Here is a 55,248-nt window from a genome sequence, read left to right as displayed (position 1 = left end):
CGCGCGCGAAATCCTGAAGTCGATCGGCAGCGATCATGAGTTCGACGTGACGCTGAGCACCCGCCGCGGCCCGGACGGCTTCGGCAACGAGCCTGAAGCTTCCGTCTTCCTGATGCTCAAGAACCGCAACTCGCGCTCTCTTGCGTCCGGCGGCCTGATGCTGGACTCCGCGTTCAACCTCGTTCCAGGTGTCCGGATGCTCGAGACGTCGGCCGCCCGCTTCTATTACACGATGGGCGTCCAGCCGCTCGCCGACGGCGATATCGGCATCGACGGCGACTTCAGCATGTCGATCGACGCAGACTTCCTCTCGATCAGTTATGCGGTCGAGGAAACCATGCTTGAGCTCGCCAGCGAACGAGTATCCGGCGTCTGGCTCCACACGGTGCGATTGACCGTGCCGCTGGTCGACCAAGTCGAAGGCGGCCCGGCTCCTTGGGCCAGCGCTTCTCCGGAAGACATGGTCCGCAGCGCTTGGTCACGCTCGCGCTGCAAGGAAGCCTTCCCGGGACTCGCCGCTGGATCTGCCAAGATCATAGGGGCCGCGCTGGCCAACGAGAGCCTCGCCGACCGCATGGTGATCGCTGTCGATCCGACCAGCATCCAGTCCAGCTCACCGTTCTAAAGAGCACCGTCGCAGCCAGTTCTGCGTTCCTGACGGAACTCCCCCGCACCCGTTACGAAGAAAGAAGACATGGCACACGAGCCCGATCCCCGCCCTCAATGGATGCGAGACCGCAACCCGTCAGCGCACTGGAACTTGATGAATTGCGACGAACGCGAACAAGTGCGCGAGACTGTCCGGCGCTACCCGTCAGTCTCCAGCTACGACACCGCGATCGGCGTTCCCACCCGCTTTGGCATGGTCAATGGCGGACGGCTCCGGATTGACACGGAGAACGGCGGCTCCTTTGATCTCGTGCTCACCTACGACGAAGTCCGCACTGAGCACACGCTCAAGGTCACAGCTGTCGAGGGCTTCGAACCAGGTCGTACTACGGAGATCACCGCGCTCGCGAGGTGATCCGTCGGGGCGCTTGACGTCGCTCGATCTATCGGGTCCCAATGAGGTCGCATGAACCGCTTTCCCCAGATCCTCCTCGCTTCTGCAATGCTGTCCGGCTGTCAGGAGCAGTCAGGTGCTCCAATCGCGATCGCCTGTCGCGGAAGCACCACCAGCCAGCTCGCCGCCGGTGGCTCGCGTACTGAGGAGGAAAGGCGCACCTTCATCCTCCGCGAGCACGACCAGAGGATTGATCAAGTCGTCGACGGAGCCGCGGTCGACCGCTGCATGCTCCAGAACTGCACCACTCGGATAACCAGCGATCAAGCGACCATACATGCCTCCGAAACAGCGCCATTCGCCGGCGGGGGCGGATACACCACGGAGTATCAATTTACACTCGACCGCAGCTCGGGCCGGCTGACCATTGACTACGCAGCTGGCCCCCATGGGGACGGCGGCTTTGGCGGCCCACATACTGGCTTCAAGAGCATATTGGACTGCCAGCGCATTCCGATGCCGACCCTCCGCGCGCCAAAGACCTGAGCGCCACAGCGCCTGAGCCTGCTTAGCACGATCTCTGAGCGGGCCTCCGTCGACACCAGTGGTTGCATCGCCAGCGGCCCCACAGCCGACCTCGCGTCCAGCTCGGACCCGGCCGAGGAGGGCTGAGTTCGGTGAACTCCACGTGCGAAGGAAAGATATGCAGATGCTCTCCATAGACTCCGGTCACCCCGCCTTGCGGGCGCTCATCGACTTCGCTGCCCATGCCCCGGCTTTCGATCCAGGAGAGGGCGACTGGGAAGATCAGGAAACGGCCTTTGGCTGCGGGCAGGAGCAAGCCAAGTATGAGCCTGCCTCAAAGATCCGCGCGCTTCTCAATGCCCTAGGCATTGATGCACCCGCTGGCAAAGACGACGTCCTCGCCGAAGCAAAGGACGGAAGTTGGGTCTGACGCGCAACAGGCTGAGCAACGCGGCTGGAAGCTCCATGTCGACGAGATCTCAGGGACCTGCACGATTGCCGAAGACCCCTGCTCCGGCAACTTCGGGCGCGACTGCCCGGACGAAAAGGCGAAGCAACACGTCCAAACTTACGCCGCAAGCCCACGCGCCAACGTGCGCTATCGAGAAGTCTGCCGGCGTGCGCTCATGATCGTTGCCGCGGCACAAGACGGTGAACACGACCCGCTCGCAGCATGACCTCTCCGCGCCTTAACGCCACTATAAACCAAACAGGCGGGCAAACCCCGAACTGCAAGATGAGCATCTCTCAGGCTTGCAGGGCCTGAGGAAAAATGATGACGGCTCTCCCTTCACAGCGGCAGCTTGTTCTGCCGATCCTTGACGCTGTCCGCCGCTGCGGCGGCGCGGCGACCACTGCCGAAATACAACGACAAGTCGCCGACGAGCTTGGACTCGATGCGGCGGCGCGTGCGCAGCGCGGCAAGATCGGCGGCCAGGACCACAATCTCCTCGGTCATCGCGTTCGCTGGGGGCAGCAGCACAGCCGCCTTGCAGGTCTCATGGAACGCGACGGCAACGCCTGGCGCCTCACTGATGCCGGCAGCGCACACCTGACACGCGCCTTCCCAGGGCGGCCGGTCACCGTCTTCCTGACCCCCAACGGCTGCGCGCTCTGGGGACTTGCCGAGGAGGCCGCCAGCGTCATCGATCACGGCTCGGTTCGACTTCTGCTCACTTCACCGCCCTACGCGTTAACCACCAAGAAGCGGTACGGGAACGAGGTCGGTCAAGATTATGTAGACTGGCTCTGCTCGATCATCGAACGTCTGATGCCGGTAATGGAGAGCAACGGCTCCCTTGTCATCAACTTGGGAGATGCCTTTATCCGGAAGTCTCCTACCGTTTCCCTGTACCAGGAGCGAGCCATCATTGCTCTGCAGGATCGCCTAGGCTTGCACCTCTGCCAGAAGCTTCATTGGCACAATACCTCAGCTCTACCAGTGCCTTCCCGCTGGGTAGGCGTCGAACGAGTGCGACTGAAGTCTGCCGTGGAGACCCTGTGGTGGCTATCGCCGGAGGACCGGCCCTATGCTGACAACCGGAACATCCTCCAGCCCTACAGCGATCGCATGCTCGAGCTCATTGCGAAAGGCGGCGCTGCCCGGAGCAAACGGCCGTCAGGTCACGCCTGCCGCGAAGGAAGCTTCTCAGTCGACAACGGCGGCTCTATCGCACCCAACCTTTTCACCATAGCAAACTCAGGCGACCAAAGCTACACACGCTCGTGCCGCGCCGCGGGCCTCCCGCCGCACCCCGCACGCATGCCGATCGAGCTCGCATCCCGGCTGATCAAGTTCCTCAGCCGCCCGGAGGAGGTCGTCTTCGACCCGTTCGGCGGCTCTGGATCGACCGCGCGCGCCGCTGAGAGCCTCGGACGGAAATGGATCACGACGGAAGCGCTTCGCGAATACGTCGAGGGCGCCAAGCTACGCTTTGCCGACGAACTCCTCCCCGCAGCCGCCTGAGCGACCCCGATGCCGATCAATGCATATTATCTCCTCGGCTCCTGCCGAAACGAGGCTGAGCGCGACAAGGGTCGCCTTTTTCACGCAGTCCCCGCGGGCGTAAGCAGCGCTCTTTGCGGAAGAGAGCCTCGGCGCCGATCGGCGGGGTGGGCAATGCATCCGTCGCAAGTCGGCGCCAGGTCGGACATCAACTGTCCTGCCTGCTTGAAGCGCCTTCGCGCCCCCTCCGACGTCGACCACACCTCATGACCTATCAGTTCGCTATCGACGACCGGATCGAAGCAGCAGCGCGCTCCGGGGCGATCTTCGCGCTTAACCTCAGCGGCGGGAAAGACTCCACCATGGCCGCGCATGCGGCCAACGCGATCCTCGACCGTCTCGGCCACGACCGATCGCGCCGCCTGGCAATACACGCAGACCTAGGTCGCGCTGAGTGGAAATCGACACCGTCCACGATCGAGGCCCAGGCCAGACAGATCGGGCTCCCGCTGGTCGTGACCCGCCGCACCGCCGGCGACATGGTGGCGCAATGGGAGCAGCGCTATGAAGACGGCTGGGCGCTCTATCAACAGCTGAAGCTCGGCCGGCTCCGCGGCCCCTGGTCTAGCTCCGCTCAAAGATTTTGCACCTCTGGTCAGAAAAGAGAGACCCTCCACAAATATCTCTCCACGACCTACCCTGGCGCGACGATCGTCTCCGTCCTCGGCATTCGCCACGAGGAGAGCGCCAAACGCGCCCGCACGCCGATCTCCAAAGTCGACACAAAGCTCCACCGGAAGCGGGCCGGTACGAACGGCATTCTCTGGCATCCAGCGGTCCACATCACGACAGACCAGGTCTTCGCCTACCATGCCCAGCACGCTCTCCTGCTCCACGAGGCCTACAGGCGCTATAACGCATCGAGATTGTCCTGCGCCTACTGTGTAATCGCCAGTCTGCGGGACTTAAAGATAGCCGCCAGCGTGCCCGCAAATCAGGATCTTTTTCACCTTCTTGTCGACATGGAGATCACCACCGGATTTTCCTTCCGCCAGGGTGGCTGGCTCGCCGACGTGGCGCCGAATCTCCTCTCGCGAGATCAGGAACTTCGCCTGGCAGCCGCCAAGACTTACGCTGCCGAGCGCAGGGAAATTGAAGCGCATATCTCTGGAAACTTTCTGGAAACATCTTCTGGCCTACCTTGGCCGCTGAGGATGCCGAGCCACGACGACGCAGCAGCGATCGCCGAGGCCCGACGCCTCAACTCCTGTTGGACGGGCAGAGGTCTACAATTCCTGACCACGGCAGCGGTGAACGACGAGTTTGCCCGCGTGATCTCAGCCCGCCGCGTAGGGACGGCAGTTTCGATCGCTCACTGATCGAGCGGCGAAAGCAAGCGCCCCGACGCAGGGACGGGGCTTGTGACCTGGGGGCATGGGGTTCCTCAGGATGTTTTCCGCCACCCGGCGGATGCGAGGGGAATCGCGTTTATGTCTCAAGTTGTACTTGCCGAAGTCGTCGGGGAGGAACTCCCACCCCGTTCCATCAAGAGGGTGCCAGTCGGCACCAATGCCCTCGATCTCACATCCGCGGAGCGTAAGCTGCTCCACGAGATCACTGTCATTTTCGAGGGCGAGAATGACAATACGCATGCCGGCCGCGGCAAGCTGCACATCAGCGGGCTCAGCACGATCCACCAAGTTCGCGCCATGCATGCGGCAATCGTAGGCATCGAAGCCCTGCTCACCTACAACACGAACGCCTTGATCCAATCAGCCCTCATGGGGCTCATCGAAGCAGACGAGATCCAAGGCGTCTCTCCCTACATCTTTGACAAGCAGGACGACGCCGGCCGACACATCGTGCCGCCGCAGCGCGCAGGCCTCATCGATCTTGCAAACCGCCTCGGCCGGGCCACGCGGCCTGGCCGCCAGGTGGAGATCGACCGCGCAAAGTGCCTCCGCGCCCTCGTCTGCGCGGCTATTGCGGCGGAGCGCGGCCTCACGCACCTAATCAAGCACAACTTGGGCGTGATCATCCGAACCGTCCACGACGAAGACTCCGAGCTCCGTTCACAGGTCAAGTGGACGGACGAGCTTGAAGGCTTTGCCCGCCGCCACGTCCGCTCGACGATGGTCAAAATGCCGTGAGCTTTGGCGCGCTCATTTGGCTCCTGGTGAGCGCCGCCAACCCGGCGCCGACCGTCTCCACACCGGTCGGCGCCGAAATGGCAGACAAACCCACCACGGAGGTCCGCGACGCGTGCTTCGACGGCATGAACGGCGACGCAGCCGCCCGCCGCGCCTGCGTGAAGGCCATTCTCGTCCATGCCGAAGCAACTCGCGTCGACCAGCTCGACCCCGAGTTCAAGAGCAGCTGCCTCGTCATACCGCGCGTATCCTACGGCGACCTCGTCTGGAAGTACGTGGAATGGCTGGGCGAGCACCCCGATGCGGAGCAGAAGCCGGCCTCCACCACTATCAACGCAGCGATGCTCGACAAACTCCCCTGCGGTTGGACCTACCGGTAACCGAAGGGGAGAATGAAATGCTGACGGAAAGGGGGCTTCAAGCGCCGGCGAGGTGGTCACTCGCCCACCCCTTCGCCAATATCCGCTCGCTCCGCGGTCCAGTGCCGCTTGACCTCGTCGGCGGCCCGCGTGAGCGCTATGATCTAATCTACGCCGATCCCCCGTGGGAGTTCGAAAACTACAGCGAGGCCGGGGAAGATCGAAATGCAAAGAGCTGGTACGACTGCATGTCGCTCGAAGAGCTAAAGGCTCTCCCGATCGGCGACCTAGCCGCAGACAATTGCATGTTCGCCTGCTGGGCCACCTGTCCGATGTTGCCGGAAGCATTGGAGTTAATTCAGCACAATGGATTTCGCTACGTTACCATCGGGCACGTTTGGGTGAAATTGAATAAAAGAGTAGGTCTGCGCCGTATCGTGAACCTTCTTGTCGACGTGTTCATGAGCACCGGGTATTGGACTCGGCAGAATGCCGAATTCATTATCCTTGCGTCCCGTGGCTCACCCGTACGTGACTCCCGGTCTATCCGGCAGGTTGTTTTTGAGCCTCGCGGAAAGCATTCCGAGAAGCCTCTCGTGTTTCGTCAGCACCTTGAGAGGCTCGTCGTCGCCGACCGTCGCATCGAGCTCTTTTGCCGTCATGATGCGACTGATACGTGGGACGCCTGGGGCAACCAGGTCGGAGCACACGCTGCCGGCACAATCAAGAAACGCCGCCCGGCTCCGGCCGTTTTCCCCCTCTTCGATCTAGCCGCGTAGCCGAGACGGAAGCACCTCATGTCCGACAACAATCACGCCGAATTCTTCGCTCACGCGCAGGGATCATTCCTCGCTGCCTTGCTCTTCGCCAACTCGGTTCTATCCGAAGGTACGACGTTCGAAAGCATCACCGAAGGCTCTGGCGCAACGCTTCGGGAGGTCATCCGCTACCGCGGCGACAGTTGCTGGGGCGACGTCATCCGCTCTCGTGACGGTCTCGCCGTCACGATGATCCCCAACGTCGGCCAACTGCCCGCAAATGCCGTTCCTCGACGTCTCGTCTTCCCGATCGGCAACTGGCAAGCGTCTCTCCTCATCACGACGCCAAGCGCGGAGTTCGTTGCGGATGGCGGGAAGCCATTCCTCATGCGCTTCGCCCGCATGATCGATGCCCAGCAGCAGCCCGGATCTGCGCTCACGATCGGCGCCGACGATGAGCTCCGACTTCTCTGGCAGCGCGAGGCTTCGGCCGAGGAGTTGAACCAATCCAAAGATAACGAGCAACTCTCCCGGTACCTCGACCTTGAGCTCGCTGCCCAGAACGTCTCCGTCTTTACCCAGCATCCCGCCTTCGACCTCGCCGGATCCGCGTTCCTCATCGATCATCATGGTCGCGCCCGTCCCGCGGATGGCGAAAGCCTCACGCGCCATCTCGCCCGCCTCGCGGCCGGCGCCAACCGGCTCGCTCCTACTCTCTCGTTCATGCGCAGCAATGATGGCGGATACCCACCGACCTACTTTGTCCGGCCCTTCGCCTTCACTCTCAGCCTTGCCGAAGACGCAACGCGCGCCAAGTCCGAGGCTCTGGGCGCCTCCTTGCGCTTCGCCGCCAAGGAAGCGGGCAACGACCTGCTGGCATCCTACCGCGGCTATTTCGTTGTGACAGCTGGCTCTTCTGATGCGGCGCTCGCTGCTGCCTGGCATGCGCTCCAGCGCGACTGGACGACGGCAGCTGCAGATTTCGATCAGCCGCTCCAGGTCGATCGACGGGTCACTCGCCAACTCGGCGAGCAGTTCGACGTGGAAATCGATCTTCGGGCCGAGCCGGCCGCGGTGAGCGCTTACGCAGAGAAGGGCCAGTTCTCGATCCTCCCGCAGGAGGCTGCCTCATCGACAGATGAGCCCGGCCATGTCTGAGCACCCGTTCGCTCTCAAGGCCCATGCCGAAAAGCTCAACGGACCCGACCACGTCCCGGTCGCTCCGGTCCGCCGCGCATTGCGCGCGAAGCCTACGCCGGCAACGAACAGTTAGAACGGAACCACCTCGTGATGACCGTTGACCCCGATAGCATTCGAAGCCGCGGCCGCCCGCGCGGTCCCGCCAAGCCTTTCGTGCCGATCCCGCTGCGCGGCCTTCGAGCGCTGCGGATTGAAGCCAGCCTCACGCTAGAGAACGTGGGCGCTCTCCTCGACGTGAACCGCGCACATTACCGCAAGTTTGAAACCGGCGCGGTGCGGCTCGACATCAACCGTGCCAAGATCCTTGCCGACTATTTCGGCGTGCCGATCGAGGGACTTCTTTAAGCCTCGTCAACCTAAGGCACCATCGGCTGCGCAAAGATCCTGGCATGGCAGGATTTTCCTGCATCTCGCGTTGCCGAAAGATCCACAGCTGCTATGATTTTATACATGGGGAAGGTTCGAACCCGGTCCGACCCTTTGGTTCGAATGAAATAAGTCACCAATCCAGGAAGGACAGGTTATGCATCTCAATCAGGTCGAGCTGCTCGGCAATCTCGGCTCGGATCCGGAAATCCGCTCGCTGAACAACGGCAAGGAAGTTGCCAACCTCCGGCTCGCCACCACCCAGCGCTGGAATAACGAAGGCGGCGACCTCCAGGAGAGGACTCAGTGGCACACCGTCACCGTGTTCAGTGAGCCCCTCGTCAAGCTTCTCAAGAGCTACGCACGAAAGGGCAATCGCATCCTCGTCAAAGGCCAGCTCGAATATCGTGAGTGGACCGACAAAGACCAGCAGAAGCGCATCAGCGCTGAGGTCGTCCTTCGCGGCTACGATGCCAAGGTGATCCTCCTCGATCGAAACGAGACTGCCGGCGATGGCGCAAGTCCGGCGCAGCAGCGCCAGGGCGCCGCTCAGGCCAACGGCCACAGCAACAGCCAGGCAAACGGCTACGCCCGTTCGCCACTGCCTCCCATGTCTAACGACATCGACGAAGGCCCCTTCGGCGACGTGCCGTTCTAGGATCTTAAACCTCATGCAAAGGGTCGCCGAGCACCTCGGCGGCCCTTTCTCATGCTTTCTGCCAGAAAAGTTCCTGCAGCATCGACCGACGGCCAAGGCACCGGGTCGATCTGCTCACCGGATGAGATCATGCGTCTTCCTCGCACGTTCATTCCCGCACTCATCGGCCTCGCGATCGCCGCCTGCTCGCCGCCCGTGGCAACGGTGCGCGAGCCGGCTACCGCAACCCAGGAGCGCTCCGCAGCAGAATGCCGCGGTCTCTATCTTGGCGGCAGCGAGCCAAGCCTTCCTCCATCTCAGGCAGCCGATGCAGATCGCCTGTGCTTCGAGACCTTTGCGGTACTCCACTCTCCGCGGACCCGGACAGCGCTCTGGTCTGCAGAATTCCTCTCCGAAGGGATTGTGCGCCAAGCCCGCCGTCTCGAGCGCACAAGCGACTTCTACTCCGAGCCCGGCCTAGCAGCTCCCGCACGCGCCAACCTTGAAGACTATCGCCGCTCCGGCTTCGATCGTGGGCATCTCGCTCCCTCTGGCGATATGCCGACTGTCAGTGCTCAACAAGAATCCTTTAGCCTGGCGAACATCGTTCCTCAGAACGGCACACTCAACCGTGGGGACTGGGCCGATCTCGAGAGCGATGTCAGGGACACAGCCCAGCGCTATGGCGTCGCCTACGTGGTCACTGGGCCAATGTTCATAGGCGACGAGATCGACACGCTCCGAGGCCGGGTCGCCGTCCCAACTGTCCTATGGAAAGCAGTGCACGTCCCCGGTCATGGAGCAGTCGTCACCGTGGCGACAAACGAGCCACAGAGCCGGTTTGAAGTTATGACGGTCGGCGCCTTCACAGCGCGCTACGGCATCGATCCCTTCCCCGCTCTCGCCGCAGCCGATCGCGGCATCTTGCTCAAGCTGCTCTAAGGACAAGCCCATGCCAGAGTTCATCCCATTCGCACCAACACCGCAGGAGACCGACATCCGGGCCGCGCGCGATAGCGGCATCACCATCTCCAGCGAGCCCGGCCAGGTCGTCTTCTACGGCAGCCTCGACATCACGCCGGATGCGGAAGGACTTGCCGCGGCTCGATCTCTCCGGGACATCGTCGACGCCACAATTCGGCGTATCGAAGCAGGAGGCTTCGAGCAGGAAGCAACCGAGCCTCCTGTGCGCCGCCCGAATCCGCTGGGATAAGCCATGAATCCCGCTGGACCGCTCCTCGACAATGATCATCTCTTCGCGGAGATTTGCGCTCGCCTGCGCGCGCGGGACCTCTTCGACGAAGACGTCACCTGGTCCGAGAACGTCCAGCCGCCGACGGAGCCCGATGCGTTCGCTCGAGAGACAATTTTCGTTATCGCGAACAGCGGTATGCACCACGATGTTGCTAGGCAGATTTACCAGCGCTGCTTGGGCGCGATCGACCGTGGCGAATCCTGCACCACCGTGTTCGGACATGTTGGCAAAGCGACGGCCATGGACCGCATCTGGGCGGACCGCGCTGACCTCCTCGCCGGCTACAACGCCGCGGATGACAAGATTGCCTTCTGCCGATCGCTTCCTTGGATCGGAGGGATCACCTGCTATCATTTGGCCAAGAACTTCGGCGCGGCGGTCGCCAAGCCTGACGTTCACCTGATGCGGCTTGCTGAACGCCACGCCACAAACCCCCAGGACCTCTGCGCAGCACTGGCGGAGCGCACCGGCTACAAGATCAGCACCATCGATCTCATTCTCTGGCGCGCGTGTGCTGTGGGCATCCTCGACGGGAACACAAGCGAGCTCGTTGCACCTAAGCCACCCGCTCCTCCCCCAGAGCCGTATCAGCAGCCCTTGTTCCAGCCGGTCCAGGCAGAGATGTTTCCTTTTTAGCGGCTGACGAGATCCAAGAGGTGCCCTCTCTGCTCCCGTCGTTGCTCAGATCCTGTTGGCGTCTGGCTGAGAGGAAAGAGGAAGATGGTCCCTGAGATCGAGACGGTGAACTATTCTGGTCACCGGTTTAGCGCGTTCCACGTTCGCCAAGCGCCTGAGAGCGCCCCCGGCTGGTTCGTCTTCGGACGGAACAGTGAAAAGTACGGCACCAATCGGGACGGCTCCGGCGCCTATATCATGCTCTGCGCGCGGCCGGCCGTACGCCGGCGGCACCACCCTTTCTATAATGGGCCTGTACGACGCGGCTGGCACCGCAAGCGCGATGCGCAGCTCATAGCTGACACAATGAACGCGATCGCTTCAGTCGCGGCATTCGCCGCGGCGATCCCGGCCCTAATCCGCGCCTGATCCGAGGACGAAACATGCATACCATCTCACCCTCCACCAGAGCTGAAAGCCAGGCCGCCCTGCCTGCCTTCAAGGCGGTCCTCAGGCCTGACGCCCTTGAGCTCTTCGAGAAGATGGAAGCCCGAGCTGCGGCCGACGCAGACTATTCCGCTGCACTCCTCCATTATATCTTGGACGGGAGCACGTTGGAGCTGCGCGAGCTCGCACGGCCGTTTGACGATCCGATGCGCAGTCCCTTCTTCAACGTGGTCTGCAGCATCGACTCTGCCCATCTTCACTTCCGCCTCGGGCGCACCCAGGCACGATCGGCCTAAGTCCGTCAGCGTCATCTCCGACGAGCGTTCTGATGCTTTCCCCATGCTCCAGCAGCTGGACCGACTCTGAGCCAGGGCCGCGCTAATCCATCGTAGCATTACGGGCGACGAAGCGTCCCGTTGACGAACTCGCCCTTTTTCAACATACATGTCCGGAACAATGGCCGTGCTGGCGTCCTTTTTGGCGAACCGGCAGGCAACAAGGGGGTTTTATGCTACTCGCCGAGCACCTTTTGGATCAGATGATCACCGCCTCCAAAGAAGCGCGCAGCATCATCCGTCAGGCCGCCATCGATCCATCTGATAAGAAGACGCTTTCCATCGAGATGGGAGCAACCGTAGCCGCAGATCTCCTCGGCCGCACTCCCGAAGCTCTGGCAAAAGCAGAAGCCCGCGGGCGTCTTCCCACCCCAAAGATCGGTGGCAACGGCCGCCGCTACTACACCGTGGAAGATCTCGCCGTGATTCGCGAGAAGCTCGGCATCCACGTCGGCAAACAGCCTGACGAGGAAGCGGTCGTGATCGCCGTCCAGAATTTCAAAGGTGGTGTCAGCAAATCGACTACCACCAAGCACCTCGCCGACTATCTCGCCCTTCGCGGCTACCGGGTCCTCGTCGTGGACTGCGATCCGCAGGCCTCCACCAGCACAATGTTCGACGTGGATCTTGAAGCGCTGCTCGACGACGTCGACACGCTCTCGAATTACCTGTCTCCCCGCGTCGCGGAAGCGGAAAGCTTCAAACGAACCATCCGCCCGACGTTCTGGCCGAATATCGACATCAGTCCCGCCAACCTCGGGCTCCAGGACGCGGAATGGGAACTCACCGCTTCGATCGAGGCGGGCCCTCAAGCTATCGCCGGCGCGTTCCGAAAGCTCCGCATTGGCTTAGACGAGGTGAAGCATGACTACGACGTCATCCTTCTCGATCCGCCGCCCGCGATGGGCTTTCTGGGCGTCAACACGCTCGTAGCCGCGCACGGGCTCCTCGTGCCAGTTCCGGCTCGCCAGCTCGACTATCTCTCGACGATCCATTTCATGGAGACCGTCAAAGAGGCCATGCGGCTGGTGGCCAAATTCGACGAGACGATCGACTATGCCTTCGTGCGCGTGGTCTGCACCATGTTGAACCCGAGCCGCCCGAATGAGCGCCGGATTCACCGCATCATGGAGAAGACCTACGCCGGCCGTCTCCTCGCCAATCCGATCCTGCACTCCGAGGAGATCAAGAACGCTGGTGTGGCGATGTCCTCGATCTACGAGATGAACAAGGCTTACGGCTCCCATCAGACCTACTTGCGTTGCCGCGACAATCTCAATGCTGTCTTCAGGGAAGTCGAGGAAGAGATCCGACGTCAGTGGAATTCCCGCTCTGAAGAGCTTGGCGGCTTGCGCCTGACGGAGGCCGCATGAGCGTCCGTCGCCGCAGTCTGCTGGACGACGCGATCGACCAAATCGGCTCGACCCACCCAGCCCCAACCGACTCCCCACCGCGCGCCGCGGCGCCGAAGGAAGGCACCGACTTTCTCACTCGGCGCGGCGCCGCTTTCGACGAGATCGTGCGGACGGTCAAAACGCCTACGATCAAGCTCAAGCCGGACGAATGTTCGATCTGGCCTGGCAACGCTCGGGACTACGAGGCTCTCACCTACGACCGGTGCGAGACGCTTGTCGAATCCATCATCAAAGAAGGCCGAAACCGCGAGCCGGCAGTCGTCCGCCGGACGCCCGGTGCGGAGAAGCCGTACGAGCTCATCGTCGGCACCCGTCGCCACTGGTCGATCGCATGGTGTCACGCGAACCATCATTCTGAGATCGACCTCGTCGTTCGGATCGAGCAGCTCGACGACGAAGCGGCCTTCCGTCTCGCAGACATCGAGAACCGCGAGCGCGAAGACGTCTCTGACCTCGAGCGTGCTCGCAATTACAAGAATGCGATCGAGACCTTCTACGGAGGCGTGCGACAGAAGATGGCCGACCGCCTCGCCATTCCCAAGCAACGCCTTCATGAACTGCTCCAACTTGCGGAAATCCCCGACGTCATCGTCGGGGCCTACGCCAGCCCCATGCACATCAAAGTTCATCACGCAGGGAAGCTCCTGCCCCTCCTCCGCGCTCACACGACACAGCTGTTGCTAGAGCATGAAGCAGGGCGCCTGACGGAAGAGCAAGCTGCACGCAGGGACGCCAGCCAGCCGCCAATCGAGGCGCCGCAGGTGTTGGCAAGGCTCATCGCTGCTACTGTTCCAAAACGCGGGCGCCCGGCCAAGCGCCCTCCCCTCGCAACGACATCAGGCGTCGCTGTTGGGACACTCGTCAGCAATCATCCGACCAAAGGTTTGGTGCTCAAGGTCATGCCTGGCGAGCCCCTCTCAGTCGACGAGATCCTCGAAGCCCTCAGGCCAGCCATCGCCGACGCCAAGTTCAAGAAGCGGTCTGCGTGATTTCCGCCACTATGAAAATGGCCGTTTTCGCAGCACATTCAGTAGTTTGAGCCAAAAGTCCGGAATTCCGGACTTTCACGCGGAATGAGAGAGGGTTCGACCATGCCACTCGGCAAGACAGAGGGCTTCGACGCACAGGTCGACCTCTTTCTCCCCCCGATGACGAGCCTTCCGATCCGCGATCAGCGCGAGATGATGGAACGGCCCTTTTTCGCGATCACCAAAAGTAAGCGGACCAAGCCGATCATCTATCGGAGCCCTTGCGGCCGCATCCAAGTCCACGTTTCAGGGAACTCCGAGTACGGGATCGCCACGATCTACGACCTCGACATTCTAATCTACTGCGCTTCCCTACTGATCGAGCAGAAGCGCGCTGGGGTGAAGGAGATCCCACAAACGCTCTCAATCATCCCGTACGACCTCCTGAAGACGATCCGCCGGCACCCTTCGGGTCGAGCATACGAGCTGCTGGGTCAGGCGCTTGACCGCCTTCAGTCCACCACCGTCAAAACAAACATCCGCGCCGTCGATGAGGTCGAGCGGACCTTCTCTTGGATCGACAGTTACACGCAGCTTCGTGACTCGAAGACGGGCCAGATCAAAGGTATGAGGATCACCCTGTCGAAGTGGTTCTACGAGGGCGTCCTCATGGAGGGTGGCGTGCTCGCTATCGACCCTTCGTACTTCGATCTCGAGGGACCCACCGAGCGCTGGCTCTATCGGGTTGCGCGTAAGCACGCAGGCGGCTGGGGCAGCAAGGGCTTCAGCATCAACCTCCCTACTCTCTTCGAGAAGTCTGGGTCGGACGCCATATACCGCAAGTGGAAGGCGAAGCTTAAAGCTCTCGTCCAAGACCCCTCATTCGCCCTGCCGGGCTATTCCGTACATTGGCTCGAGCGGTCCAACCAAGAACCTCAGCTGCACCTCGTCAGAGACTCCGAGGAGCGCCTCCTCGACGGCGACATCGCCGCGCCCGTCCCCCAGGTCGATGCGGTCCCCTCCTTCCCCTCCGGCTCGATCCGGTTCTCGCCTTTCTCCGCGATCGCCCAGGCGAACCTCCCACATCCGCAGCCAGATCACGGCGGCGTTGCGAATGCATTCCGGGCCTGGTGCCAACGAAAGGGGATCCCTCTTCAGTCTCACAGCATCTGTGAAACCTTCGCTGGCTTCTGCCGCACCCAGCACCCGGCTGACTAGAGGCGGCGATCTCCGGAGCCACGATACTCCGGGGACACCTCCTGAAACGGTAGATCCCCAGCCAGACTGAACCGTCGCTGCCCCATTTCCTCCCGTCCCCAGAGTATCGTGCCTCCTCGGTTTAGCTCCGCTCAATCTCGGAGGCTCCGTGCGTCCCTTGGCCAGCCAGGAACCCAGGCTGGGAGCAGATCCCCACGAGCGTCTCCCGCTTCAACTGGAGCTCGGCCAGCCGGATCCTCGTATTGCGACGCCTAACATTTCATCGCTGCTGGTCGACGCGCCTCCAGGACCGTCCCCTTCCCGGCCGCACGCCCCGCAGCCTCGACCTCCGAAACGATCGGCGCGTGTCCAAGAGCACTCTCGGGCGGCGGCAGACCCACTCGGCCGGCCGCCGGTACCAGACGTCTGCGCGGCCCCTAACATCGCTGCCGCTACCTCAGGAAGCACGCCTCGATCTTCCAGCGCAGCGCACGCCCCCTCTCCTTTCGCTCCCCGCAGCCCGCACAAAGCGTCTCCGGAGTATCGTGCCATGCGTATGGCGCAGCCTGTGTAGCCGCAGCGCGATCCCGGCGTGCCTCCCTCAGCAACCCGTGACTCTGCAACGCGAGCGAATTTGGCCCCTCTCGGACATCCCTTTGCCGCCAGCTCCTTAGAATGCAGAGCACGAGGTTCAGCCTCGCGATCTCTATGCACCGCGGCGCCCGGCCCGGCCGTCCCCGGAGTATCGTGCCTTTCCGGACTCGAGCTTGATGCAGAAGCCCGCCCAGCGAGGCCGCAGGCCAACGCGGCTAGCCTCCAGAATTGGGGCTTTCGCGCTATCATTGCCGCGCTACGGCGCGATTCCACCACTATGGCAAGCCCCCGGAAATGGCAGTTTTCCGGGCGCTTACGGCGAAAGTCCGGAATTCCGGACATCTCCGCTTCGCCCCCCTGCTTCCGGACCGTCCCCAGAGTATCGTGGCTTTCCGGAGTTGACCCCAGTGGGGAGAGCGCCCGTGCGTTCGTCCAGCGCCGAACGTTTCGGCTACACTGGCGGAGGCGAACTACCCCATCGACCATCCCCGAATGCCGTTCCGACCCGCCGACCCCCTTTCAGTGGCGCCAATCCCGTGCACGTCCGCCACTATGAAAATTGCCAAAAAGCCGCACAACGCCCGGCACTTAGGCCCAAAGTCCGGAATTTAGGACTTTGCCCCTCTCGGCCCGATGGTCAGTTGTCCCCAGAGTATCGTGGGAGGGGCGTAGGTGCCGAGCCAGGCTCCTCGCCGCTGCCTTTATCCACATCCAAACGGCCACCAGACGATACTCCGGGGACGGGGTTCGTCACTCTGGGGACACATCGACGATACTCCGGGGACGCCGATCACGATACTCCAGGGACGCAGGCACGATACTCCGGGGACGGCTCCCGCGCGCGACTCGCGGAGTCAGCGCGATTCGCGCCTCTTTTCGAGACCGGTAACTCTCTAACTTCTCTTCCGTCTAACGGTTCTAAAAGGGCGCCTGCGGCGGGCCTCCTCTTGAATAATGATCGGTAGGGAAGGGGAGGGGACGCCGTACCTCTCCTTAATTGCGGCGAGAGGTGCCGCCCGATTAGATCCGAGGGATGAAATCCATGGCTGAGAATCGCATCCGGCTCGTGCCTACCCGGGACGAGCAACAAGCGTTGCCACACAACGTGGAAGCGGAAGCGGCGCTGCTCGGCGCTCTCATGATCGACAACCGGATCGCCGAGGACGTGCAGATGAAGCTGCGTCCGGAGCACTTCTATGAGCCGCTTCATGCCCGCATCTACGAGCAGATCCTGAAGCTCATCGATCGGAACATGATCGCGTCGCCGGTCACCCTCCGGCCGCTCTTCGGGGGAGACCTCGAGATGCGCGAACTGGGAGGGCCATCCTACCTGGCTCAGCTTACCGGGAGCGGCGCTGCTGTCATCGGTGCACGCGACTTCGCCGCTCAAATCTACGAGCTCTCGCTCCTGCGTGCCCTCGTCACTGTAGGCCGGGAGATGGTCGACAGTGCCCTCGACACCAGTGAAGATGTCGATCCCAAGAGCCAGATTGAAGCCGCGGAGTCCGCACTCTATCGGGTCGCGGAAGAGGGCGGCGCCGAGACCCAGGTCAAAAGCTTCGCCGAAGCCACTCGAGCTGCAGTCCAGCTTGCAGAAAAGGCGCTCAACACCGGCGGCGGGCTCTCGGGAGTAACTACCGGCCTCGAGAGCTTCAATTCGCGCACAGGCGGCATGCACCACAGCGATCTGCTGATCCTCGCCGGCCGTCCCGGCATGGGCAAGACCTCGCTCGCAACGAACATCGCCTTCAACGCCGCTCAACGATACGTGCGCGATATGGCGGACGGAATCGACCCGAAGAAGTCCGCTGGCGCGCCTGTTGCATTCTTCAGCCTAGAGATGTCCGCGGACCAGCTCGCGACCCGCATCCTGGCGGAGCAATCCGGGATCAGCGGCGAGAATCTTCGCATGGGGAAGATCAGCCAGCAGGAGTTCCGGAGCCTGGCACGCGCAGCCGCGGAACTTGAAAGCCTCCCGCTCTACATCGACGACACTCCAGGCCTCACGATCGCAGCCCTTCGCACCCGCGCACGCCGCCTGAAGAGGCAGCGTGACATCGGCTTTATCGTGGTCGACTATCTGCAGCTCCTTCAGGGCAGCGGAAAGTCCAGCGGCGACAATCGGGTCCAGGAGATATCCGAGATCTCTCGCGGGCTGAAAACGCTCGCGAAGGAGCTCAACGTCCCAGTCATGGCGCTCTCCCAGCTCAGCCGACAGGTGGAGAGCCGCGAGAACAAACGTCCCCAGCTGTCCGACCTCCGCGAGTCTGGCTCAATCGAGCAAGACGCTGACATCGTGCTGTTCGTCTATCGCGAGGAGTATTACGTGAACTTCGCTAAGCCGAAGGAAGCTTCCGCTGCCGCCGGCGACGACGCGCACGCGGTTGCTGCGTTCGAAGAATGGCAGCGGGCGATGGCCGACGTCCACGGACGCGCAGAGGTGATCATTGCGAAACAGCGCCACGGTGCCACCGGCACGGTCACTTTGAAGTTTGAAGCCAAGGTCACGCGCTTCTCCGACCTGGTCGACGAACGAAGCCTAGCGGAGGAGAGGGGATGACCCCGAGTGGGTCGCTCCTCTCTGACCACCGTCTTCTCGCCCGCCTTCTCCCACACCGTCTGGGTGCTCCTCCAGAGCCAGTCGCCAGCTAGAGTGCTCGATGAGAGGCGCCTTTTGAGATCTGCTAAGCCGTGGGGGCGGCGCCTACCCAGCGGAGAGCAATTTAAGGCCCGTACAGGCCTTTTTCGCCTCGGGGGTACTCAGCCCTTGGCGATCGCTCGTTTCGGGCTTCTACGGGGCCTTCAAGGAGGTCGATTTTTCGGGGTCGGAAGCCCAAATTCGCACTAGATAACCGATTCCGGCGTGCCTTGCCGCCTAACTCCTACCGGGCTCTGTCCGCGACCTTTGCGAAGAACCTGCCATACTGGCGATCCAAACCGATCACCTCCGCGTCGAACCGGTCATATACCACAGACATTGGGATGGAAACGTCCAGATCCCGATACCTCGCCAACATCTCCGACGGATCCACGACCATCGCCTTGCCGCGTCGGAACGACGACGACCTCGACCGCACGGATCGATCAAACTCCCCCGCGAAACTTGACGTGGCCCAGAGGCGAAGCGTTCGCTGACCGCTGCTCTCCCCGTGACCAATCTTCCGATCGGCCCAATGAACGATGAGGCCTGCATCGGCGAGGCGCTTTACTGCACGCTGCGCGTTCCGTTCGGGGATCTGCAACGCGTCCTCGATCCAGCCCACATCCAAAGCGGGCAACAACAAGAAGCCATAGATTACGTCTGGCAGCGGCGATCTGCCGTCGACCTTCGTTGCAGGTGATCGCCCGAATTCCCCCAAGGCTCGTTCTAAGCTATCGAGAAGAGCCAGGCCAGCTCGTGCATCCCACGCGAGCTGCCGAAGAAAGCCTACGAAGGCCCGCTCATCGAGCCTGCGTTCAAACCCGAGGCGCTTCACTGCACCTGTGAGACAGCTTAGCCGATTGACGGTGACGCCCATGTCGACAAGGCGATCCGGGAGCACCGCGAAACAAGCACCCAAGTGCGGCTGCTTGTCCCATACGACGGAGCGGATGAAGTCCTCCATATGCTCGTCAGACTCCCGTACCTCAGGCGGGGGAGGGGAGGGGAACAGCTTTTCCGCCAGGCGTGCCCGGGCGCGCGCATCATTTTCGAAGCTCAGCCGGACCTTGTAGATCCGCTCGAAATACTCCGGATCCGGGTCGGCAGTGACCGCTGCCCTCATCGCGCGCGCCAAGCCCCAGTAAGTCGATCCGGTGTGCTCGAAGCCGCGCATCACGTCCAGAGCCCGGTTACTGACGCCGACGGCGTAGGCGTCGACAGTCTCCGCCACAGTCCCCTTCTTCTCGATGACGCGCCGCGCTGCTGGCGAATAGGTGTCCTCGACATCGAAGTCGCTCTGTGCTTCTCTAGCTGCCCGGGAAGGGGAGGGGGTCCTACCGAGCAGGCGACTCCCCACGTGCGACAACGCGATCCGCGCCATGCAGCGCCGCCAATGGGCGAATCCGATCGTCGCCGGCCGGTAAGCAGCTGGGGAGGGCAAATCGACGCCCAGCATGAGGCCAACGATGTCTGCGACCCGGGTTGGCATCCCATCCACTGCTGCCAAGCGCTCAGCCGCAAGCAACGACGCCCGCACCTGCCACGGCTCAACCAGAGAAGTGGCGGAAATCCGCGCATCTAAGCGGGCAATCAGCTGGGCAGCTTCTTCGAGCGCAGAGAGAACGGTGTCGGAGTTCATAACCGCCTTTCGGCCTACTCCGCAGATCGCGGCGACACAAGTCCAGGCACTTATGTCGGTCACCGGGGAACCGCCTGAGACGCGGATATCCTGCCTATTCTGAGGATCGAGCAATCGGCAAGCTGTTGCCCTTGGCAAGCAGTGGAATGCTCACCGGTTCCGATCGCGGCGAGCCCGTTTCCCTTGTTCGGATCGGCCGGTCCGTCCGAGCTCGCCGCCGCCGACTCCTTATTGCGGCAGACGTAAACGACCGTTATTCTCTCACCCCATGAACCTGACATCCCGAAGCGAGGCGCGGCCTCTAAGATTTGCGCTCCGCTGCATAAAGGACGCCGCAGTCCTATTTTCTTTCCTCTACGCTCCCGTCGGCGTGGGCCGGCTTATCGTCGCTGCAGGCGATGAGGCCCTCCTAGCCGTGTCGGTCCAGTACGCGCCCGTCGGAGCCATGCTCGCAGCAGCAGCCCTGCTGGCGCTCGTTTTCCTCTCATTTGCTGTTTCGGCTTGCGTGAAGCGCTACCTCGCTTGGAGTGGAGACGGCTTCTTCCCAGCGGCAATGGTGACAGTCGGAGCCATCATCATCGTGGCAATGGTTCAAGGTAGCCTCCGGCAAGCCTTGGCAACCTTCGACGAGCTATCCGCACCCACTCTCGCCCACTCCAGGATTCAGCAGTTCAGCGAGATGTTCGCCACCACATGGGCGCTACTGATCGCATACCTCGGAAAGCTCGCTTGGGATCACTACAGTGCCTGGTGGAGGAAACGTCGCAATGGCTAGCCTGATCGGCTACGCCCGCGTCTCCACCGAGGAGCAAGACACCGAGGCGCAACGCCGCGCCCTTCGGTCATTCGGGTGCATAGCAATCTTCCAAGACAAAGCCTCAGGCAGCGCGCGAGACCGCCCCGAGCTCGCCCGCTGCCTCGGGTTTCTGCGTCCCGGCGACACTCTCGTCATAGCCCGTCTCGACAGACTAGCGCGATCGCTCTCTCATCTGCTGGAGATCGTAGAGGAACTCGAGGGGAGGGGGGTCTTTTTCAAATCGCTCGCGGATCCTTTCGACACGACCAGCGCCCAAGGCAAGCTGATGATGCAGATGCTGGGAGCGTTCGCCGAGTTCGAGCGTACCCTTATCCGAGAGCGCACCAAGGCGGGCCTCGAGGTCGCGAGGTCGAAAGGGAAGCGCGCCGGTAATCCCAGGCTCCGTGCACGTGACCCAATCGCGATCGGCATGTTGAAGGCGTCGCTTCACGACACCTACCTCCAACGTGCCCGCGCCTCGTCTGTTCATTGGAAAGACGCGGTCGAAACGCTACGACCGCGCCTGCCGTGGCAAGCCGTCACGGCTCGCATCAACCTTACCCGCGGAGATCGTCCGGAGATCAAACCAGACACACTGCGCCGGCACGTCCAGAAGCTCGTGGAAGCGGGAGATCTTCCTCCGCACGTCCTCGGCGCTGCCAGACCTCCGAAGAAGGGTTCCCTCGCGGAGACGGCATCCCAGCTCCGCGATGCTAACCCTGGGATCTCACTTCGGGCACTCGGCGAACTCTTGGAAGCGGACGGCCACCATCCGCCACGTGCCGCGCGTTGGTCCGCTGAAACCGTGCGCAGCCTTCTTTCTCGGGCGCGCAAATAAGCCGGTCGACTATCCGGGCCGCCTTCTGCGATACCTCGCCAACTGTCAGTGCCGTACGCGCAGCTCCCTTCCGTCCAGCAAGAGGCACTCAAAGTCGTGGGTGCCCGTATCGATCCTGTTCGAGCCGAGGAGATCGGGTGTGAGAATCACCAGCCCATCGAAATCGATCTCGCATCCAGGACCGAAGCTCTCTACCGCCGGATCGTAGTTGAACGTCACGTCCTGTGGCGCGACCTGGTGCTCTAAACCATTGACGATCACCTTTATCGCTCCTCCGTCCGCGCATTCCAAGATATCCTCGATTTCGCCCGCGACGATCTCGTGCTCCTCGTCGTCGCCAGCGTCAGCCACAATCCAGAGGGACTTGCCCTCGAGCGTGAAATGATAGGAGGGTGCCTCCTCGAGAGGGTGCGCCTCGAGCTCCATGTCGGCATCTAGGAGGACGGTCAGATCGCTGATGTTCAAGCTGCGACCTTGAAGCGAAATCTTCGGATACGGATAACGGTGCTCCCAGATTTCGCTACCGAACCGGATTACGATACGTCGACGCGCGTCCATATGTCCCTGAAGCACATCAATTAGTTCCAGCTTCGCCAGTTCCACGTCCGTCTCAGCTTCCGAGTCGAGGCGATCAAGCTCATCCTGAAGGCCACTGATTAGCCGGTGGATCTGAATAAAAGCCGACGTGCCCTCATCCCACCTCTGCACAGCCGCTTCCGCCTCACTCAACGCGACCACATGCCGGGGCTCAAAGCAGACGCGCGTCCCGTCGGTCGACGTGCATGTCAGACGAAGCGCATGGCCGCCCAGGGACGTTCCTTCTATGCCGATCGGCTCCTTCCGCCCGTCAAGGAACACCACAACGAGCTTCCCTTCGTCATCGATGCTGAACCCTGTCGTTTCCGCACGACAGACTTCAACATCATCATCAACTTGTATCTCTACCTGATTGAATCCCAGATCGCGCCAAGCAGCCAACCGGCTCTGGAACCGTCCGATCATCTCCCACTGATCGAGAGCCTCGGGCGACATGTACTCGTGCGTTTCCGGCTGCTGGCTGTCGAATTCAAAGGCCCTATCCCCATCATCAGCGTAAAGGTGCGACAGGAAATCATCGCCAGCATCATCTACGCCCGTCCACGCGTCGAGCAATTGGCGCAGCTCAACAAGATCGGTTCTGTCTCCCTGCAAGACGGCCTCGAATACCCGAGCCGTGCGAGGGTCCATAGCAGACACTGCTTGACCGACCTCCGGGCTCCAGTAGCTCTTCGCGCCATCGAACACCTTCTTCAGAAGATCGCCGTCTTCGATTACTCGTTGCTTACTCGGCATTTTCTCCGCCACTCGGCGCATCACCGTTTCCAGCGCATCGCCGTTCGAGCAAAGATGCACAACGATCTGCGACCACAATGGAGCGGAAGGCGCCACCTGAGCCCAAATGGCCAACGTCTCGAGTTGCTCGCCAAGGTTGAGGCGCTCGCGTCGCAATGCGTTAGCGAGAATGATCGCCAGCCCAGACCATATCTGATTGACTTGCTCGATCATAGACAAACCCGCGAAGCATGTCGTAGCGTCACGGCATACTCCATTGCTGATAAGTCGGGAAGGCGAGATTGCCTTTGCCTGGACCAACCCGCAGCCACCCTTCCTGACGCACGCAGAGACGGACGCGGACGTTCCTAGCCAAGCAACACACCGCCCGCATGCAGCGCGCCGCGGACCATTGCCGCACCGCTTAGATCAAGGCACATTGTTGGGATCCGCCCAGGAGGAGAACGTAAGTGACGTCCCCTGATGCTCCGGACACCTCGCCTGCGCGAGGTCTCCTCTCGCGCTCCGTCCGCTGGCTTGGTGGCCTGAAGGATCGGCCCGCTGTTGCTCTCGTGGTCCTATTAACCGGTGGCATCCTTTGGACCACATCCGCTTTCGACGGTTTGTGGAGTGTCACGGCTCGGGCCTACCGCGCGATCGCTGGGCCGCCAGTCACGCACGTGGAGGTACTCAGCCACCTCGGTCCTGGTGTGGGCCGGAGCTATGCGGAGCGCAAGCTCGGGCCCCCGCTCCGAGACGTAGGGCTCACGAGGCTCGCAGCGTTCGACAAGCCTTACGTGATCAGCCTTGACCTCGCCGCTCCCAAGAACGTCACCGGCACTGAGCCACAGGTCGGTTCGTCCGACGCCGGCAAAGCAGTGACCCCCTTCAGACACTCCACGTACGATGTGCACGGCGCCACCGTGGTGCTTCGCTTCAACGAGGCGAACGAAGTCTCGGCAATGAGAATCGAGCGCCCCCGAGAGTCGACGTCGACCGTCTGCGTCGACATAACGATGGTGAGGCCGTTCGACACTGCATTCGTGAGCGACCTCGTGCGCTGTATCGGCCGCACCACTCTCAAAGACTATGAGGTGATACTCGGCCACTTAGCCCTTGGAAATGCCGGTGCCGAATGTATCGCGCGCGCTCGACCGGATCACCTGCGCTGTCGGTCCGACGGTCGGGGCGAGCTACCACCGTTCGATGTGGCGTTCATCTTCGAATCGATGAATGGTCTCTCGCAGTTTAGAGCGCTCGAAATGATGGCAGACGACGAAACGGCAATGCGCCACACGTCGACTGAGGGTGAATACCCGCCCATCAAGTTCTTCAAGTATATGGCGGACGCGCCTCTGGACGCGGTTGAAGTTTACTCAACCTCCACCCGACCCGTGAGCTCCGCAGGGCCCTGACCGATCGAAATCGTCCTTAGCAGCTAGCCCGGCCGATTTGTCCCAAAGCGATGACGCCCGAGCTCCTGGGCTGAGTTGTCACAAACTGAGCGCCTCAGCCCGCGGCGCGACGCATCTTACTCCTCGGCCCAAGTCGGATCGAGCAGCCTCACGCAAACAAGCCCGATCCTATCGACGACCTCGCCGGCGTTGCCCCGAAAGCCGAGCACAACGGCATCTTCTGGAACGGTCCAGTCGAACGCCAAAGCTCCGCCCGGGCCTCCAGCCGAGATCATTGTTTCGTCCGACAAGCGTACTTCGATGCTGTCGACGTAATCGCCGGACCGACCGGATATCGAGCGCACCACTTGCTCCTCGGCGATCGAGTAGCGGGGCAGCAGCGTTCCGCCCTCGCCTCCGTGCTCTCGGATATAAGAAGAGCCATCAGCTCTCTCATAAGTCACCGAGATCCGGTCGACGTAGCCCCCGCCGCGAAACTGAATCGCCGCCAACCGCGTGCCAGCGAGCAAGAACGTCCGAGGTGATTCTACGTCGTCGAACTGAGCACCGCCCGGGGACCCGAAAAGCGGAGCGTTCACAACCTTGTAATGCAAACGCGGGCGGCTCCTCCCGACGCTGGTGCGCTCCGGGATTTGTAGGTCCTCATGGGGATCGCTCAGGTACGCCCTCCCGAGCGAGATGAGTTCCTCTACATCCTTTTCAGCTGCCTTTGCGCACTCGCTGAGCGCGTCGGGAATGGTGCCGCGATGCATCTTGTAAACTCTGCTGACGGCTTGGATTTCTGTGAGCCTTTCGCGTGCATCGAGTAGCATATCAACCACTCCGGGCTCGCCCAAACTCCCGGTCAGCTTATCACGGTTCGTCGCCACGGGGGCGAACGCCTTCGTAAGCCCCGGCACCTGCTCATATCCTGCAAAACGCAACGCGATCACATCTGGCCCGTTCACGTCCTTCTCACCAAAGGTACGTGCGAAGTCGACAATCTCTTTCTCATCTCCCGGGAGCGTGTACTCTCTCAAGCCGACGACGCTCTGCGCAAACGTGCGGGCAACATCAATCTCTCGAATGCTCTTCGAGAACTTCGCCTCAATCTCGGTCGATAGGCTCACGCCATTCACGATGCCTGCAGCGGCAAGCTGCCCGACCACGCTCATTTGCGTCTGCCGATCTTCCGACTGGAACGAGTAAACTGCAAAATACTCGCCCCCGATCTTGATCTCGGAAACGAACCGGTCACCATAGACGGCGACAAACTCCCGCAGGTCTGGTTCGTTGTCGGGGGGCAAGACGCCATCCTTCAGCTCGACCCCAGTTGCAGCGTCCCCGCCTAGAACCCTCACCGCTCGAACTGCCACATGGACGCTGTGCGCGGTCAGGTTGAGAGTTTTCGCTAAGGCAAGTTTATGTGACCCTTTCGCGATCGATCCGAACCCGGCCGCTGAATCCTCCGAAATCTCGAGCGTCTCCAAAAGGGTACGCGACGAAGTGGCCACGTAGCATCTAGCGAAACCCGATGCTTCCACGTTCGACTTCGTCCCGATTAGGGCTGTGGACAGCCCCGCTCCAGTTATACTGTTGTAACCCTGGAGGAACCCGGTCGGGGATGCTGGAAGTAAACCATTGCTGGCGGGCGAAAGGGCCATCGTTTCACTCCGAGTCGGCAATACAGGAGGGTTTCACGTGTTCCGCGCGGGTGCAATACCTCGTCTATGATCCATGCAGTCGAAACAGCCCGGGAGGAGTGCGGGTTTATGCAGGTATCTTTCGAGGCTGACCTGCTCGAATGGATCGGTCGGACGGTAAAGCATCGGCGCTTCGACGCTCGGAACGAGACCCGCGGCTGACGGCAACCGTAGACCGATCTCATCCTCCCCACGCTGAGCTTCGCTCGGCTCAAACGGCTAAGCTGCTTCCCTAATGAGCGGCAACGCTGCACAGCCAGCCATCAACGCGATCGCGCGCGGGTGAGGGGGATCATTATGAAAGAGTCATCAGCTGGAAGTGGCTGCTGGAGCCTTCTCCTAGTAGCCGCCATTGTCTACGGAACCTACGCCTTGACCATGTGGCTGCGCGGCACGAGCGGATGCCCGGCATACGCCTCCGAATACTCCTGCTGGTACCTCGAAGACAAAGCTACCTACGACGTGTTCTACTGGAAGAACCTTGCGCAGGACGACGAAGCCGATAATCAGCTCATCGCCTCTGCCGTGGGTTTATCGCAATGCCGAGCGAAAGCCATTGAGCATGCCGCGAGACTGCGTGAAAAGTGGAACGATAGGGCTTACATCTGCATGCTCATGGAACACGGTCGTTACATGGAGAAACACCGTCTGCTGCCTACATAATCCCACGCCCGGCCGATGCCCTCCCGGCTAATGACGAAAATCGATGCAGCCGGCTGCCGTACGACGGCGCGCCGTCAGCCCCAAAACATGCCAACTACCCGACCGCGGCCGGCCTCAACCCGCTGGTGCCAGTTTCCTGAATTCGCCGCATAGGCTTGCGCAAGGGCGGTTTTTCGCGGCACGCTGAGCTCTCAGGGTCCATGCGGGAATGAAAGAGTCGATGCCAATCACCGATCCCATGAACGTCTCGCGCTTCGGCATCGACGTAACGCTGCTCCGGACGTTCCTCCGGTCTATGCTGAGGTACCCGCAGCAAACCTTCACGACACCTGAAGCCATGGCGAGCCTTCGTCTTGCTGAGCCTGCTGCGACGGAAACGCTGCTGGAGCTCGCCCGCGCCAGGTGGCTCGTCTATCTCGGCGTCGAGCAATCCCTCGACCAGTGGAAGGTCGGCCGCCTCGGGCTTCAATTCTCGATGAAGCAGCTCACAAAGCGGATGCCAGTCCGCGAAGCCAATCAGCTACTCGATCGGGCCATTGAAGCTGCCAAAGCCTTCAACCGCACCGACGTCTCGACCAGGATCGAGCGGATTGCCCTCTTCGGCTCGCTGGCCCGCGGCGGCGATGAGAATGGAACAGTCGGAGACATCGACCTCCAAGTCACTCTCGCTTACAGGCGCGACATCTCTGCAGAAGAGCGGGAAGCCCTCGTGAACAAGGAGGCGAAGCTCGCGCCGAAGAGTCGGTACGAAAGCTATCAAAAGAGGACTTGGGTCTACCAAGCCGGCATCAGGGCCCTGAGGGCCATCGGTAGCCGCCTCACGGTGTCGACCCACGACAACATTCGTGACATGGGCTGCGAACATCGCATCGTCTACGTCTACGACGGCGCTACAGGCAACGAACCCGCCTGCGATCGGTCACTCGTACCTGCGGATGCGACAAAGCAGGCAACCTTCAACGCCGACGAAGACCACCATGCGACACTCCCGGCGTTACCGCCTGCCAGGCCTGCACCGCCGGCACCCAAACGAGTCATCCCGAGCCAGCTCCGGTCCCAGGTTGATCGGCATATTGCCCAGTATCATTGGGTCCGCGGTTTGTCCCTGGCCGAGATCGCACCTCTTGCAGAAGGCACGCCGTCCGAGGTTCAGGCCGCTCTGGCGAGTGCTGAGGATCCAATCCCAAACCCTGACGAAGTGGTCCTCACCGCCTGCCCCGTCGATGCGCTCGCACCGTTTTTGGCAGGGCATCCCGAGATCCACGCGCGCATCCGGATTGACGGCGGCAGACGCGGATCGAGCCCCGTCGGCGTTCATCTTCGGCTCGGCAGCGAAAGCGCATATTGCGGCGCCTCGATGACTACGATCGACTGTTCCGGTGCGCCCGCTCTCACGAGTTTGGCCGAGGTGATCGCGCGGGCGGCCGCACGTTGGCAGAAGAGGTTGGTCTCTAAGATGAAGAAGGCGCCATTCTCGCTGTCCTTCACGATGCAAGGAGAGATCGAGCAAAGCGGGGCAGGGCCATCGCCCCTGAAGGAAGCCTCAGCGCTCGCGGAACGGTTTCGGTCCTTTTTTGACGCGCGCTTTGCTGAGGTGCCCTTCAGCTTCCACAAGTATCGCCCGGACCGCTCCCTCTCGATTGAGCTCGATCTATTGCGCCTCAAGCTCGTCGTCGACGACGGCGGCGGTGAAGCGGAAATCCCTTTGGGCGTCCTCGCCGATACCGCGCTCCCGGTTCGCGCAGCTTTCCTGGGAGCGCACGCAAGTCGTTTCGAACGCGTGGAGATCCGGCGCTTTGAACACGTCTGGGGGCCACGCGCGACAGAATGATCGCGGGCGGGCTCCGCAACATGAACGATCGAGCTTCACGCCCCTCGTGTCAGTCGTCCCGCCCGACAACGACCACACGCACTCGGCTTCGCGGCCGTCCAGCTTCAAGCCCGAGAGCTCCAAACGCGAACGGCATGAGCTAGGCCACGCGCCGGTTGCCACCGGCCCCGGCCCCTTCGCTCACGCCGCTCACTACCGTTGGCAGGCCACGTTCGTCGCAAGCCTCCACCGTCCACGACCCTCCCGTCCCTCCGCGCTGACGAGCGAGATCAAGCCGCCATCTGGGCCGCCCGATGCCGGGGCAGGGGAGGGGTTCCGATGGAGCTGCAGCCACCCTCCACCTTGTCACGGCACCGGAGAGTTCGTTCAAAGGGCAGACACCCCGACGGCCCCATCTCTTGAGCACCAACGCCGGTGTTTGCCCCGCCTCGGCAGCCAATTGCAGCCTTCGAGACGCCGTGAGATCCACTTTCGGAACTTCTCCGACGACACACCCCAAAGATCCATCCCGCAGACAATCTTCCATGACTGCAAGGGCCTCGTCATCGCTGCTTGCCTGAGCGAAGAACACATCCGCGGGATCCAGGCCACACCGCTGCAACCCCGGACCGAAGGGCAATTCGCGTCGGATCACCCAAACGGATGTCTTCCGAACCATCCGACCGAAGCGCCCGGCGATTCCCGCTACGAACGCGGTGGCTGCCGCTTCGCTCCCTTGAGCATTAGAGGCTGCAGCTACTTCGTGCAGCCCGCAAAGCTTCAGGCCGCCCCATCGGAGCACGCCGTCGATTGCTTGGTCTTCGAAAGGCAGCACCAACGGCGCGGGCTCGCTCCGCGCCTGCGATCCGATGCCGTCTACCTTGGCCTGCAGTGCTCGCAGCGTGTCGAGCTTCGCGCTGGTTGTCTGATCCATAGGCGCCTCTTCTGTTCCGCCTATGTTCTTCTCCGTCCGATTCGGTCAAGCATGAGTTCGTCCCGCTCGGTCGCATAAACAACGCTCCCTGGAGACGTCGCCCTAGACCATTGCCTGCGGCCACAGCATCGACCAGGGAGCGATCCTCGCCCGCACGTCGACGATTGAAGTATATACAGACGCTCTCCTCCAATCCCCTCAAGACGATCCAAGCCAACTATGCCGACCAACCAAGCCGAACTCACTAAAGCTCTGCGTCAGATCCGCCGTCGTCCCGGCGAGCAGTCTGTCGCCGATATTCAGCGCATCGGCCGCATTGCAGAGCAACTCGCGCTGGCCAAGCGGCCAGCCGCCGCGGACGACATCCTCGCTGCCGATAGGGCTGTGGGCCGGGCAAGCGTGCTGCTTAGCCAGCGTGGCCGCAAACCAGCCTTCGCCGCGCTCATCGAAATCTACTCCAAGGGTCATACCGCGCCAAATGACCTCGTGGCAGCCTGGACGCACGCCGATGAGCTCCGCCAGGAATCCAAACAGCTCAAGGACGCAGCCAAGGCAAAGAGAGCCGCAACGCGCGCGGAAGACGACGCCTTCCTGCGCGCGCAAGCAACAGCTCACGGCCGAATGAAGGTTCCGCAGACACCGGCTGCCGACGACATCGTTCTCGAGAGTGAATCAACCAGCACCCGGGCTTTCATCGCCCGTCGCCTCGATCTTACCCCATGGGTCAGGCATCTCTACGAGCCACTCACACACCGTCTGCTCACATCGCCTGACGGGTTGCACTGGCTGGAGAGCCCCGCGGACCGCAATCTGAAGTGGCAAGACCGTCAGAAGGTGGCGGAGCGCGCCATCATTGCAGACGCATTCGACGCGGACCCCCGCGCCCACTGGGGTCAAGTTCGAGGCGCTTTGCTCAAGCGCCTCAAAGACCCGCGCCTGTCACTCCTTCAGCGAGCCGACTTCATGGCTCTCCTGGATCGTGCGCGGACGGCTGGCAAAGACGCTGTCGTCGTCGGAAATATGGCCTTTCTATGGGACGAGAGCAGCGGATCGTGGCTGCTTCGAGAGGCCACCACATCATCGGCTTCTGGCCCGGATGGGAGCAAACCCGCTATCTGGATCGAGGGCAAGATCATCTCGCGGAACCACGGCCATCTGATCGTTCTCCCGCACATCAAGTCCAACGGCGAGCGCGTGAACGGCCACACCAAGAACTCGCCGTACCAAGGTCCCGCTGAACTTCGGTCCGCTCCACGCGAGCTTTCGTTCGAGCTTGTAAACGCCGCCGACTATCTCGCGATGTGGTCCCACGACGGAAGGATCCATCTCCCATAAGACCGCCGGAGGCAATTCACGCTGGGCCACGCGGCGGAGACGCTTTGCCCTACGTCCATTTGCTCCGCTTCCTCAAGGCCGCGCGCGGCTGGCATCCGCCGCCTGCCGCCTGGCCTCCGCCTCGTAGAACCTCGCTAGCGAGACCCACCCCGATCGATCGCTGGCGCTCTCCGACCTGGTCGCCTGGCTGCGCGCCACCTGCGCTTCTCGCTGATAGAATTCCGTTGGCGTGACCATGAACATAGCCTTTGATCTGGTATCCGCAGCAGCCCGCGGTTCCAAAGTGCATTCTGGATGTGATCGCCTAATGTCCTAGCGCAGGTGAGGTTCCTACCCGACCGCTTCGCGCGTAGTTCCCGCACAGGGACCACCAGCAGGCAAGTCCAGCGAGCGAAACGACCGCTGCGGAGGCCGGCGCCCCGCGCCGACAAGATGGTGCCCGCCGCGTGCGGCAACAGGGGAGGGGGGAGTTAAATTCCTCGCACATTGTTCCCGTGGCCGTAGGCAATCCCCAGGGGAGAAGAAATTGAGCAAGCTCGCTACCCGCGCAACCGCCACAGAGCAGGCGACTGACCGATACACCTTCCGTCCCGGTAGCACCTACCAACACGCCCTGAGCGGTCACAACCACCAGTGCCCACTCGGACTTGCGCCGCCGGCGGACGCTGATCTGCGCTCGGAGGATCCCGGTCGCCCCAACGTCGCGGATCTCATCACCCCCGGGACGCTCATCAAGACGAGCTACAACAGCGGTCCCTACATGGTCGGCCACGTCACACCGGTCATCTATTATGGACGATTCCGCGCGTTTTCGGTGACCGGCTACCAGGCGGACGAGCATGGCAACTTCGTCAAGTCGGCCGGCCGCGCGGGCTACCTCAATGAACTCGTCGTCGACTGGACGGGCGGCGAGCCCCGCATCCGAAAGCTGTTCCAGGCGAACGACGACGAAATCTTCATTGTCGGCCGCGCGCAGGAGGTCGATCGGCGAGGGCAGGGGCTTTTGTTCTGACCTCGTCTGATCTCCTCAGAAAGCCAACCATCGCCACGTCCCTTCTAAAATACCCTGAGATCGCCCAGCTCGCGCTCGCGATCATGCCCGAACAGGATCCCAGCCATGCCCCGCTTTGTCGCAAAGCTCCGCGAGTGCCGCCAGTTTCGTCGCTACCTTCGCCTCCCGGCCCATGCTCACACGCACGACCAGGTCCTCGAGGCCGCGGCCGCATGCCCGCTGCCGCGCCCGTTTGCCCGAGACTGGCGCATCACGAGCACAAGCGCTCCCGTCTTTCATCTGCCGCCGTCCAAGGAGGACGGCTATTGGGCGCTTCATCTCTACTCAACGGTGACCGCCGAGGTTGCGATCCTCATATACGCCAAGAGCGCCAAGGAGGCTCGCGCCCAGGCTTCCAGTCGACCAACGGCCCTTTGGGACAGCCTTATCCATCATGGAGACGAAAACGGCTGGAGCGGCTGGTCCCGCGAGGCGGTCGAGATCCTATCTCTCGAGCAGGACCGGACCGGCAAGCCACTGCGCCACACGTTCGAGGTAGCGGTCGACGATCTCGTCGCCAGTGACCGGTCCTTCTTCCCGCTCGAAGTCGATCAGGCCTTCGAGATCTTCCGCCACCTCGTCGCATCCGGCGAGGGGTACGAGCAGCGCTGCACCTGGCACACGCAGAAGCTGAGCCACATTCTCGACGGCGGCTATTCGACTAACCCCTTCGCACTTTGGGATCACAAGCCAGTCCTCTCTTTAGGCGATCTGAAGGAGCGTCTCCAATTCGCTCTCCTCGCGCGCGGCTACCCGTTCTACCAGGAGTGGCGTGAAGCCGTCGGCTACAAGCTGGGCGGCACTCTCAAGATCGTCGCGCCACACCGCGGCGCCAGCTGGCGCCATCTTAGAGGCGCCTCGCCGCACGGCAGCGCCGATCAAATGCTCCGTCGGATGCTGGTCGACTCGAAAGGGATGACCCTCGCCACGAGCCTCAACAGCAGCCACCCGCGAGCGGTTGAGATCCAGGCCGCCGGCGTCCAAGTGCTTCCGCGCGGTTTCAGGTTCCTGATCCGCTACGGCTATCCAAGCGACAGCTCTCATTGGGACTTCGTGCTGGCCGAGACACGGGGCAATGAACCGTTTTTCGAAACCTTCATACGAGCACACTCCGCCTTCAGGCAGCTCGTTCCTGATTTCGATAAGCAGATTTCTGATCGACACCGCCTACCGCCGATTAGCTTCGCACGGGCCGAACCAGAGCCTTCCCTCGGGAGCTGAAGGACTCCTGAAAAATCCTGCCGCCAGGTTGGTCCCATTGCTCGTTCTTCCTAAAACAGGAAGACCACCCCTTGAAGAACTCCGCCGCGATCTATCCTGACAGACCGCAGGCGAAGGATCGTTGGCCGCCGGGCGGCTCCCCCCTCGCGGCGGCCAACGCTATCCAGACCAGCCCATCGGTTCTTCCTCGGAGACTCTGAGGACTGGAGGAAAAATGGATGGCCTGACTGCGCACAGCGCTGAGACAGTGGGAGTGGCGCTATCAGCCGATCGCGAACGCGCCGCCCGGGACGAACGCAGACAGCACTACGCCTGGCGCAAGCGGGTCGGTTCGAGGCTCCCCGACTTGGCGGCACGCACCTTTGCGCTACGCGGCAGAGCTTATCACGGCTCGCTCTACCACCATGGCCTCGAAGCGCAGCTCGGCGAGGTCATCAAGATCGCGAGCACCATCGGTGACCGACCGGACTGCCAAGACCAACTCGTAGATCAAGTGATCGTGGAAGGATTCTTCCGAGACCTCAAGCGCGCCGAAACATCCGCCCTTGCCGAGGCTGCCGCACGTGCAGCTTCCGGTTCGTAATCAGGAAAGTCTCTTATGCTGGTTCAAACGCTTCCCTCCCAAGCACTCGAACGATCGGACGTGCCGGAGAGCGACCTTCCGCTTGCTCGCTTGCTCCCGTCGCCCTCGAGCCGCAGCAACGCTGCGGTTGCGCAGACCTGAAGAGCGGACCCGATATGACAACGACCACCGAGACGCGATCGGCGCACTTCGTCGTGTGCCCATTCTGCGAATTCCAGCACATGATTTCGTACGAGATCCTCCGTGAAGAGTTCCAGCCATTCTCCTGCGAGTGCTGCTCGGCGCCCTTGGAGATCCGCGGCGAACCCACCCGCGGCGACGACTTCGACATCATCGCCCGGCCGGCGGCAACCGGCTCTTCTGCAGGCTTGGACAGAGCTCTCCGGAACGCGTTGGACGACGCACGCGAACACTTCCTGGACACCTCGCTCGCGTGGCTCCAGCTCGCGCAGGGCGGTTCGATCGAAGCGGAGCTTCGACAAGAGAACGCGTCGAAACTCGCTTATCTGTGCGGCTCCGCCTATGATTCGTCGTCGACCAGCTGGGCTTGGGGCGCACTCAGGATAGCCCGCCGCGGCATGGCGAAGCATGAGCAGTTCTGGGCTGTCTACGACCACGACAAGAAGTTCGAAGCTGAAGCTGCACGCCTCAGGAAAGCAGGCGATATCCTTGACTCGTTCCTGGCGGGCGCTCCCCCCGCACCAAGCGAGCTCATGTCGCTCCGACGGCCCTTCGTGCGGATCGATATCACGACACCAAGTCGCTGGAACCGCCACGTAGCCTGGCGGCTCAAGGGCACCTCGTTCATTCTCGCTGCCGCGTTCTCCCCCACCTCCTTCTACGCCGGCGTCGAGCTCCTCACCGGCTACGGGAAGGGGCTCGCTCTCTGCCTCGGGCCAGTTTGGCTCGGCTTTGCCGTTGCGCCGGCCGAGGGCGATACGCAGCCCGGTACGGACGGGGAGGAAGAACATGGCTGACGGATCGGTGCTCATATCCTTCATCAAGGCGAGCTATCGCCCTGTCGGCGTCGTCACCGTTTGGACCCTGATCGGGTTGACCGTGCTCGCGCTTCTCGGCCTCGCATACCTGACCTCCGGATACATCTACGGCGCAGTTCGGCAGCGCCGGCGCGGCATTCTTCGCGCTGATACACCCTGGTGGGCGCTCATCCTGATTGGCCTTGAACGCCTGTGCGGGAAGGGCGGGGACTTCTGCGCTCATCGCGGCGAGCGGGTCTATCACTTCGGCTTCGCCCGAGTGGAGAAGGACGAGATCTGGACGCACGAAGAGGAGCGGGGAGGAAAGGCGATCGGTGACTAATCAGTCGCGGACCTCGGAGGCTGACACCAGCCGACACGCCCCCCGGCTCATCCCGGCAGCCCGATCAGGAGTCGATATGCAGTCCTTTGAAGCCACGTTCAGCTACAACGTTCGCCGCTTCGTGCGAAAAACCGTCGAGGCCGCCACACGAGAAGACGCGATCGCCCAGGCCCGCGCGATGGCCTCCGGGGTTATCGACGCCGACAGCGTCGCACTCGACAGCACCCCGGATTTCGGCTCCGCCGCGGGTGCCGATGCCGCACTCTTTATCGATGACGATCAGCATCGCGAGGTCCTGAGCGAAGAACTCCCCGACATCGACTGACCGAGGCTTACAATGTCCGCCATCCTCAGCGGCGAGGGCGATCAATTCGCCGTCGCCATCTCATATGACGCCTTCGCTCCTAACGCTGAAGCAGCCGCGGAGACCGCGCTCGCCGCGATCGCGGGGCGGAGCGGCGCCCGCGTCACTGTGCGTGCGGCCGATGGCTCCATTGCCCTCGACGCCGATATCTCAGCACTTCCGCGCGACAAGAGCGACGACGAGCGCCCGGACAGCGAACTAACCCTTCACAGCAGCCTTGTCGCGGCCCTCGAGTGGATCGACGCGGTGCCGGCGGACGTCGTCGCGGCTCTTCCCCCGATGCCGGGCTTCGATCGCGATGCCGTCGACCAACTGGTTCGCGCCACTGATCCCCGCCGCCAACGATCTGGCAGAGGCCTCGGCGCGCTGCTCTTCCGGTAAGCCAACTTTCGAACATATGCCTGTTTCGAACAGACTTTAGGTTGTTTTTCGATGACCCATGACCTTCCAACCCGCCGCGGCGCTTTGGTCGACCTCTTCGCCGGCGCTGGCGGTGGCTCCTTAGGCTTTGAGCAGGCAGGCTTCGACATCAACGTCGCGGTCGACAACGAGCCAGTGAACACCGCGACCCACGACTACCTGTTCAGCTATGGGCGAGCCCTGACGCTTGACCTCATGAAGAACCAGGAAAAGGCAATCAGGGCGGCGCTCCCGACCAACGCCGATGTCGACTGCCTAGCGGTGGGTCGCCCCATCGAAACGATTTTGGGCGGTCCGCCTTGTCCCGGCATAAGTTCGATCGGCAAGCGGGACCCCAATGACTCCCGCAACCTCCTAATGGGTAGCTTCATCGAGCACGCGACCGGCCTCGGAGCGAAGATGATCGTCATGGAGCAGGTGCCCACCCTCCTGCAGCAGCAAAATGCCTGGATCCTCGACGACATCCGCGAGCGGCTGCATCGGGCCGGATATTCCCTCGTAGAGCCCCGAGTTCTGCGAGCGATCGATTTCGGCGTTCCGCAGCGACGCGAACGCGTCTTCCTCCTCATCCACCGCAACGACTGCCAGGCGCCCGAATACCCTCAGCCGACCCACGGCGAAGGCGGGGACATGTGGCTGCACCCGACACCCACCGTCGGCGACGCCTTTGACGGCCTCCCCGATGCCGACGAGTTTCCCGAACTCTGGCACCAGGATTGGGCGGAAGCCGGCTTCACAGCCCCGACCAGCCGCTATGGACGCATGATGACCGGCCTCGAGAATGATGCCGACGACCTCAGCTACAAGCGCGACCATCGCCGCGGACAGCTGACCTGCTCGCAGCTCACAGTCCACGAAGCCAAGTCGATCGAGCGCTTCAGCGCAACTGCTCCCGGCGGGAACGAGAAGATCAGCCGGCGCCACCGGCTGGATCCGGCAGGCCTCAGCCTGACCCTTCGTGCCGGCTCGAACGCGGACCATGGAAGCTTCACGGCGGTCGTTCCGATCCATACCAAGGGGACCCGCGTGATCACGGCCCGCGAAGCTTGCCGCCTGCACTCGATCCCGGACTGGTTCCGCCTGTCCCGCATCAAGATCCTCGCTTATCGGCAATGCGGGAACTCGATTCCGCCCCTGCTCGCGCGGGCGGTCGGCAAGCAGGTGATGAAGGCACTCGAGCTCGCTCCCGCGGCGCCCTCCGAGGTCATTCCGCTGGGCAACGACGACCTGCTCAACGTCAACAACTCAGGCGAACAGAAGCTGGCCGCCTGACCACCGCACCATCATCATCTGTCGAAACAGGAACTTCCTTCATGCCCAAGATTCTCGTCACCGTGACCCAGGAATACGATGTGCCGGAGGGCACCGAAGTCGTGCTCGCGCCCACCGGAGTCGTCTCCGGCCTTCGCCTGCCGTCGGGAAACTTCCTGAAGCACCATATCGCCGTGGAGCATTTCGAGGGAGCCAACGACGACGAAGACGCCTGCGGCGATCTGGACGAGATCGAGCTCAACAACATGGATGTCCTGACTCTCGACGGCGATCGCGTCGTTGATGTCCTGAGCGGCGAGGTCCACACTGACGACACTCGCGTCCTCGGATCCTAAGTTGCCATCAACGACAGGCGCCAAGCGCCGCAAGGAGTTCTCTTCGATATGTCCGACCGCCAACCACGCCCGGAGATGACCCTCGACGGCCTCGGCGACGACGCTATCCTAATCGCGGGCTCGACATTTGCATTGGCCACCAAGCTCCACCTTGGTCTTCGGGAATCCAAGCCCAGCGATCGCCTGCAAGCCGCTCTCGACGAGCTGGTCGCCAAAGATATCCTGTCGGTCGAACCCTTCAATGACTTTGGCGGGCTGGTCTACCGCACTCAGGCAAGCACACGCCTGGCGCAGCAATGGGTTCAAACCGCGCTCCTCGACGCAGACAGCCTGAACTATGGGCGGCTTCAGGATGGCGGTGACCTGCACTTCGCGCTCTACGTCCCGATCGGCCTCGAAGAGGCGGAAACGTTGATGACGCCTTACGGGCGCGGCGTGTTCGCCGGCGAGAAGGGCAAGCCGAGAAGCTCCAATCCTTATCCTGCCGACACCGAAGCCACCGCGCACAAGGACTACAATCGCGGCTGGCGGCTCGGGCGACGCTCGTATCAGCCGTCGGCCGCAGCCGCTTAGCTCGACGCGTAAACGCCGAAGGAGCCTATCCTTGCTCGACACGAATGCCCCTGCGCCTCGCCGGAACTCCTCCTGGGAGTTCAAATTCTGGGGCAGCGATCCTCGCCAAGCTCGCACCGAGGCCATGCGTCTCCTTCAAGAGGCCGGCTTCTCGGTCGGGCGCCTACAAGCCCGGTCATTGCAGGGTCTCCTTTTCGGCGATTACGACATCCAGAAATGGAGGAATCTGCGCGCGCAGGAGCGCGAGGACCTGCACGGCACCCTCGAAACCGGGGACGTGCCGGCGATCGCGCGCTTCAAGGGCGGGCTACCGGACGAGATTGATGACGCCCTCCTCCGCCTCAGCAACGCCATGCTGGACGAGGACCGTGCCCGAGCCGCCGAAAGAACAGGAAGCTATGCCCCGCAAGTCAAATCGGCCCGTCGCCCAAGACCGCTGGCTCTCGCTTGGTTCAAACCGCATCGGCGAGCCGCTCTTCCACACCGCAGACGGCGTCCGCTCCCGCCTCAAGGATGGTAAGTCGTTTGCCCGAGAGATCGAGCGGTTCGGACCAGAAGCCGGCGGCGACCCGCTAGACCGGCTCGCGATCTTCCTGACGCGAGACGAGTATCGACAAAAGGAGGCGCTCTTCGTTCACCAGCAGGCCCGCCAGGCCAGCCTTTTCGCTTAAGGACCCGCTCATGATCAGCCCGCGTTCCAATCTGGGCGACCTGCCCTACGACATGGACACCACCTTCGATCCGCCGCGCGCGTTCATCCCGATCGATGAAGCTGCCAAGGATGGCGACCGCCAGCTCGTCCGTCGCGGCGCCGATTATGCGGCGGCCCAATGGGTCAGCGACTTCTGGTCTTACCCGATCGACCCGACCGGCGAGACTGGGCAGAGCTGGGCGCAGGAGATCGACTTCGAGCCGACCCACTACGCTCCGAAGGATCAGCGCCCCTTTGCCGGTGCTCAGGCAGCTGCAGATGCTGACGACGCCGAGCGCGCAAAGAAGCACGCCTCGACTTCCTGATTGCGGCTTTTGCTCAGTCAGAGAGGAGGGGACACGGGCGGCAAGGAAAATGCCGGCCGGAGGACCAACGCGCTTCGTAGCAGCCAGAAGGAAGACCCGATGAGGTGGCGCACCGCCAACAACCGCCGAAAGCCACGCTACGTCTGCCTCGGCGGCAACTACGTGCTCAAGAGCCGCACTCGCGGCGTCATCTGGTCCGATCCAACCACGACCGCTTCTCACCAAATCGCTCCGGGCGCCCAGGACGCGCCACGCTCGTCACAACCCGACCTTGCCGAATGCGGCTTTTGCGGCGACGCGACGGACATCAACGCCGACGATACGGAGCGCACCTGGCAGCAGTGGCAATGCGGGGGCTGCAGCTCCTGGAATGACCGCCAGCTCAAGCCGCTCGCCATCGGCTCCGCTGCCGCCTGATTGGTGACGAAGCCCCTCACCCGGAGACAACATGACCCACGTACCCCTTCGCCGCTATCCAGCGGCGCTCGAGCTGCTGCACTACCCCAAGGTCTACGACCGGCGGTCCCTGCGCATCGTCGCAATCGGTGATCGTGGGGAGGAGCTGGCCGCCGGCGATCCCGCCGCCCACCACTTCGCCGTCCTCGTAACCGAACGCTCTACGGAAGCGCGCCAGGAACACGCCATCGTTGATTTCGAAAGGCAAGCGGACGCCGAACCCTTCCGCAGGCGGATCGCGGCCATGCTGGACGTCGATGGCGAGATCGCCAGCGCCGCCATGTGCCTCTGGGAAGAGGTTCTCAAGGTCATCAGCGGCCATAGCGGCGCTCCATCGGCAATACGCGCGCTCATATTGGCAGCCTCGCACAATCACGGCGCCTGCGCGCTCCGAGACGCCGTGCAGGCCTTCGCCGAGCGGTGCGACCTCGAGTGGAGCGCTGCCCACGAAAGCGGCACCTTCGACGACAGTTTCGATTGGGAGTGGTGCCCGGCTTGGCTTGCAACCCGGGTGGAATGGGACCCGAGCGGAGTCGATCTTCCGCGGGTCAAAGAGCGAACCGCTTCCAGCGAAGCCCTCGCAACGCCGGCCGACCATGCCGCTGCAGCCTGATCAACAGCAAAGCATCCGCTACCTGCCGCCGATCGGCGCCCCGATCCGCATCATCCAAAGCGAGAAGACGTCGAATTGGACCCGCATCGACGTCGGACGCATCGCCCGGATCGTCGGTTACAACGTCTTCAGCTTCCGCACCGAGCCGGGACCCCGAGTCCACGTTCTTGCGAAGCTCGACACCATCGAGAAGTGGGATGGCGACCTCATTCAATCCGGCCATCCAATTCATCTCGCCCCCTGCCAGGTCGAGGACATCTCCGAGCGGGACCGCGCGGCTGGAACCGCGGCCTGAGGCGGCCGATCACAGGAGTCGACCGAAGCAGAAGCGCACCAACCGCAGGCGCTAGGCCACGCCTTCTTGGGATCTTTCCGGACCTGCGCCTTGGCGAGACGTTAACGAAGATGCGGCCACTAGCTGGCGTGGAGAGGCCAAGCCGCATGTTTTCCTGAGCGCCACCCGCTCGTGCCGCGCAGCCACGCGGCTTGCCAGCGAACCGATCGAGATAGCGAATGTCATTCTCTCAACAATTGCTCTCCGAGCAGGCCCTGAATCTCACCGGGCCGCTGGCCCATCGCCACAGGGTCAAGACCTTCGGAGCGGGACCAAAGATCCTGGTCTTTTCCCACGGGCTCGGAACCGATCAGAGCTCTTGGTCGAAGGTCATTCCCGACCTACCTGATCTCTACACCGCAGTCACGTTCGACCTGCCCGGCGCCGGCCCTCTGCTGCCTGATGACTTCAGCCCGGATCGCTACTCGTCGATCGCCGCTTACGCGGACGATCTGCTGGCGCTTCTTGACGAGCTCGGTATCGATCGCTGCACCTACGTCGGGCACTCGGTCTCCGGGATGATCGGGGCTCTGGCATCGATAGAGGCGCCATCGCTTTTCGATCGTCTCATCCTGCTCAATGCGTCGCCTCGCTATTTGAACGACCGAGCTTACACCGGCGGCTTCGAGCAAAGCGACCTCGACGCCCTGTTCCGCGCGATGGACGACAACTACCAGCTGTGGGTCGCGGGCTTCGCCCCCATGGTGGTTGGCGCCGATACACCCAGCGCCGTCCTCGACTTCGCGGACGGACTGCTGTCGATGCGCCCGGACGTCACCGCGCATATTGCCCGCATGATCTTCCAATCTGACCTTCGCGAATTTCTTCACCTCGTGTCGGTCCCGACGCTGGTCGTTCAGTCGCGCGGTGACGTCGCTGTACCGGAGCAGGTCGGGCACTACCTCGCCGAACACATCTCAGGCAGCTCGTTGGCCTGGTTCAACGGCGCCGGCCACCTCCCGCACCTCTCGGCTCCCGACGAAGTCACCAAGGTCCTCAATGCCCACCTCAGTTGAATTTTCAGCGCCGAAGGGGTCTCGTGCCCTCGCGTCCATCGGCGGCCTTCTGAGCCTTGTCCAGGAAGCTCTCGCGGGCAGTCTTGTCGTCCTCACGACATCGCTTTCCCACGATACTGTCCGCGTTGAGGACTGCACCCCGGGCGCCGGACTAGTCGGGACCGAGCTTCGCGTCCCTCCTCAGCTCCTCGCGGACGAACCCGTCCTCCTCCCGACTGAGAAGCTGCGACTCCCGGTCGCGTGGACGGTAGCATGTCGCGGCCGACCCACCTTTGCCGCCGCGGCACCCGTGCCCCGTCATTCCGCACATGTCCTGGCCGCAACCATCGGCTCGGTCCCTCCAGATCTCGACCGTTTGGCATGGGCGGGCGAGATCATATCTCTCCTTCTCGACGCAGGAGCAGCAACCGTTCGCCAGGCCGAACACTCGCGCAAAATTGATGCGCTGATCCAGCAATTGCCACTCCCGATCGTCTTCGCTGACCACGACGGGGAGATCATCACGAACGACGGGGCCAAGCTCCTCCTCGGCCTCAACTCGGGACAGCCGACAAGCGCGGAACTCGCCACCGCGATGGCTCGACTGATCAACGCGCAAGGCAATGTCGATGCGCAACGATCCCTTATGAGAGACCCCTCGGCCACCGTCAGCCTGGAGACGGTGCACAACGGCCGCGCCTACAAGGTCGAGCGTCGCTCCATTGCAAACGACGACTTCTCGGGACGTCTTTGGACGTTCACGGACATCACGCTCCAGCGCAAATTCCAGAACATGGCCACGCATGACGCGTTGACGGGAGCCTTGAACCGCCGCGCCTTCGACGAGATGATCGAAAGCGAGACCGAGCGCGCCAAGCGCTACAGCCAGCCGCTCTCGCTGCTTGCCGTCGACCTCGACCACTTCAAGCTCGTGAATGACAAATACGGGCACGACGTCGGCGACGTGGTCCTGCAGGAGGCTTGTCGGCGCATCTCAGCTGCCATCCGCGAAGTGGACGGTCTTGCCCGCACGGGCGGCGAGGAGTTCGTAGTGATCCTCCCGGCTACGGCTCGATCGGGTGCGGTTGACGCTGCCCAACGCATCAAGTTGGCAATCGCCGCCATGCCAGTTATCCATGGCGATCTCTCGATCCCCATCACAGCCAGTATCGGGGTCGCGGGCTTTCAACCGGAATCCGATACCGTGGACACTTTCTTCAAGCGGGCGGATGCGGCTCTCTACGCAGCGAAACGCGCCGGCCGGAACCGAGTCGAACTCGCCGCCTGACAGGGGCCGTGCGCAAGGATGGGGATCTGCAGTCTAGATCCACAATCCGGAAGAAAGCTCTATGTCCGCTCGAGCAAAGACCTCCCTCGACCCCTTCTGGCTCCGAGCAAACGACGATGCCGGCCCAGCCGCTGCCATCGATGACGAAGACCGCCTCAGCCAATGGCTGGCCTGTCACGGTACCGGCTCCACCGTGGACCTTATGCAGGGTCACTCCAGGATAAACCGACTGGATTGCTCCCACATCTGCGACCTCGGGAGTTTCATCGACGCGCTCATTGCGCTTCCGTCTCCCGATGGATCGTACGGATCGACCTTCAGCCAAATCTACACGGCCGGAAATTGCGATGTCTTTGCGGTTGCTTTCCAAGGCATCGCCGGCGGAGACCTCTACGCCGTCACGGATCCGAAGGACGACAAAGGTCGGCGCGTTCGCCTCCACTCCCTTGTCCACGCAGGCGTCTACAGCCAGGAGACCGTCTACGATATAGAAGGGGCTCACAGTGCCTCGGAGTGGAGCTTGCGCTGGCGCCAGAATGGTGGGTGCACCGACGACGGTACGACAGACATCATCACCGCGGCGCGTCTCCAACGCCTCCAGATGTGCAAGCATAGTCAAACGGAGATCGCCGCGGCCGCAAGGATCGCCTGGCCCATTGCCGCGCTGACCGGCGCCTTGGACGCGGTCGGGATAGCTCGATATCGCGCCGCACGCCCCGCGCTCGCGCACGCCGCTTGATGTCGTACCTCTCTGCATCCTCCGAGCCACACCGATCGGGTCGAGCCGAATGACATGATCGAGGCCTATCATCTTACCACGAAAGCGGGCTTCTCCCGCTTCCGCATCGCCCGGCGCGACATGGGCATCCATTTCGGCACCCGTGCTCAAGCAGCTGATCGCTTCAACTGGAAGCTGCTGCAAGGCAAGCCCATCGAGGCGGCTGCCACGATCCCGGTCCTCCTTGATTTGAGCAACCCCCTGCGGATCGACGACCTAGGCACCTGGCCGCCCGATCGGGTCATGGACGAGCTCTATATCGCGAACATCCCTGGTCTGGATGATCTTCGAGAGAAACCCACGCACGCGCAGATCCGGAATCATCTCCTTGCCTGCGGCTACGATGGGTTAGTTTACCCCAACCGCGGCGAAGGGCCCGGGCTTTCCGACGCCGCCCACGAAGAGCAGCAAATCAGGACGGCAATGGGGCTCCACCCCTATCAAAGCTCCCAGTGGCTCGCGCTCCAGCAACAACTCCACGCAGCCGGCCGCCGCCTCGCCCGAATCCGGCAAGCCGCAGAGGACAGCTATGTCGTGTTCCGGCCGGACCGAATCTTCCTGCGGTTTCCCAGATGAGCACTCCGCGCGTCGGCATCCCCTCGGGAGCACGGCATATTTCCATATTCCGGCGGTTCTCGCGCTGATCCGTGTCTATGATCTTTCTGATACTCGGCCGTCAGCGGCTTAGCAAACAGCAGAAAGACGCATCCGCGATGACTCTTCGCACCAAGCTTTTGTCGTGCCTCGGCTTCCTTGCCGGGGCTATCCTTATGATGGCTGCCCTTAGCTTCTTCTCCAGCCGATCCAACGACGCGGCCTTCGAGAACCTCATGGAAGCCCGCGTCGTCGCGCTGAACGACCTCAAGGAGACGCAGGATGCCTACGCTCTCGGCGTCGTCGAGGTTGGTCATAAGGTTCGCAACGATGACATGTCCTTTGCCGATGGCCTGAAGTCAGTGCACGACAGCCGCATCCGAGGAAAGGCCGCCTATAAGCGCTACCTCGCGACTCCAATGGACGAGCGCGAGCTCGCCCTTGCCGAGGCGGGCACAAAAGCCTTGGCTGACGGCAAGCGGGATCTCGATCAGCTGGAGCGGATCCTCGCGAGCGGCAACCTGGAGGAACTCAATGGCTGGGAGAGCGAGACCGCTCGCGCCGTCGAGCCGATCTCGGATGCGGTCGGCGCCCTGACCAAGTTCAACATCGAGGCCGCCGGCACCGAAGTCAAAGCGAGCGGCGCCAGCAACGACATATACATGACCATTGGCATGCTGTTCGCTCTCATGGGCATCGGCGCGATCGGCGCATCGTTCTTCGTGGTGACCCGCAAGGTGGTCCAACCCATCAATGGGCTGGCGAAGTCGATCGGAGACCTGTCTAAAAATCCCGAGGCACCCGTGCCTAACCTTGACCTCAAGGACGAGATCGGCGGCATCGCACGAGCCGTGGACACCTTCCGCTCCTCAGTGGTCGAGAAAGAACGGGTCCGAGCAGCCGAGGCGGCTGCAGTTCAGGAACGCGTTACCACTGCGCTCGCCGAGGGCCTTTCGGCGCTTGCCGCCGGCGATCTCACCTATGAGATGGCGGTCGCGTTCCCGCCCGAGTTTGAGAAGCTGAAGATCGATTTCAACGCGGCCGTACGCGAGCTGAAGGAGGCTATGGCTGGTATCTCGCGCGCGACGACCAACATCCACGGCGGCTCTGGCGAGATAAGCGACGCCTCGGAAGATCTTTCGAGGCGCACCGAGCAGCAAGCTGCTAGTCTCGAGGAGACAGCCGCCGCGATGACGGAAATCACCGCCACGGTCCAAAACAGCGCTGCCGGCGCTAACGAGGCGAACAAGCTCGTTCAGGCGACCCAGGCGGACGCACAGGCCAGCAGCAAAACCGTCTCCGACGCCGTCACGGCAATGGCCGAGATCGAGAAGAGCTCCCAGGAGATCACCAAAATCATCGAGGTGATCGACAAGATCGCCTTCCAGACCAACCTGCTCGCCCTCAACGCCTCAGTCGAGGCAGCCCACGCCGGTGAAGCCGGCCGTGCCTTCGCCGTCGTCGCCAACGAAGTGCGAGCACTTGCTCAGCGCTCGGCCGATGCAGCGCAGGAGATTACTGCCCTCATCTCGAGCAGCTCCCGACAGGTAGGCCATGGTGTCGGTCTCGTCGGCGAAGCCGGCAAGGCACTCGGGCGCATCATTGGTTCCGTCGACGAGATCAGCGGCCTCGTGTCTCAGATCGCAATGGCTGCCGATCAGCAGAGCTCGGCTCTCGCTCAGGTCAACACCGCCATTACCGAGATGGACAAGGTGACCCAGCAGAACGCCGCGATGGTCGAAGAAAGCACCGCAGCGGCTAAGAGCCTCTCGGACGAAGCCACCGGACTTACCCGGCTGGTTGGCCGGTTCAACACCGGAACAACCGGCGCGGCGCCGGTCGCGGCCGTGAAGCCCAGCAAGGCCGCTCCCCGTCCGCAGGTGCGAGGCAATACTGCTCTTGCTCTGCAATCGAACCTCGCCACGGCCGTGGACGACTGGAACGAATTCTGAGACATCGCCCCGAGCACAAAAGAAAGAGGGCCGGTGGCATCCCTGCCGCCGGCCCTTCCTATGTCAGTCCCTCTGGATCAATGGCCCTGGAGCTGATCTTTCAACCGCAGCTTCTGCTTCTTCAATGTCGCGATCCCAGCCAGGTCTGGAACCCTCCGCCCCGCCTCCGCAGAGATCTTCCTATCAAGCGCCTCGTGACGGGTCTGGAGTGAAGCTTGGTGAGGTGAATGCATACTGGCCTTCTCCTTTGCTTGAGTCGTCATGCTGCGCCCAGATCCCTGCAAAGTCAGCATGTTTCTCGACGAAAAGGCGAGAAGGAAAGGCGGCCCGCCGGCGCTTCGCCAGACCATTGGAGCATCCATGCCTGAACCAAGCTACCGGGAAATCGCGGCCGCGGCACGCCGGCTCCGATGCGAATTCGCCTGCGGCCTGACGCGCGCTATTGGTGAGCGTGTCCTCGATGGCAGCGACGCCCCGATCGTCATAAGCGTTTCGAAGCCTGGCCTTGGCCTCCTGGAGACGATCCGTGCGGCAGCACGTCTTTTTCAACTACAATGTTTGCCCACGGACGTCGCGGACGCTCCCGACGCTGCTATCCTCGAAGACACCATCGCGTTCTTGAAACGCGTCCGTTCCGACGGGTCGAACGACGGTGTTCTGATCATTTCAGACTGGCATCAGGACCCTCGGGCCGCGCAAGAGATCTTGCGCGGCCTCCTCGACACCCGCCGGCCCGATCAGATCATCGTGGTATTCGGCATCGACTCCGATCGGCGCCTCGCAAGCGACGTTGCCGCGGTGCTCGGCGATTACTGCCTCCGTTCAGATCAGACTTTGATCGCGGTGGAGGCTCCGGATATTCTCGACGAGCTCGCGATCAGGCGGCTACGGGCGAGGACAGACTGAAAGGGATCTCCCCGGTGCACGCAAGCGCAGGCACGATCACTGTCCCCAACGGCGTATCCGTCCCCGCACGTTGGACCGAAGCGCTTCGCGAAGCGGTGCTGGAACACGCGTCCGCCCGCCCAGACGAAATCTTCCAGTATGGAACGGACATCTGGTTCGTCGCGGGCCGCGTTGAAGAGCATGTCGATACGCACATCATTCCCGACCGATCCCACCATTCCGTAGGTGTCGTCATCCTCGCGGACGGTCATCCCATCCTCCATACGCAGGACACGTCGGCCGCTCTCGACGTCGGGACTTTCTTCAAGATCGATCCTCACTCGCCGCACGAGGTCGATGGCTTGGCAGGGCAGGGCTTTGCGTTCCTCGCCTGGGATTTCCCTCTACAAGACATAGACGTTCAGGATCTCTGCCGCGACATCGAGAAATCGCTCACGGAGACCGAACCGCACCACTTTGAAGGATGATTCGTGGATCCTCGCATTCTCGTTCTTCTGATCGGCATAACGGCAATCGCCGCGATCTGGGTTGGCATCTGGCAAAAGCTCCGGCCGAACGCCTACCATCGAAAAGTTCGTGGGCAATCTGAGCGCGCGCTCGACCGCGTTCGCGACATGCCAGACGGGGCGATCATCGCCTACCTCCGCAAGATGAACCCCCACGCCGTTGAAGAGCTCGTCCTCGACGCGGCCAGCGCTGCGGGCCACGCCGTCCGGCGGAACCATAGCTACACCTGTGACGGTGGCGTCGACGGTGAGATTCACGTCGATGGCTCCTGGTGCCTTGTGCAAACCAAGCGCTACTCGCGATCCATTGATCCGAAGCACGTTGCAGACTTCAGTCGCGTCTGCGCACATCGCGGCCAACCAGGCCTATTCATTCACTGCGGCCGAACCGGCAGGAAGTCGCGCGACAACGCCACCGGCGACGTTCGGTTCGTGTCGGGGCAGGCTCTCGTCGCTCTCATCAAGGGAGAGTCGCTCGACAACCCCGTTCCTGCGGCGATTGCAGCCTGATCCACTCGGAGCACCTCATGCACATCTGCTATAGCGACGATTGCTGCTCGCATTCACAGCATCCGGACCTTGCCTCCCTTACGACCAACAGGCCGGTGTCCGTGTCCGACGACGATGCTCGCCGCATCGACGAAGCCCGCCGCGCCCTCGCCGCGCGCTTCAGCGGGGCGGCGATCGCGCCGGCACCTGATTATCTCGCGATGGCTACCCGCCAGATCGACCCTCCGCCTGGCGAACGTCCGATCGAGACGCACTCAGTGATCGTTTCATTCCGCGTCGACAGCCCAAAAGCACGGAGCTCTATCACTCAGTATTTGCGCGGCCGGATCACACCTCACGCGCGCCCTCATCGCGCCGCGGCCTCCAATCTCTGGCGCTTCGACGTCGGAAGCTCCTCGCTCTCCAGCTTCGAGAGCCTCATCATCACGCTGCAGAGCCTGTACTCGATGGGCGAGGTCTCGAAGGTTGTCGCCGACGGCCTTTACGAAGATGGCCTCTTTGTCATCGAAGTCGACTCCCTGGGTAAGGCTGCCTTCAGGCTCGTCGGTGACCTTGAGCGCTCTGATCGGGCCGCGACCTGATGCTCGTTTTCGGGAAAGCGGACGCGGACACGATCACCGCGATCCGGGCGGACATCTTCGCAATCAGCAATCGGCTTACTGCCCAGGTCGGTGAGATCAAGCCCTCGGCACCGGCCACGCACCGGCTCCAGCTGCTCGACGGCTTCGAGATCCGGATCAGCGCCGACACGATCGGCATCGGCATCGAGCTTTTGCTCCACGGCAACCGCGCGGCATACATCTTCGACTCCACCGTCGCCGTCTATCCGGAGGAGGCGGCTGACGTCGCCGTCGGCGTGGGATGGCTCGAGCAGCTCGTCGACCGACTCGTCGAGATCTCGGCCGACTTCGTGCACGTCGATGCCATTCAGGATCCGAGAGCTCAGCTGGCTGCCTTTCCGGATCCAGACCGCGCGATAATCATCGAGGTCTATCGCCGCGTCGCCGCCCTGATGGCCGGCACGATCGCGGCGCGTCCCTACGATATCCACCTCACTCTTCCGACTGGATATTGGGCGCCCGACATCTTCTGCATCGACGCTTCCGGCCAAAAGCACTCCGTCGAGCAAGACGCCCAGCTTCGCCCCCTACTGGAAGCCCTGCCGGAGTGCTGCGAGATGATGATGGCCAAAACCGTCGACGGCCGCGCCGTCGACCTGGTTCCCCTTTCACTGAAACCGGTCCGGATCGAATAGGACCTCCAGTCCCAACGGTCGCAACCAAGCAGCGCAGGGCTGGTTGATCGTCAGACATTGCCGTATCCGCCGGCAAGCCCCGGCGGCCGAAGGAGGTCTAGAATGCGTGTCGACAGATTCGACCCTGCTGAGAGGGCGCGGGCGAAGGCTTCCGAGCGGAACGCTCTCGACGACGATCTCGCTTCAGGTCGCGTCTCCCCCGAGGAGATGCAGCACCGGAACAGCGTGTTCGCCAACGTGGACTTCTCCAAAGCCCGGATCGTTCTGAGTGACACTGACCCGGAACTCTGATCGGCGTCGCCATCCGGCCGTCCACGCACAAGAGCGTGATGCGGCGATGCGCTGACCTTCTGTGCCTCGGGCGCGCGCGCTCGGAACACGTGAGGGTGCCTGGTGAGCGTCGCACCGCGACTGTCGTGACTGGAAGCTCAAGGATGCAATCAGATACGGTGATGAAATCATGAAGCCTCACAAGCAGATCAAGGCTGCCAAGATCACCCCGGTCGCAGCGAAGGTCGCATCGCACCCTCTGATCGAGGCTGCCGGCAACGGGAAAGCGGAAATCTTCGTGGCGCCCGGCTTCATCGCTCCGGACGCATGCCGCGCGATCGTCGACCTGATCGACGCCGACCGGCGGCCCTCGACCGTTGCCGACAGCAATGGAGACTTTCTTTTCCGAACAAGCGAGACCTGCGATCTGGATCCAGCCCTGCCGCTCGTGCAGACCATCCGCGCCGGGCTCTTCGACCTCACGGGGATCAATCCAGCCCACGCCGAGCCGCTGCAGGGCCAGCGATACGCGCCTGGGCAGGAGTTCAAGCTCCACTGCGACTGGTTCCGACCGGGGAGCCACGACTACGAGCGCTACTGCGGTGTCGCCGGGCAACGCACCTGGACGGCAATGGCCTACCTCGACGAGCCCGAAGAGGGCGGCCAAACGGTGTTCCCACACCTCGGTATCGAGATTCGCCCTACAATCGGCACGATCGTCCTGTGGAACAACCTCAGAGCCACCGGCGCGCCAAACCCCATGACGGGACATCACGCCCGGCCGGTGGTGCAGGGGGTCAAGCACGTCATTACGCAGTGGTTTCGCGAGCGACCATGGACCAAATAGTGGCTGATCCTCAGATGCTCGCCAAGACGGCGTCTTTCTTGAATTCGATCGGTCTAGAAGCAGCGCCGGCAAGCGGCGCAGCCGGCTTCCTCAGCGCTGTTCAAATTCACGATGGGACCCTTCGATACGATCCAGCTCGAGCACTCCCTTCCGATCTGTTGCACGAGGCAGCTCATTTAGCCATTCTCCCGGAGCGGTTTCGGAAGCTCGCCAGCGATGACCTTGAGCCGTTGTTCCTGCACATGTGCGAGGAGGCGGCACGCCACGTGGAGGAGGATCCTGACCGCGCGAATGATCACTTCGTCCGGTCAGTTCTCCAGGCCGGTGAATGCGAAGCAACGGCTTGGGCCTTCGCCGCGGGCCGCGCGGCACGCCTTCCCGATACGGTCATCATCACGGACGACCAATATGAGGGAGAAGGAGCCGACATCCGCCGGGGCCTCGCGCTGGGGGCCTATCTCGGCATCAACGGCCTCGTCGCCAGCGGCATGTGCGAGTCCGTCCGCAGCTATCCGAGCCTATGCCGCTGGCTCCAGCAATAGGTCGGCGGTGCTGAGACGAGACGCCTGAGGAAAGAGGCTCTGGCCCCTTCCGAGACCACCCACCTGGAGCGGCAAAATGAACATCTTCTTCGTCGCGCACGGCGACATCGAGAACAACTTCGACCTCCATGTCGAAGCGGAAACCTCAAGTCACGCCGTCCAACTCTGGCGCGCCTACTACGCACTTCTCGACGACGCGGCGCCGAGCGGTGTCGTACCCATTGCGCCCATCGGCACCGCCGAAGCTGGCACCGAGGTCTACTTCGTCGCTGACAACAAGCGGCGTCAACCTCGCGACTTGCACGTCTGGGCGATCGGCATGGCGCAAGCGCTTGACGCTTGGCGCGCTCACTTCGGCCTGCCCGACGCTACCAACCCGGAGAAGCTCTACGCACTTAGGCGACGCGGTACCGCGGGAGCGCTCGGTTGGGACGATACAAGTTGCGAGGCGATAGATGCCTCTGCCGTCGCCCTCACGCATGAAGGCGCTCAGCGCTTTCATTGGGCGAAGCGGTTCTGATAATCACCTTCCCGAAGAGGACACAGCATTGCGAACGATCGAACTGCGCGACGGGCGTTGGTTTGCCTACAGCACAGGGGAGCGCAATCAATGCTTCCCCGCCCTTCCGAGGCAGACATCTGACGAATTCCTTGCCGAAATCGAAGGCCTCGCCTCGTCCGTCTCCGAGACGATCGGAACGGGAGTCCGAGTAGTCGACGAGAACGGACTCGAAATCGAGCCTTGGGTCGTCAGACAGCGTCGCGAAGGCGCGATGGAGCTCGCCAATCACCTTCTCGACAAATACCAAGAGGCCTGACATGCCCCGGCTTCATCCCTCCACCGCCTCTCAGCCGCGGGATCCATCTCGCCCGATGACCGTCGACGGGCAAACTCTCGACACGCCTGCGTTGCAGGCCGGGGTCAACGCTACGCGCCCTGGCCCGGGTGTCGACTATTTCGAAGCATACGACGTTGCGAAGGCGCTCACCTCTGCTTGCCGTCTCCGGAACCTGAACCGAGATCTCGTCGCATCTCGGCTCCTCCAGCGCGCTCGAGCAGACGGCCTCATCGTGCAACGCAGCCGAGGCCAGTGGATCCGAACCGATGCCGCCGGACCGACCGACCAGGAATAGGACCCGATGGACGATCTGCCACGCGCCTACGTCGTTGACCTGCGCCCGCCCAAGAAGCCTTGCGCCGAGTGCCCGTGGCGCCTTGATGTCCCGATCGGCCACTTCCCCGTCGAGAAGTTCATCGACCTCGCGAAAACGGCCTTTGACCAAGCCCATATCATCTTCTCGTGTCACCTGAGCAGCGAGGAAGCCCCGACGGCCTGCGCCGGCTTCCTCGAACGTGGCGCCGCCCACAACCTGACGGTCCGCCTCGCCTACATCTACGGGCGTCTACAAGCAGCCGACCGCACAGGAGGCTACGCGCTCTATAAGGACTATAGGGAGATGGCGGTCGCGAACGGCGTCCCGCCTGAACACCCAGCCTTAGCTCCGTGCCGAGGTCCCGATTGAACACGAGGAAACATGTCCGCGTCCCTCACCTTCGAAAAAGAGCCGCCGAGCGCCAAGCGCTTCTTCGCGGTTTCGATCGTCTCCGGCGTAACCGGGCTCATCATAGGGCTGGGCGCTTCCTTCTTCCTCACCGCTGGCGCGACAGCAAGGGTCGCAGCGGCCGAGGCATCGCTCGCGGATGTCGTGTATCTTTCGGACGCAGCGCGAATCCGCTGCCCAGCCGCAGCAGCGGTGATCGATCGCGTCCTTGCCGATGATCATCTCACCGCCGGCGAAAACCTTGAGGCTCGCGCAGCGATCGCTGCCGGGGCGAGTGCCTTCCGACATGCAGAGGAGGTCGCAGCCTCACTTCAGCGCGGCGGGGCGGCAGCGACTCTGCCGGGTCGCTGCGCGATCTGAAGAAGGGGAGGGCAGGCGACGCTTCTGATCAGCGTCCATTTCGCTCCAACAGATAGTGGGCTGCCTGTGCGATAGGTCTTCGGAGAGGAAATTCTCCTGAGGCTCGCACAGGAGGTTCCGCAATGCGTAAAACGATCGTCCCCCTGGAGACGGCGAAATCCGAGCTCCACGAGCTGGGCTATTCGCTTAGAGTGAAGAAGTTAGACGGCGCTCTCGTCGGTTCGCTCTACCGCCGAAAAACCAAGAAGGTCACTGGAGGCGCGGTCGCGCGGCCATCCCGCCCAACGGAGCAGGAGCGTGCCGAGCACCAGGCTCTTTTCGCCTACCTCGATCAAAACGCCGTCGCCGACGGCAGCCGCGTCATTGTGTTCTGAGGAGGCGAGAACATGGCATCCGCAGCCCTCGCGCGCCCTGCGCGCATCACCGTCGACATCGCCCAGTTCCGAACGGACATGAAGGCTCTCGGCTACAAGATAAGAACCCGCACCGGCTCCTCATTCATCACCGCCACGGTCCTCGACCAAGACGGCAAGGCGATCAACAACGCGAACGTTCTCACGGCGGAGCATTACGAGCAGCACAGGGCATTCTACGCCTACCATACCACGCACTCCGTGCGAGACGATGGCTGGGTCGTGGTCTTCTGATCGGCATACCCGGCCAGATGTGCTTTCCGTCGGCCGCACGCCAGCCGCTGCCCCGACAGCCACGATCTCAGCACTGCCCGTTCATCGTTCCACAATCGATCCCTGCATCGTCAGCCAAAGGAATCCAGGCATGACCAACCTTACCCTCGCTGCGCCCTACGATTTCGCCGTTCTCGACAACAGCGAGCAACCCCGCAGCATCGTCTATCACCTGGACGGAGGTCCGGAGGTTGCTACCTTCGGCGACGATCCTCTCGGGCAACGCCAAGCGGAAGTGGTGTCGACCTTCCTCAACGCCATGGACCGACCGATCACCCGCCGGTCCACGGAGCGCAAGCTCTTCATCCAGTCACAGCTCGATGGCACGACGCGGATTGAAGTGATCGCCGTTGCGGCCGACGCCAACGCCGCCAATGCATACTGCGAGGCCAACCCGGGCGTCGGCGTGGTCGATCAGTGGGGCCCCCTGATCCTTCTCGCCAGGAATGACGACCTCGGAAGCTGATGCCAGCCGAGCGGCGCCGTCAACGCGGCCCAAATGACAGATTGCCCGCGCCCGCCCTTGTTCACAGTGACAGACTGCCCGCTGCGCGGCGCCCTCGTCGGGAACGACAGATTAGCCGGGGCGCGTGCTTGAGGGAGCACCCCTCGATGGCAAAAGCCGCCACAGACTCCCAACCGGTCGTAAGCTGATATATGCTGCCTTGATCGTGCCCAATGCCGCTGCGCCTGGGGGATCTCGTCTGTGACCGAAGAATCTGCCAAAGCGGCACCCGTTGACCACTTTTTGACGCGCTTCACGAGCGCCCAAACGATCATAGCCGCGGCCGGAGCTACGCTCCTTCCCATCTTTCTCGCGCTGAAGCTCGATGAACCGCTTTCGAAAGCGTTGGCTGTGCTCACCGCCGCCTTAATCCTCGGCGCATTCTATCTGCTCTGGCGTCGCACCCACACCCGCCGCCTGGCGCAGTTGGCTCGCCAGCAACGCATTCAAGAATGGGCGGAACGTCCCCTCGGCTCCGCCTTCCGCGGACTGTACTCCTACACCCGCGGAGACAAGCTACCTGGCGACAAGCGTCGACAGCTGGCGAAGAGCATCGCCACCCGGATCGCCCACCCGGACTTCACCTACGGCGTCGTCACCGGAGAAACCGGCGCCGGCAAGTCATCACTGCTCGACAGCGGCGTCGCTCAAGCGCTCGAGGAAGACGGCCGGTTCACCGTCGTCTATCTGCGCGGCCTTCGCGGATTATCGGCCGACGACACGATCGACTCGATGTGCGATCAAATTCGCTTCCAACTCGCCGCCTGCACCAAGCAACCCGTCCTCATTTTCGATCAATTTGAGGAAGCTCTGATCAAATGGATCCCCTCCGCTCAACGGCGCGAGCTCGGGAATTTTCTGAAACAGCCACTTCCGGGCACCCAGACCAGAGTGGTCTGCGCCGTGCGCTCGGACTACGTCATCGCGCTCCACGACCTTCGTCCAGGCATCGAGGATCCCACATCCTCGAAGACAATGTTTCCCCTCAAGAACCTCGACCTGATCGAAGCTGCCGCGGTCATTGAAGAGTGTGCCACGCGCGATGGACTGGAGATGCTCACCGGCTTCGGATCGACCCTCGCTGCGGAGCTCGCTCACGACGGCAGGGTCCGGCCTCCAGAGCTCCAGCTCGTCTGCCTTGCTCTTGAGATCTCGAACGTCGCGGAGAGTTACCGCGCCAAAGGCGGCGCCAAGGGAATTCTCTCCGCGTATATTGTCGAGACCATCGAAGCGACGTCCAACCCGTCTCTGGCTCGCCTCGTACTCAGATCGCTATGCAACTTCTCCACTTTCCCAGCG

General features: G+C 62.4%; 67 protein-coding genes and 1 pseudogene (2 of these 68 cut by a window edge). 64 read left to right on the top strand and 4 right to left on the bottom strand.

Features of this window, described 5'->3' with window-relative positions; translation table 11 throughout:
• The 22 genes and pseudogenes from ETR14_RS27960 to ETR14_RS27860 all read left to right on the top strand — a co-directional run.
• Nucleotides 1-625 carry the 3' portion of a hypothetical protein gene (locus tag ETR14_RS27960; RefSeq protein WP_129393504.1) on the top strand. It extends 266 nt beyond the left edge of the window, so 625 of the gene's 891 nt are visible here — the last part of the coding sequence; its start codon lies beyond the left edge, outside the window; its stop codon occupies nt 623-625.
• Between the two features lie 69 nt (nt 626-694).
• A complete protein-coding gene (locus tag ETR14_RS27955; protein ID WP_129393502.1) occupies nt 695-1,024 on the top strand; it encodes a hypothetical protein in 330 nt (109 codons plus the stop codon).
• 51 nt (nt 1,025-1,075) lie between these two features.
• Nucleotides 1,076-1,549: a hypothetical protein gene (locus ETR14_RS27950; RefSeq protein WP_129393499.1), complete on the top strand. Its 474-nt coding sequence runs from the start codon at nt 1,076-1,078 to the stop codon at nt 1,547-1,549.
• A 157-nt stretch (nt 1,550-1,706) separates the two neighbouring features.
• Nucleotides 1,707-1,958 carry a hypothetical protein gene (locus ETR14_RS27945; protein WP_129393496.1) on the top strand — a complete coding sequence of 84 codons (252 nt, stop codon included), beginning with the start codon at nt 1,707-1,709 and terminating at the stop codon, nt 1,956-1,958.
• Nucleotides 1,959-2,300: 342 nt separating this feature from the next.
• Nucleotides 2,301-2,522 (top strand): annotated as a pseudogene (locus tag ETR14_RS29805) (hypothetical protein); the annotation flags it as partial.
• Nucleotides 2,523-2,528: 6 nt separating this feature from the next.
• Entirely contained in the window at nt 2,529-3,494 is a 966-nt protein-coding gene (locus ETR14_RS27940) for a site-specific DNA-methyltransferase (RefSeq protein WP_243455974.1), read from the top strand.
• Nucleotides 3,495-3,739: 245 nt separating this feature from the next.
• Nucleotides 3,740-4,852, top strand: coding sequence for a phosphoadenosine phosphosulfate reductase family protein (locus tag ETR14_RS27935; RefSeq protein WP_129393490.1), 1,113 nt, complete (start codon nt 3,740-3,742; stop codon nt 4,850-4,852).
• Nucleotides 4,853-4,894: 42 nt separating this feature from the next.
• Nucleotides 4,895-5,623 (top strand): hypothetical protein, encoded by a 729-nt coding sequence (locus tag ETR14_RS27930; RefSeq protein WP_129393487.1) that lies wholly within the window; start codon nt 4,895-4,897, stop codon nt 5,621-5,623.
• A gap of 26 nt (nt 5,624-5,649) precedes the next feature.
• Nucleotides 5,650-6,003, top strand: coding sequence for a Rap1a/Tai family immunity protein (locus ETR14_RS27925; RefSeq protein ID WP_129393484.1), 354 nt, complete (start codon nt 5,650-5,652; stop codon nt 6,001-6,003).
• 17 nt (nt 6,004-6,020) lie between these two features.
• On the top strand, nt 6,021-6,761 hold the full coding sequence (locus ETR14_RS27920; protein WP_165356688.1) for an MT-A70 family methyltransferase: 741 nt from the start codon (nt 6,021-6,023) through the stop codon (nt 6,759-6,761).
• A gap of 18 nt (nt 6,762-6,779) precedes the next feature.
• Nucleotides 6,780-7,898 (top strand): hypothetical protein, encoded by a 1,119-nt coding sequence (locus ETR14_RS27915; RefSeq protein ID WP_129393478.1) that lies wholly within the window; start codon nt 6,780-6,782, stop codon nt 7,896-7,898.
• A gap of 132 nt (nt 7,899-8,030) precedes the next feature.
• The gene (locus ETR14_RS27910) at nt 8,031-8,285 is read left to right on the top strand and encodes a helix-turn-helix transcriptional regulator (RefSeq protein WP_243455983.1); all 255 of its coding nucleotides are present in this window, start codon (nt 8,031-8,033) and stop codon (nt 8,283-8,285) included.
• A gap of 178 nt (nt 8,286-8,463) precedes the next feature.
• Nucleotides 8,464-8,964: a single-stranded DNA-binding protein gene (ssb, locus tag ETR14_RS27905; RefSeq protein WP_129393473.1), complete on the top strand. Its 501-nt coding sequence runs from the start codon at nt 8,464-8,466 to the stop codon at nt 8,962-8,964.
• Between the two features lie 51 nt (nt 8,965-9,015).
• The gene (locus ETR14_RS27900; RefSeq protein WP_129393469.1) at nt 9,016-9,885 is read left to right on the top strand and encodes a DNA/RNA non-specific endonuclease; all 870 of its coding nucleotides are present in this window, start codon (nt 9,016-9,018) and stop codon (nt 9,883-9,885) included.
• A gap of 10 nt (nt 9,886-9,895) precedes the next feature.
• Nucleotides 9,896-10,156, top strand: a complete 261-nt coding sequence (locus tag ETR14_RS27895) for a hypothetical protein (protein ID WP_129393466.1) — start codon at nt 9,896-9,898, stop codon at nt 10,154-10,156.
• 3 nt (nt 10,157-10,159) lie between these two features.
• Complete coding sequence (locus ETR14_RS27890; protein WP_129393463.1) at nt 10,160-10,834, top strand: hypothetical protein; 675 nt, start codon at nt 10,160-10,162, stop codon at nt 10,832-10,834.
• An 84-nt stretch (nt 10,835-10,918) separates the two neighbouring features.
• Nucleotides 10,919-11,242 carry a hypothetical protein gene (locus tag ETR14_RS27885; protein ID WP_129393460.1) on the top strand — a complete coding sequence of 108 codons (324 nt, stop codon included), beginning with the start codon at nt 10,919-10,921 and terminating at the stop codon, nt 11,240-11,242.
• Between the two features lie 113 nt (nt 11,243-11,355).
• Nucleotides 11,356-11,556 carry a hypothetical protein gene (locus ETR14_RS27880; RefSeq protein WP_129393457.1) on the top strand — a complete coding sequence of 67 codons (201 nt, stop codon included), beginning with the start codon at nt 11,356-11,358 and terminating at the stop codon, nt 11,554-11,556.
• 212 nt (nt 11,557-11,768) lie between these two features.
• A complete protein-coding gene (locus tag ETR14_RS27875; protein ID WP_129393454.1) occupies nt 11,769-12,968 on the top strand; it encodes an AAA family ATPase in 1,200 nt (399 codons plus the stop codon).
• The gene (locus tag ETR14_RS27870; protein ID WP_129393451.1) at nt 12,965-13,999 is read left to right on the top strand and encodes a ParB/RepB/Spo0J family partition protein; all 1,035 of its coding nucleotides are present in this window, start codon (nt 12,965-12,967) and stop codon (nt 13,997-13,999) included. The genes ETR14_RS27875 and ETR14_RS27870 overlap by 4 nt, the downstream gene beginning before the upstream one ends.
• Nucleotides 14,000-14,101: 102 nt before the next feature.
• Nucleotides 14,102-15,196 carry a replication initiator protein A gene (locus ETR14_RS27865; RefSeq protein WP_129393448.1) on the top strand — a complete coding sequence of 365 codons (1,095 nt, stop codon included), beginning with the start codon at nt 14,102-14,104 and terminating at the stop codon, nt 15,194-15,196.
• A 1,615-nt stretch (nt 15,197-16,811) separates the two neighbouring features.
• The gene (locus tag ETR14_RS27860) at nt 16,812-18,329 is read left to right on the top strand and encodes a replicative DNA helicase (RefSeq protein WP_129393445.1); all 1,518 of its coding nucleotides are present in this window, start codon (nt 16,812-16,814) and stop codon (nt 18,327-18,329) included.
• Nucleotides 18,330-18,651: 322 nt separating this feature from the next.
• On the opposite strand, the gene ETR14_RS27855 is transcribed toward ETR14_RS27860, so the two are convergent.
• Nucleotides 18,652-20,049 carry a hypothetical protein gene (locus ETR14_RS27855; RefSeq protein ID WP_129393442.1) on the bottom strand — a complete coding sequence of 466 codons (1,398 nt, stop codon included), beginning with the start codon at nt 20,047-20,049 and terminating at the stop codon, nt 18,652-18,654.
• A gap of 268 nt (nt 20,050-20,317) precedes the next feature.
• Between ETR14_RS27855 and ETR14_RS27850 the strand changes: the two genes are divergently transcribed.
• Entirely contained in the window at nt 20,318-20,824 is a 507-nt protein-coding gene (locus tag ETR14_RS27850; protein ID WP_129393439.1) for a hypothetical protein, read from the top strand.
• The gene (locus ETR14_RS27845; RefSeq protein ID WP_243455973.1) at nt 20,817-21,683 is read left to right on the top strand and encodes a recombinase family protein; all 867 of its coding nucleotides are present in this window, start codon (nt 20,817-20,819) and stop codon (nt 21,681-21,683) included. Before ETR14_RS27850 ends, ETR14_RS27845 begins: the two co-directional genes overlap by 8 nt.
• A gap of 45 nt (nt 21,684-21,728) precedes the next feature.
• Here ETR14_RS27845 and ETR14_RS27840 read toward each other — a convergent pair whose 3' ends face one another.
• The gene (locus tag ETR14_RS27840; protein WP_129393436.1) at nt 21,729-23,228 is read right to left on the bottom strand and encodes a hypothetical protein; all 1,500 of its coding nucleotides are present in this window, start codon (nt 23,226-23,228) and stop codon (nt 21,729-21,731) included.
• Between the two features lie 446 nt (nt 23,229-23,674).
• Here ETR14_RS27840 and ETR14_RS27835 point away from each other — a divergent pair, with 446 nt between their 5' ends.
• Nucleotides 23,675-24,409 carry a hypothetical protein gene (locus ETR14_RS27835; protein ID WP_165356687.1) on the top strand — a complete coding sequence of 245 codons (735 nt, stop codon included), beginning with the start codon at nt 23,675-23,677 and terminating at the stop codon, nt 24,407-24,409.
• Between the two features lie 116 nt (nt 24,410-24,525).
• Here the strand turns inward: ETR14_RS27835 and ETR14_RS27830 are convergent, their stop codons facing one another.
• Nucleotides 24,526-26,052 (bottom strand): jacalin-like lectin, encoded by a 1,527-nt coding sequence (locus ETR14_RS27830; RefSeq protein ID WP_129393430.1) that lies wholly within the window; start codon nt 26,050-26,052, stop codon nt 24,526-24,528.
• 411 nt (nt 26,053-26,463) lie between these two features.
• On the opposite strand from ETR14_RS27830, the gene ETR14_RS27825 reads away from it, so the two are divergent.
• From ETR14_RS27825 to ETR14_RS27710, 23 genes are all read left to right on the top strand, one after another.
• The gene (locus ETR14_RS27825; protein ID WP_129393428.1) at nt 26,464-26,754 is read left to right on the top strand and encodes a hypothetical protein; all 291 of its coding nucleotides are present in this window, start codon (nt 26,464-26,466) and stop codon (nt 26,752-26,754) included.
• Nucleotides 26,755-26,962: 208 nt separating this feature from the next.
• Complete coding sequence (locus tag ETR14_RS27820) at nt 26,963-28,585, top strand: hypothetical protein (RefSeq protein WP_165356686.1); 1,623 nt, start codon at nt 26,963-26,965, stop codon at nt 28,583-28,585.
• A 1,132-nt stretch (nt 28,586-29,717) separates the two neighbouring features.
• Nucleotides 29,718-30,833, top strand: coding sequence for a hypothetical protein (locus tag ETR14_RS27810; RefSeq protein WP_129393422.1), 1,116 nt, complete (start codon nt 29,718-29,720; stop codon nt 30,831-30,833).
• 526 nt (nt 30,834-31,359) lie between these two features.
• Complete coding sequence (locus tag ETR14_RS27805; RefSeq protein WP_129393419.1) at nt 31,360-31,845, top strand: hypothetical protein; 486 nt, start codon at nt 31,360-31,362, stop codon at nt 31,843-31,845.
• A gap of 330 nt (nt 31,846-32,175) precedes the next feature.
• Nucleotides 32,176-33,105 (top strand): hypothetical protein, encoded by a 930-nt coding sequence (locus ETR14_RS27800; protein ID WP_129393416.1) that lies wholly within the window; start codon nt 32,176-32,178, stop codon nt 33,103-33,105.
• Between the two features lie 214 nt (nt 33,106-33,319).
• The gene (locus tag ETR14_RS27795) at nt 33,320-33,688 is read left to right on the top strand and encodes a hypothetical protein (protein WP_129393413.1); all 369 of its coding nucleotides are present in this window, start codon (nt 33,320-33,322) and stop codon (nt 33,686-33,688) included.
• A gap of 155 nt (nt 33,689-33,843) precedes the next feature.
• The gene (locus ETR14_RS27790; RefSeq protein WP_129393410.1) at nt 33,844-34,665 is read left to right on the top strand and encodes a hypothetical protein; all 822 of its coding nucleotides are present in this window, start codon (nt 33,844-33,846) and stop codon (nt 34,663-34,665) included.
• Nucleotides 34,658-35,008, top strand: a complete 351-nt coding sequence (locus tag ETR14_RS27785; RefSeq protein WP_129393407.1) for a hypothetical protein — start codon at nt 34,658-34,660, stop codon at nt 35,006-35,008. Before ETR14_RS27790 ends, ETR14_RS27785 begins: the two co-directional genes overlap by 8 nt.
• Nucleotides 35,009-35,084: 76 nt before the next feature.
• Nucleotides 35,085-35,333, top strand: a complete 249-nt coding sequence (locus ETR14_RS27780) for a hypothetical protein (protein WP_129393405.1) — start codon at nt 35,085-35,087, stop codon at nt 35,331-35,333.
• Between the two features lie 12 nt (nt 35,334-35,345).
• A complete protein-coding gene (locus tag ETR14_RS27775; RefSeq protein WP_129393402.1) occupies nt 35,346-35,753 on the top strand; it encodes a hypothetical protein in 408 nt (135 codons plus the stop codon).
• Nucleotides 35,754-35,804: 51 nt separating this feature from the next.
• Entirely contained in the window at nt 35,805-37,064 is a 1,260-nt protein-coding gene (locus ETR14_RS27770; RefSeq protein ID WP_129393399.1) for a DNA cytosine methyltransferase, read from the top strand.
• 41 nt (nt 37,065-37,105) lie between these two features.
• A complete protein-coding gene (locus ETR14_RS27765) occupies nt 37,106-37,399 on the top strand; it encodes a hypothetical protein (protein WP_129393397.1) in 294 nt (97 codons plus the stop codon).
• 48 nt (nt 37,400-37,447) lie between these two features.
• Nucleotides 37,448-37,972 carry a hypothetical protein gene (locus ETR14_RS27760; protein WP_165356685.1) on the top strand — a complete coding sequence of 175 codons (525 nt, stop codon included), beginning with the start codon at nt 37,448-37,450 and terminating at the stop codon, nt 37,970-37,972.
• A gap of 368 nt (nt 37,973-38,340) precedes the next feature.
• Entirely contained in the window at nt 38,341-38,643 is a 303-nt protein-coding gene (locus tag ETR14_RS27755; protein ID WP_129393391.1) for a hypothetical protein, read from the top strand.
• A 10-nt stretch (nt 38,644-38,653) separates the two neighbouring features.
• Entirely contained in the window at nt 38,654-38,989 is a 336-nt protein-coding gene (locus ETR14_RS27750; RefSeq protein WP_129393388.1) for a hypothetical protein, read from the top strand.
• A 99-nt stretch (nt 38,990-39,088) separates the two neighbouring features.
• Nucleotides 39,089-39,406: a hypothetical protein gene (locus ETR14_RS27745; RefSeq protein WP_129393385.1), complete on the top strand. Its 318-nt coding sequence runs from the start codon at nt 39,089-39,091 to the stop codon at nt 39,404-39,406.
• A gap of 31 nt (nt 39,407-39,437) precedes the next feature.
• Nucleotides 39,438-40,058: a hypothetical protein gene (locus ETR14_RS27740; RefSeq protein WP_129393382.1), complete on the top strand. Its 621-nt coding sequence runs from the start codon at nt 39,438-39,440 to the stop codon at nt 40,056-40,058.
• Nucleotides 40,042-40,353: a hypothetical protein gene (locus ETR14_RS27735; RefSeq protein WP_129393379.1), complete on the top strand. Its 312-nt coding sequence runs from the start codon at nt 40,042-40,044 to the stop codon at nt 40,351-40,353. The genes ETR14_RS27740 and ETR14_RS27735 overlap by 17 nt, the downstream gene beginning before the upstream one ends.
• A 218-nt stretch (nt 40,354-40,571) precedes the next feature.
• Nucleotides 40,572-41,408, top strand: a complete 837-nt coding sequence (locus tag ETR14_RS27730) for an alpha/beta fold hydrolase (RefSeq protein WP_129393377.1) — start codon at nt 40,572-40,574, stop codon at nt 41,406-41,408.
• Nucleotides 41,409-41,697: 289 nt separating this feature from the next.
• The gene (locus tag ETR14_RS27725) at nt 41,698-42,675 is read left to right on the top strand and encodes a sensor domain-containing diguanylate cyclase (RefSeq protein WP_165356684.1); all 978 of its coding nucleotides are present in this window, start codon (nt 41,698-41,700) and stop codon (nt 42,673-42,675) included.
• Nucleotides 42,676-42,736: 61 nt separating this feature from the next.
• Nucleotides 42,737-43,414, top strand: coding sequence for a hypothetical protein (locus ETR14_RS27720; protein WP_129393371.1), 678 nt, complete (start codon nt 42,737-42,739; stop codon nt 43,412-43,414).
• 54 nt (nt 43,415-43,468) lie between these two features.
• Entirely contained in the window at nt 43,469-44,029 is a 561-nt protein-coding gene (locus tag ETR14_RS27715; RefSeq protein ID WP_129393369.1) for a hypothetical protein, read from the top strand.
• 77 nt (nt 44,030-44,106) lie between these two features.
• Complete coding sequence (locus ETR14_RS27710) at nt 44,107-45,999, top strand: methyl-accepting chemotaxis protein (protein WP_129393367.1); 1,893 nt, start codon at nt 44,107-44,109, stop codon at nt 45,997-45,999.
• A 77-nt stretch (nt 46,000-46,076) separates the two neighbouring features.
• Here ETR14_RS27710 and ETR14_RS27705 read toward each other — a convergent pair whose 3' ends face one another.
• Nucleotides 46,077-46,232, bottom strand: coding sequence for a YdcH family protein (locus tag ETR14_RS27705; protein WP_129393565.1), 156 nt, complete (start codon nt 46,230-46,232; stop codon nt 46,077-46,079).
• Nucleotides 46,233-46,290: 58 nt separating this feature from the next.
• On the opposite strand from ETR14_RS27705, the gene ETR14_RS27700 reads away from it, so the two are divergent.
• The 16 genes from ETR14_RS27700 to ETR14_RS27625 form a co-directional block, all read left to right on the top strand.
• Nucleotides 46,291-46,905, top strand: a complete 615-nt coding sequence (locus tag ETR14_RS27700) for a hypothetical protein (protein WP_129393364.1) — start codon at nt 46,291-46,293, stop codon at nt 46,903-46,905.
• 14 nt (nt 46,906-46,919) lie between these two features.
• Entirely contained in the window at nt 46,920-47,372 is a 453-nt protein-coding gene (locus ETR14_RS27695) for a hypothetical protein (protein ID WP_129393362.1), read from the top strand.
• A gap of 3 nt (nt 47,373-47,375) precedes the next feature.
• Nucleotides 47,376-47,921, top strand: coding sequence for a restriction endonuclease (locus ETR14_RS27690; protein ID WP_129393359.1), 546 nt, complete (start codon nt 47,376-47,378; stop codon nt 47,919-47,921).
• A 101-nt stretch (nt 47,922-48,022) separates the two neighbouring features.
• Nucleotides 48,023-48,502: a hypothetical protein gene (locus tag ETR14_RS27685; protein WP_129393356.1), complete on the top strand. Its 480-nt coding sequence runs from the start codon at nt 48,023-48,025 to the stop codon at nt 48,500-48,502.
• On the top strand, nt 48,502-49,176 hold the full coding sequence (locus ETR14_RS27680; RefSeq protein ID WP_129393353.1) for a hypothetical protein: 675 nt from the start codon (nt 48,502-48,504) through the stop codon (nt 49,174-49,176). The genes ETR14_RS27685 and ETR14_RS27680 overlap by 1 nt, the downstream gene beginning before the upstream one ends.
• 102 nt (nt 49,177-49,278) lie before the next feature.
• Complete coding sequence (locus ETR14_RS27675) at nt 49,279-49,467, top strand: hypothetical protein (protein ID WP_129393350.1); 189 nt, start codon at nt 49,279-49,281, stop codon at nt 49,465-49,467.
• 169 nt (nt 49,468-49,636) lie between these two features.
• Entirely contained in the window at nt 49,637-50,293 is a 657-nt protein-coding gene (locus tag ETR14_RS27670; RefSeq protein WP_129393347.1) for a 2OG-Fe(II) oxygenase, read from the top strand.
• Nucleotides 50,281-50,835 (top strand): hypothetical protein, encoded by a 555-nt coding sequence (locus tag ETR14_RS27665; RefSeq protein WP_129393345.1) that lies wholly within the window; start codon nt 50,281-50,283, stop codon nt 50,833-50,835. Before ETR14_RS27670 ends, ETR14_RS27665 begins: the two co-directional genes overlap by 13 nt.
• A gap of 76 nt (nt 50,836-50,911) precedes the next feature.
• On the top strand, nt 50,912-51,355 hold the full coding sequence (locus tag ETR14_RS27660; protein WP_129393342.1) for a hypothetical protein: 444 nt from the start codon (nt 50,912-50,914) through the stop codon (nt 51,353-51,355).
• Nucleotides 51,315-51,653 carry a hypothetical protein gene (locus tag ETR14_RS27655; RefSeq protein WP_129393340.1) on the top strand — a complete coding sequence of 113 codons (339 nt, stop codon included), beginning with the start codon at nt 51,315-51,317 and terminating at the stop codon, nt 51,651-51,653. The genes ETR14_RS27660 and ETR14_RS27655 overlap by 41 nt, the downstream gene beginning before the upstream one ends.
• Before the next feature lie 322 nt (nt 51,654-51,975).
• The gene (locus ETR14_RS27650) at nt 51,976-52,359 is read left to right on the top strand and encodes a DUF6283 family protein (RefSeq protein WP_129393337.1); all 384 of its coding nucleotides are present in this window, start codon (nt 51,976-51,978) and stop codon (nt 52,357-52,359) included.
• Nucleotides 52,360-52,371: 12 nt separating this feature from the next.
• Nucleotides 52,372-52,758 carry a hypothetical protein gene (locus ETR14_RS27645; RefSeq protein ID WP_129393335.1) on the top strand — a complete coding sequence of 129 codons (387 nt, stop codon included), beginning with the start codon at nt 52,372-52,374 and terminating at the stop codon, nt 52,756-52,758.
• Nucleotides 52,759-52,880: 122 nt separating this feature from the next.
• Nucleotides 52,881-53,132, top strand: coding sequence for a hypothetical protein (locus tag ETR14_RS27640; RefSeq protein ID WP_129393332.1), 252 nt, complete (start codon nt 52,881-52,883; stop codon nt 53,130-53,132).
• Nucleotides 53,133-53,144: 12 nt separating this feature from the next.
• Nucleotides 53,145-53,405 (top strand): hypothetical protein, encoded by a 261-nt coding sequence (locus ETR14_RS27635; RefSeq protein WP_129393329.1) that lies wholly within the window; start codon nt 53,145-53,147, stop codon nt 53,403-53,405.
• 130 nt (nt 53,406-53,535) lie between these two features.
• Entirely contained in the window at nt 53,536-53,910 is a 375-nt protein-coding gene (locus ETR14_RS27630) for a hypothetical protein (protein WP_129393326.1), read from the top strand.
• A gap of 240 nt (nt 53,911-54,150) precedes the next feature.
• A protein-coding gene (locus ETR14_RS27625; protein ID WP_129393323.1) for an ATP-binding protein crosses the window boundary here: on the top strand, nt 54,151-55,248 show its 5' portion. 735 nt of this gene lie beyond the right edge of the window; the window shows 1,098 of its 1,833 coding nt (coding positions 1-1,098); the start codon lies at nt 54,151-54,153; its stop codon lies beyond the right edge, outside the window.

Source organism: Sphingosinicella sp. BN140058, assembly GCF_004135585.1.
Taxonomy (GTDB): domain Bacteria; phylum Pseudomonadota; class Alphaproteobacteria; order Sphingomonadales; family Sphingomonadaceae; genus Allosphingosinicella.
The sequence above is the reverse complement of the archived record's forward strand: the minus strand, read 5'-3'. Positions and strand labels throughout refer to the sequence as shown.

Coding starts and splice junctions, on each gene's coding strand:
- ETR14_RS27955 (WP_129393502.1), top strand. CDS start 695: ATGGCACACGAGCCCGATCCCCGCCCTCAATGGATGCGAGACCGCAAC.
- ETR14_RS27950 (WP_129393499.1), top strand. CDS start 1,076: ATGAACCGCTTTCCCCAGATCCTCCTCGCTTCTGCAATGCTGTCCGGC.
- ETR14_RS27945 (WP_129393496.1), top strand. CDS start 1,707: ATGCAGATGCTCTCCATAGACTCCGGTCACCCCGCCTTGCGGGCGCTC.
- ETR14_RS27940 (WP_243455974.1), top strand. CDS start 2,529: ATGGAACGCGACGGCAACGCCTGGCGCCTCACTGATGCCGGCAGCGCA.
- ETR14_RS27935 (WP_129393490.1), top strand. CDS start 3,740: ATGACCTATCAGTTCGCTATCGACGACCGGATCGAAGCAGCAGCGCGC.
- ETR14_RS27920 (WP_165356688.1), top strand. CDS start 6,021: ATGCTGACGGAAAGGGGGCTTCAAGCGCCGGCGAGGTGGTCACTCGCC.
- ETR14_RS27915 (WP_129393478.1), top strand. CDS start 6,780: ATGTCCGACAACAATCACGCCGAATTCTTCGCTCACGCGCAGGGATCA.
- ETR14_RS27910 (WP_243455983.1), top strand. CDS start 8,031: ATGACCGTTGACCCCGATAGCATTCGAAGCCGCGGCCGCCCGCGCGGT.
- ssb (WP_129393473.1), top strand. CDS start 8,464: ATGCATCTCAATCAGGTCGAGCTGCTCGGCAATCTCGGCTCGGATCCG.
- ETR14_RS27900 (WP_129393469.1), top strand. CDS start 9,016: ATGCTTTCTGCCAGAAAAGTTCCTGCAGCATCGACCGACGGCCAAGGC.
- ETR14_RS27895 (WP_129393466.1), top strand. CDS start 9,896: ATGCCAGAGTTCATCCCATTCGCACCAACACCGCAGGAGACCGACATC.
- ETR14_RS27890 (WP_129393463.1), top strand. CDS start 10,160: ATGAATCCCGCTGGACCGCTCCTCGACAATGATCATCTCTTCGCGGAG.
- ETR14_RS27885 (WP_129393460.1), top strand. CDS start 10,919: ATGGTCCCTGAGATCGAGACGGTGAACTATTCTGGTCACCGGTTTAGC.
- ETR14_RS27880 (WP_129393457.1), top strand. CDS start 11,356: ATGGAAGCCCGAGCTGCGGCCGACGCAGACTATTCCGCTGCACTCCTC.
- ETR14_RS27875 (WP_129393454.1), top strand. CDS start 11,769: ATGCTACTCGCCGAGCACCTTTTGGATCAGATGATCACCGCCTCCAAA.
- ETR14_RS27870 (WP_129393451.1), top strand. CDS start 12,965: ATGAGCGTCCGTCGCCGCAGTCTGCTGGACGACGCGATCGACCAAATC.
- ETR14_RS27865 (WP_129393448.1), top strand. CDS start 14,102: ATGCCACTCGGCAAGACAGAGGGCTTCGACGCACAGGTCGACCTCTTT.
- ETR14_RS27860 (WP_129393445.1), top strand. CDS start 16,812: ATGGCTGAGAATCGCATCCGGCTCGTGCCTACCCGGGACGAGCAACAA.
- ETR14_RS27855 (WP_129393442.1), bottom strand. CDS start 20,049: ATGAACTCCGACACCGTTCTCTCTGCGCTCGAAGAAGCTGCCCAGCTG.
- ETR14_RS27850 (WP_129393439.1), top strand. CDS start 20,318: ATGAACCTGACATCCCGAAGCGAGGCGCGGCCTCTAAGATTTGCGCTC.
- ETR14_RS27845 (WP_243455973.1), top strand. CDS start 20,817: ATGGCTAGCCTGATCGGCTACGCCCGCGTCTCCACCGAGGAGCAAGAC.
- ETR14_RS27840 (WP_129393436.1), bottom strand. CDS start 23,228: ATGATCGAGCAAGTCAATCAGATATGGTCTGGGCTGGCGATCATTCTC.
- ETR14_RS27830 (WP_129393430.1), bottom strand. CDS start 26,052: ATGGCCCTTTCGCCCGCCAGCAATGGTTTACTTCCAGCATCCCCGACC.
- ETR14_RS27820 (WP_165356686.1), top strand. CDS start 26,963: ATGAAAGAGTCGATGCCAATCACCGATCCCATGAACGTCTCGCGCTTC.
- ETR14_RS27810 (WP_129393422.1), top strand. CDS start 29,718: ATGCCGACCAACCAAGCCGAACTCACTAAAGCTCTGCGTCAGATCCGC.
- ETR14_RS27795 (WP_129393413.1), top strand. CDS start 33,320: ATGGATGGCCTGACTGCGCACAGCGCTGAGACAGTGGGAGTGGCGCTA.
- ETR14_RS27790 (WP_129393410.1), top strand. CDS start 33,844: ATGACAACGACCACCGAGACGCGATCGGCGCACTTCGTCGTGTGCCCA.
- ETR14_RS27785 (WP_129393407.1), top strand. CDS start 34,658: ATGGCTGACGGATCGGTGCTCATATCCTTCATCAAGGCGAGCTATCGC.
- ETR14_RS27780 (WP_129393405.1), top strand. CDS start 35,085: ATGCAGTCCTTTGAAGCCACGTTCAGCTACAACGTTCGCCGCTTCGTG.
- ETR14_RS27775 (WP_129393402.1), top strand. CDS start 35,346: ATGTCCGCCATCCTCAGCGGCGAGGGCGATCAATTCGCCGTCGCCATC.
- ETR14_RS27770 (WP_129393399.1), top strand. CDS start 35,805: ATGACCCATGACCTTCCAACCCGCCGCGGCGCTTTGGTCGACCTCTTC.
- ETR14_RS27765 (WP_129393397.1), top strand. CDS start 37,106: ATGCCCAAGATTCTCGTCACCGTGACCCAGGAATACGATGTGCCGGAG.
- ETR14_RS27760 (WP_165356685.1), top strand. CDS start 37,448: ATGTCCGACCGCCAACCACGCCCGGAGATGACCCTCGACGGCCTCGGC.
- ETR14_RS27750 (WP_129393388.1), top strand. CDS start 38,654: ATGATCAGCCCGCGTTCCAATCTGGGCGACCTGCCCTACGACATGGAC.
- ETR14_RS27745 (WP_129393385.1), top strand. CDS start 39,089: ATGAGGTGGCGCACCGCCAACAACCGCCGAAAGCCACGCTACGTCTGC.
- ETR14_RS27740 (WP_129393382.1), top strand. CDS start 39,438: ATGACCCACGTACCCCTTCGCCGCTATCCAGCGGCGCTCGAGCTGCTG.
- ETR14_RS27735 (WP_129393379.1), top strand. CDS start 40,042: ATGCCGCTGCAGCCTGATCAACAGCAAAGCATCCGCTACCTGCCGCCG.
- ETR14_RS27730 (WP_129393377.1), top strand. CDS start 40,572: ATGTCATTCTCTCAACAATTGCTCTCCGAGCAGGCCCTGAATCTCACC.
- ETR14_RS27720 (WP_129393371.1), top strand. CDS start 42,737: ATGTCCGCTCGAGCAAAGACCTCCCTCGACCCCTTCTGGCTCCGAGCA.
- ETR14_RS27715 (WP_129393369.1), top strand. CDS start 43,469: ATGATCGAGGCCTATCATCTTACCACGAAAGCGGGCTTCTCCCGCTTC.
- ETR14_RS27710 (WP_129393367.1), top strand. CDS start 44,107: ATGATCTTTCTGATACTCGGCCGTCAGCGGCTTAGCAAACAGCAGAAA.
- ETR14_RS27705 (WP_129393565.1), bottom strand. CDS start 46,232: ATGCATTCACCTCACCAAGCTTCACTCCAGACCCGTCACGAGGCGCTT.
- ETR14_RS27700 (WP_129393364.1), top strand. CDS start 46,291: ATGTTTCTCGACGAAAAGGCGAGAAGGAAAGGCGGCCCGCCGGCGCTT.
- ETR14_RS27680 (WP_129393353.1), top strand. CDS start 48,502: ATGCTCGTTTTCGGGAAAGCGGACGCGGACACGATCACCGCGATCCGG.
- ETR14_RS27675 (WP_129393350.1), top strand. CDS start 49,279: ATGCGTGTCGACAGATTCGACCCTGCTGAGAGGGCGCGGGCGAAGGCT.
- ETR14_RS27670 (WP_129393347.1), top strand. CDS start 49,637: ATGAAGCCTCACAAGCAGATCAAGGCTGCCAAGATCACCCCGGTCGCA.
- ETR14_RS27665 (WP_129393345.1), top strand. CDS start 50,281: ATGGACCAAATAGTGGCTGATCCTCAGATGCTCGCCAAGACGGCGTCT.
- ETR14_RS27660 (WP_129393342.1), top strand. CDS start 50,912: ATGAACATCTTCTTCGTCGCGCACGGCGACATCGAGAACAACTTCGAC.
- ETR14_RS27655 (WP_129393340.1), top strand. CDS start 51,315: ATGAAGGCGCTCAGCGCTTTCATTGGGCGAAGCGGTTCTGATAATCAC.
- ETR14_RS27650 (WP_129393337.1), top strand. CDS start 51,976: ATGGACGATCTGCCACGCGCCTACGTCGTTGACCTGCGCCCGCCCAAG.
- ETR14_RS27645 (WP_129393335.1), top strand. CDS start 52,372: ATGTCCGCGTCCCTCACCTTCGAAAAAGAGCCGCCGAGCGCCAAGCGC.
- ETR14_RS27640 (WP_129393332.1), top strand. CDS start 52,881: ATGCGTAAAACGATCGTCCCCCTGGAGACGGCGAAATCCGAGCTCCAC.
- ETR14_RS27635 (WP_129393329.1), top strand. CDS start 53,145: ATGGCATCCGCAGCCCTCGCGCGCCCTGCGCGCATCACCGTCGACATC.
- ETR14_RS27630 (WP_129393326.1), top strand. CDS start 53,536: ATGACCAACCTTACCCTCGCTGCGCCCTACGATTTCGCCGTTCTCGAC.